Source organism: Bacillus sp. 220_BSPC, assembly GCF_001054655.1.
In the GTDB taxonomy this organism is placed as follows: domain Bacteria; phylum Bacillota; class Bacilli; order Bacillales; family DSM-1321; genus Peribacillus; species Peribacillus frigoritolerans.
Map to the genome: position 1 here is coordinate 1 of NZ_JVPL01000152.1, position 55,342 is coordinate 55,342.

The 55,342-nt window shown below is 42.4% G+C and carries 57 protein-coding genes and 3 pseudogenes; 48 read left to right on the plus strand and 12 right to left on the minus strand.

Features of this window, described 5'->3' with window-relative positions; all coding sequences use genetic code 11:
• The first annotated feature begins 488 nt into the window (after positions 1-488).
• From mltG to ADA55_RS09810, 8 genes are all read left to right on the plus strand, one after another.
• The gene (mltG, locus tag ADA55_RS09775; protein WP_375792915.1) at positions 489-1,625 is read left to right on the plus strand and encodes an endolytic transglycosylase MltG; all 1,137 of its coding nucleotides are present in this window, start codon (positions 489-491) and stop codon (positions 1,623-1,625) included.
• 258 nt (positions 1,626-1,883) lie between these two features.
• Positions 1,884-2,549 carry an O-methyltransferase gene (locus tag ADA55_RS09780; RefSeq protein ID WP_082162835.1) on the plus strand — a complete coding sequence of 222 codons (666 nt, stop codon included), beginning with the start codon at positions 1,884-1,886 and terminating at the stop codon, positions 2,547-2,549.
• Entirely contained in the window at positions 2,536-3,465 is a 930-nt protein-coding gene (locus ADA55_RS09785; protein WP_048682757.1) for a peptidase U32 family protein, read from the plus strand. Before ADA55_RS09780 ends, ADA55_RS09785 begins: the two co-directional genes overlap by 14 nt.
• Positions 3,466-3,497: 32 nt before the next feature.
• Positions 3,498-4,769, plus strand: a complete 1,272-nt coding sequence (locus ADA55_RS09790) for a peptidase U32 family protein (protein WP_048682759.1) — start codon at positions 3,498-3,500, stop codon at positions 4,767-4,769.
• Position 4,770: 1 nt separating this feature from the next.
• Positions 4,771-5,409 carry a uridine kinase gene (gene udk / locus ADA55_RS09795; RefSeq protein ID WP_034308619.1) on the plus strand — a complete coding sequence of 213 codons (639 nt, stop codon included), beginning with the start codon at positions 4,771-4,773 and terminating at the stop codon, positions 5,407-5,409.
• Between the two features lie 302 nt (positions 5,410-5,711).
• A complete protein-coding gene (greA, locus tag ADA55_RS09800) occupies positions 5,712-6,188 on the plus strand; it encodes a transcription elongation factor GreA (RefSeq protein WP_034308617.1) in 477 nt (158 codons plus the stop codon).
• A gap of 124 nt (positions 6,189-6,312) precedes the next feature.
• Entirely contained in the window at positions 6,313-8,064 is a 1,752-nt protein-coding gene (locus ADA55_RS09805) for a peptidoglycan D,D-transpeptidase FtsI family protein (protein WP_048682763.1), read from the plus strand.
• Positions 8,065-8,152: 88 nt separating this feature from the next.
• Positions 8,153-8,860 carry a YrrS family protein gene (locus ADA55_RS09810; RefSeq protein ID WP_048682766.1) on the plus strand — a complete coding sequence of 236 codons (708 nt, stop codon included), beginning with the start codon at positions 8,153-8,155 and terminating at the stop codon, positions 8,858-8,860.
• Positions 8,861-8,931: 71 nt separating this feature from the next.
• Here the strand turns inward: ADA55_RS09810 and ADA55_RS09815 are convergent, their stop codons facing one another.
• Positions 8,932-9,144, minus strand: coding sequence for a DUF2536 family protein (locus ADA55_RS09815; RefSeq protein ID WP_048682770.1), 213 nt, complete (start codon positions 9,142-9,144; stop codon positions 8,932-8,934).
• 154 nt (positions 9,145-9,298) lie between these two features.
• Here ADA55_RS09815 and ADA55_RS09820 point away from each other — a divergent pair, with 154 nt between their 5' ends.
• The 6 genes from ADA55_RS09820 to ADA55_RS28380 all read left to right on the plus strand — a co-directional run bounded on the left by ADA55_RS09820 (position 9,299) and on the right by ADA55_RS28380 (position 14,039).
• Positions 9,299-9,937, plus strand: a complete 639-nt coding sequence (locus tag ADA55_RS09820; protein ID WP_048682774.1) for a class I SAM-dependent DNA methyltransferase — start codon at positions 9,299-9,301, stop codon at positions 9,935-9,937.
• A gap of 16 nt (positions 9,938-9,953) precedes the next feature.
• Positions 9,954-10,649, plus strand: a complete 696-nt coding sequence (gene mtnN, locus ADA55_RS09825) for a 5'-methylthioadenosine/S-adenosylhomocysteine nucleosidase (RefSeq protein WP_048682777.1) — start codon at positions 9,954-9,956, stop codon at positions 10,647-10,649.
• Positions 10,650-10,743: 94 nt separating this feature from the next.
• Entirely contained in the window at positions 10,744-11,667 is a 924-nt protein-coding gene (locus tag ADA55_RS09830) for a PLP-dependent cysteine synthase family protein (RefSeq protein ID WP_048682779.1), read from the plus strand.
• A gap of 1 nt (position 11,668) precedes the next feature.
• Positions 11,669-12,805, plus strand: coding sequence for a bifunctional cystathionine gamma-lyase/homocysteine desulfhydrase (locus ADA55_RS09835; RefSeq protein ID WP_048682783.1), 1,137 nt, complete (start codon positions 11,669-11,671; stop codon positions 12,803-12,805).
• Between the two features lie 113 nt (positions 12,806-12,918).
• Positions 12,919-13,185, plus strand: coding sequence for a YrhC family protein (locus ADA55_RS09840; RefSeq protein ID WP_048682786.1), 267 nt, complete (start codon positions 12,919-12,921; stop codon positions 13,183-13,185).
• Between the two features lie 713 nt (positions 13,186-13,898).
• The gene (locus tag ADA55_RS28380; RefSeq protein WP_072273247.1) at positions 13,899-14,039 is read left to right on the plus strand and encodes a YrzI family small protein; all 141 of its coding nucleotides are present in this window, start codon (positions 13,899-13,901) and stop codon (positions 14,037-14,039) included.
• Between the two features lie 283 nt (positions 14,040-14,322).
• On the opposite strand, the gene ADA55_RS09845 is transcribed toward ADA55_RS28380, so the two are convergent.
• The gene (locus tag ADA55_RS09845; RefSeq protein WP_048682791.1) at positions 14,323-14,511 is read right to left on the minus strand and encodes a hypothetical protein; all 189 of its coding nucleotides are present in this window, start codon (positions 14,509-14,511) and stop codon (positions 14,323-14,325) included.
• A gap of 190 nt (positions 14,512-14,701) precedes the next feature.
• Between ADA55_RS09845 and sigK the strand changes: the two genes are divergently transcribed.
• Both sigK and ADA55_RS09860 read left to right on the plus strand, forming a co-directional pair.
• A complete protein-coding gene (gene sigK / locus ADA55_RS09850; protein ID WP_048682796.1) occupies positions 14,702-15,424 on the plus strand; it encodes an RNA polymerase sporulation sigma factor SigK in 723 nt (240 codons plus the stop codon).
• 652 nt (positions 15,425-16,076) lie between these two features.
• Positions 16,077-17,867, plus strand: a complete 1,791-nt coding sequence (locus ADA55_RS09860) for a M3 family oligoendopeptidase (RefSeq protein WP_048682802.1) — start codon at positions 16,077-16,079, stop codon at positions 17,865-17,867.
• Between the two features lie 64 nt (positions 17,868-17,931).
• Here ADA55_RS09860 and pssA read toward each other — a convergent pair whose 3' ends face one another.
• Complete coding sequence (pssA, locus tag ADA55_RS09865; protein ID WP_048682807.1) at positions 17,932-18,471, minus strand: CDP-diacylglycerol--serine O-phosphatidyltransferase; 540 nt, start codon at positions 18,469-18,471, stop codon at positions 17,932-17,934.
• 145 nt (positions 18,472-18,616) lie between these two features.
• Here pssA and ADA55_RS09870 point away from each other — a divergent pair, with 145 nt between their 5' ends.
• Positions 18,617-19,402 carry a phosphatidylserine decarboxylase gene (locus tag ADA55_RS09870; RefSeq protein WP_048682810.1) on the plus strand — a complete coding sequence of 262 codons (786 nt, stop codon included), beginning with the start codon at positions 18,617-18,619 and terminating at the stop codon, positions 19,400-19,402.
• Between the two features lie 53 nt (positions 19,403-19,455).
• Here the strand turns inward: ADA55_RS09870 and ADA55_RS09875 are convergent, their stop codons facing one another.
• Positions 19,456-19,596: a sporulation histidine kinase inhibitor Sda gene (locus ADA55_RS09875; protein ID WP_034311351.1), complete on the minus strand. Its 141-nt coding sequence runs from the start codon at positions 19,594-19,596 to the stop codon at positions 19,456-19,458.
• Between the two features lie 466 nt (positions 19,597-20,062).
• Between ADA55_RS09875 and ADA55_RS09880 the strand changes: the two genes are divergently transcribed.
• From ADA55_RS09880 to ADA55_RS09915, 8 genes are read left to right on the plus strand one after another with little or no spacing between them, the layout of a single operon-like run.
• Positions 20,063-20,584, plus strand: coding sequence for a YqeG family HAD IIIA-type phosphatase (locus ADA55_RS09880; protein WP_034308582.1), 522 nt, complete (start codon positions 20,063-20,065; stop codon positions 20,582-20,584).
• Positions 20,581-21,690 carry a ribosome biogenesis GTPase YqeH gene (gene yqeH / locus ADA55_RS09885; RefSeq protein ID WP_222619913.1) on the plus strand — a complete coding sequence of 370 codons (1,110 nt, stop codon included), beginning with the start codon at positions 20,581-20,583 and terminating at the stop codon, positions 21,688-21,690. The genes ADA55_RS09880 and yqeH overlap by 4 nt, the downstream gene beginning before the upstream one ends.
• 20 nt (positions 21,691-21,710) lie before the next feature.
• Positions 21,711-22,553: a shikimate dehydrogenase gene (aroE, locus tag ADA55_RS09890; RefSeq protein ID WP_048682814.1), complete on the plus strand. Its 843-nt coding sequence runs from the start codon at positions 21,711-21,713 to the stop codon at positions 22,551-22,553.
• Positions 22,547-22,837 carry a ribosome assembly RNA-binding protein YhbY gene (gene yhbY / locus ADA55_RS09895; protein WP_034308574.1) on the plus strand — a complete coding sequence of 97 codons (291 nt, stop codon included), beginning with the start codon at positions 22,547-22,549 and terminating at the stop codon, positions 22,835-22,837. The genes aroE and yhbY overlap by 7 nt, the downstream gene beginning before the upstream one ends.
• Before the next feature lie 11 nt (positions 22,838-22,848).
• Complete coding sequence (locus ADA55_RS09900; RefSeq protein WP_048682820.1) at positions 22,849-23,418, plus strand: nicotinate-nucleotide adenylyltransferase; 570 nt, start codon at positions 22,849-22,851, stop codon at positions 23,416-23,418.
• On the plus strand, positions 23,408-23,980 hold the full coding sequence (gene yqeK / locus ADA55_RS09905) for a bis(5'-nucleosyl)-tetraphosphatase (symmetrical) YqeK (RefSeq protein WP_048682826.1): 573 nt from the start codon (positions 23,408-23,410) through the stop codon (positions 23,978-23,980). Before ADA55_RS09900 ends, yqeK begins: the two co-directional genes overlap by 11 nt.
• Entirely contained in the window at positions 23,980-24,336 is a 357-nt protein-coding gene (gene rsfS, locus ADA55_RS09910) for a ribosome silencing factor (protein ID WP_034308569.1), read from the plus strand. The genes yqeK and rsfS overlap by 1 nt, the downstream gene beginning before the upstream one ends.
• Entirely contained in the window at positions 24,333-25,076 is a 744-nt protein-coding gene (locus ADA55_RS09915) for a class I SAM-dependent DNA methyltransferase (protein ID WP_048682831.1), read from the plus strand. Before rsfS ends, ADA55_RS09915 begins: the two co-directional genes overlap by 4 nt.
• Before the next feature lie 97 nt (positions 25,077-25,173).
• Here ADA55_RS09915 and comER read toward each other — a convergent pair whose 3' ends face one another.
• Complete coding sequence (gene comER, locus ADA55_RS09920; protein ID WP_226990443.1) at positions 25,174-26,004, minus strand: late competence protein ComER; 831 nt, start codon at positions 26,002-26,004, stop codon at positions 25,174-25,176.
• A 110-nt stretch (positions 26,005-26,114) separates the two neighbouring features.
• Here comER and ADA55_RS09925 point away from each other — a divergent pair, with 110 nt between their 5' ends.
• The 3 genes from ADA55_RS09925 (at position 26,115) to ADA55_RS09935 (ending at position 29,704) form a co-directional block, all read left to right on the plus strand.
• On the plus strand, positions 26,115-26,750 hold the full coding sequence (locus ADA55_RS09925) for a helix-hairpin-helix domain-containing protein (RefSeq protein WP_053087384.1): 636 nt from the start codon (positions 26,115-26,117) through the stop codon (positions 26,748-26,750).
• Positions 26,751-26,818: 68 nt separating this feature from the next.
• On the plus strand, positions 26,819-27,379 hold the full coding sequence (locus tag ADA55_RS09930) for a ComE operon protein 2 (RefSeq protein WP_048682834.1): 561 nt from the start codon (positions 26,819-26,821) through the stop codon (positions 27,377-27,379).
• Positions 27,380-27,397: 18 nt separating this feature from the next.
• A complete protein-coding gene (locus ADA55_RS09935; protein ID WP_048682837.1) occupies positions 27,398-29,704 on the plus strand; it encodes a DNA internalization-related competence protein ComEC/Rec2 in 2,307 nt (768 codons plus the stop codon).
• A gap of 76 nt (positions 29,705-29,780) precedes the next feature.
• On the opposite strand, the gene ADA55_RS27955 is transcribed toward ADA55_RS09935, so the two are convergent.
• A complete protein-coding gene (locus ADA55_RS27955; RefSeq protein ID WP_034308559.1) occupies positions 29,781-29,915 on the minus strand; it encodes a YqzM family protein in 135 nt (44 codons plus the stop codon).
• Positions 29,916-30,254: 339 nt separating this feature from the next.
• Between ADA55_RS27955 and holA the strand changes: the two genes are divergently transcribed.
• On the plus strand, positions 30,255-31,268 hold the full coding sequence (gene holA / locus ADA55_RS09945) for a DNA polymerase III subunit delta (RefSeq protein WP_048682840.1): 1,014 nt from the start codon (positions 30,255-30,257) through the stop codon (positions 31,266-31,268).
• 90 nt (positions 31,269-31,358) lie between these two features.
• Here holA and rpsT read toward each other — a convergent pair whose 3' ends face one another.
• Positions 31,359-31,625, minus strand: coding sequence for a 30S ribosomal protein S20 (gene rpsT, locus ADA55_RS09950; RefSeq protein WP_034308554.1), 267 nt, complete (start codon positions 31,623-31,625; stop codon positions 31,359-31,361).
• A 274-nt stretch (positions 31,626-31,899) separates the two neighbouring features.
• On the opposite strand from rpsT, the gene gpr reads away from it, so the two are divergent.
• The 13 genes from gpr to deoC all read left to right on the plus strand — a co-directional run bounded on the left by gpr (position 31,900) and on the right by deoC (position 47,063).
• Positions 31,900-33,018 (plus strand): GPR endopeptidase, encoded by a 1,119-nt coding sequence (gene gpr, locus ADA55_RS09955; RefSeq protein WP_048682845.1) that lies wholly within the window; start codon positions 31,900-31,902, stop codon positions 33,016-33,018.
• Between the two features lie 86 nt (positions 33,019-33,104).
• Positions 33,105-34,304, plus strand: a complete 1,200-nt coding sequence (gene spoIIP / locus ADA55_RS09960) for a stage II sporulation protein P (protein WP_048682848.1) — start codon at positions 33,105-33,107, stop codon at positions 34,302-34,304.
• Between the two features lie 21 nt (positions 34,305-34,325).
• A complete protein-coding gene (locus ADA55_RS09965; protein WP_048682851.1) occupies positions 34,326-34,649 on the plus strand; it encodes a YqxA family protein in 324 nt (107 codons plus the stop codon).
• 176 nt (positions 34,650-34,825) lie between these two features.
• Positions 34,826-36,661 (plus strand): translation elongation factor 4, encoded by a 1,836-nt coding sequence (gene lepA / locus ADA55_RS09970; RefSeq protein WP_034308543.1) that lies wholly within the window; start codon positions 34,826-34,828, stop codon positions 36,659-36,661.
• A gap of 89 nt (positions 36,662-36,750) precedes the next feature.
• Positions 36,751-37,902, plus strand: a complete 1,152-nt coding sequence (gene hemW / locus ADA55_RS09975; protein ID WP_048682853.1) for a radical SAM family heme chaperone HemW — start codon at positions 36,751-36,753, stop codon at positions 37,900-37,902.
• A 124-nt stretch (positions 37,903-38,026) separates the two neighbouring features.
• The gene (hrcA, locus tag ADA55_RS09980; protein WP_048682856.1) at positions 38,027-39,055 is read left to right on the plus strand and encodes a heat-inducible transcriptional repressor HrcA; all 1,029 of its coding nucleotides are present in this window, start codon (positions 38,027-38,029) and stop codon (positions 39,053-39,055) included.
• 99 nt (positions 39,056-39,154) lie between these two features.
• A complete protein-coding gene (gene grpE / locus ADA55_RS09985; protein WP_048682859.1) occupies positions 39,155-39,745 on the plus strand; it encodes a nucleotide exchange factor GrpE in 591 nt (196 codons plus the stop codon).
• A gap of 37 nt (positions 39,746-39,782) precedes the next feature.
• Complete coding sequence (gene dnaK, locus ADA55_RS09990; protein ID WP_048682863.1) at positions 39,783-41,615, plus strand: molecular chaperone DnaK; 1,833 nt, start codon at positions 39,783-39,785, stop codon at positions 41,613-41,615.
• 287 nt (positions 41,616-41,902) lie between these two features.
• Positions 41,903-43,018, plus strand: a complete 1,116-nt coding sequence (gene dnaJ, locus ADA55_RS09995) for a molecular chaperone DnaJ (RefSeq protein ID WP_048682866.1) — start codon at positions 41,903-41,905, stop codon at positions 43,016-43,018.
• A gap of 37 nt (positions 43,019-43,055) precedes the next feature.
• Entirely contained in the window at positions 43,056-43,997 is a 942-nt protein-coding gene (gene prmA / locus ADA55_RS10000) for a 50S ribosomal protein L11 methyltransferase (RefSeq protein ID WP_034308530.1), read from the plus strand.
• A 138-nt stretch (positions 43,998-44,135) separates the two neighbouring features.
• A complete protein-coding gene (locus ADA55_RS10005; protein ID WP_048682871.1) occupies positions 44,136-44,888 on the plus strand; it encodes a 16S rRNA (uracil(1498)-N(3))-methyltransferase in 753 nt (250 codons plus the stop codon).
• 6 nt (positions 44,889-44,894) lie between these two features.
• Positions 44,895-46,232, plus strand: a complete 1,338-nt coding sequence (mtaB, locus tag ADA55_RS10010) for a tRNA (N(6)-L-threonylcarbamoyladenosine(37)-C(2))-methylthiotransferase MtaB (protein ID WP_034308527.1) — start codon at positions 44,895-44,897, stop codon at positions 46,230-46,232.
• A 159-nt stretch (positions 46,233-46,391) separates the two neighbouring features.
• Positions 46,392-47,063, plus strand: coding sequence for a deoxyribose-phosphate aldolase (deoC, locus tag ADA55_RS10015; RefSeq protein WP_048682875.1), 672 nt, complete (start codon positions 46,392-46,394; stop codon positions 47,061-47,063).
• Positions 47,064-47,595: 532 nt separating this feature from the next.
• On the opposite strand, the gene ADA55_RS10025 is transcribed toward deoC, so the two are convergent.
• On the minus strand, positions 47,596-48,528 hold the full coding sequence (locus tag ADA55_RS10025; RefSeq protein ID WP_048682881.1) for a Na/Pi symporter: 933 nt from the start codon (positions 48,526-48,528) through the stop codon (positions 47,596-47,598).
• A gap of 236 nt (positions 48,529-48,764) precedes the next feature.
• Here ADA55_RS10025 and rpsU point away from each other — a divergent pair, with 236 nt between their 5' ends.
• The 5 genes from rpsU (at position 48,765) to ADA55_RS10050 (ending at position 52,572) form a co-directional block, all read left to right on the plus strand.
• A complete protein-coding gene (rpsU, locus tag ADA55_RS10030) occupies positions 48,765-48,938 on the plus strand; it encodes a 30S ribosomal protein S21 (protein ID WP_028391853.1) in 174 nt (57 codons plus the stop codon).
• Positions 48,939-48,952: 14 nt separating this feature from the next.
• A complete protein-coding gene (locus ADA55_RS10035) occupies positions 48,953-49,396 on the plus strand; it encodes a GatB/YqeY domain-containing protein (RefSeq protein WP_048682886.1) in 444 nt (147 codons plus the stop codon).
• A 344-nt stretch (positions 49,397-49,740) separates the two neighbouring features.
• On the plus strand, positions 49,741-51,015 hold the full coding sequence (locus ADA55_RS10040; protein ID WP_082162836.1) for an NfeD family protein: 1,275 nt from the start codon (positions 49,741-49,743) through the stop codon (positions 51,013-51,015).
• A 50-nt stretch (positions 51,016-51,065) separates the two neighbouring features.
• Positions 51,066-52,055 (plus strand): flotillin-like protein FloA, encoded by a 990-nt coding sequence (gene floA / locus ADA55_RS10045; protein WP_375792916.1) that lies wholly within the window; start codon positions 51,066-51,068, stop codon positions 52,053-52,055.
• A gap of 22 nt (positions 52,056-52,077) precedes the next feature.
• Positions 52,078-52,572, plus strand: a complete 495-nt coding sequence (locus tag ADA55_RS10050) for a hypothetical protein (RefSeq protein WP_048682893.1) — start codon at positions 52,078-52,080, stop codon at positions 52,570-52,572.
• Positions 52,573-52,857: 285 nt separating this feature from the next.
• Here the strand turns inward: ADA55_RS10050 and ADA55_RS30425 are convergent.
• The 3 pseudogenes from ADA55_RS30425 to ADA55_RS30435 all read right to left on the minus strand — a co-directional run.
• Positions 52,858-53,103 (minus strand): annotated as a pseudogene (locus ADA55_RS30425) (recombinase family protein); the annotation flags it as partial.
• 325 nt (positions 53,104-53,428) lie between these two features.
• A pseudogene (locus tag ADA55_RS30430) lies at positions 53,429-53,830 on the minus strand (cupin domain-containing protein); the annotation flags it as partial.
• Positions 53,831-53,893: 63 nt separating this feature from the next.
• Positions 53,894-54,334 (minus strand): annotated as a pseudogene (locus ADA55_RS30435) (ferritin-like domain-containing protein); the annotation flags it as partial.
• A gap of 275 nt (positions 54,335-54,609) precedes the next feature.
• On the opposite strand from ADA55_RS30435, the gene ADA55_RS10060 reads away from it, so the two are divergent.
• Positions 54,610-54,885 (plus strand): recombinase family protein, encoded by a 276-nt coding sequence (locus tag ADA55_RS10060; RefSeq protein ID WP_048682896.1) that lies wholly within the window; start codon positions 54,610-54,612, stop codon positions 54,883-54,885.
• On the opposite strand, the gene ADA55_RS10065 is transcribed toward ADA55_RS10060, so the two are convergent.
• Positions 54,878-55,264 carry a recombinase family protein gene (locus ADA55_RS10065; protein WP_048682898.1) on the minus strand — a complete coding sequence of 129 codons (387 nt, stop codon included), beginning with the start codon at positions 55,262-55,264 and terminating at the stop codon, positions 54,878-54,880. The genes ADA55_RS10060 and ADA55_RS10065 overlap by 8 nt on opposite strands.
• Positions 55,265-55,342 lie beyond the last annotated feature (78 nt).

Here is a 55,342-nt window from a genome sequence, read left to right on the forward strand (position 1 = left end):
GGTACGAGACTCCTGCGGGAAAAGCGCGTCTAGGGGAGACCCCGCAGGCGTAAGCCGAGGAGGCTCCCGGACCGCCCGCGGAAAGCGAGTGCCTGGAACGGAAATCAACGTCTAAATTGTACAAGCTATAAAATTGACTGTAGGCAATCCGAACTCCTGCGGGAAAAGCGTGTCTAGGGGAGACCCCGCAGGTGTAGCCGAGGAGAGGCTCCCGGACCGCCTGCGGAAAGCGAGTGCCTGGAGCGGAAATCAAAATACCCTCAAAAAAACTTTAGACAAAGATATCACTATTTTCCTATTAAATAATACCTGTATATTGACGAAAGTAGTGCATTTTTACCATAAATAGAGTATTGATGAATGTTGTTTTGCAAAAAACATGTAATTATTTGTTGATTTTAGTATAATGTTCGAAGCAAAGATTAATTAGAGAAAGCATCATCTAGAAACCATTCTGTAGTTGGTGTGAGTTTGCAGGGGGAATGAACATGGATGAAAAAGATAAAAATCTATCTAAAAAGGAACATATCCGAATGAAATTGTTAGAACAGCAAGGAGAAGCCAAGCTGGTTCGTAAAATCATCATGATTACGATCGCTTCGCTTATTTTACTAATTGGGATAGTTGGTCTTGTGGGCTTTTTATATATCAACTCAGCCATGAAACCAGTCGATCCGGATGATGACACCATCAAGAAAGTGAAAATCCCAATCGGTTCATCCGTTAACGGAATTTCAACACTGCTTGAAGAGCAGGGAATAATCAAGGACGCACGCGTATTCAAATATTATATTAAATTCCGCAATGAATCCGGTTTTCAGGCAGGGGAGTATAAATTATCACCTTCCATGCCGATTGAAGATATCGTCACAAGCATCAAAACCGGAAAACTCATGAAGGAAGCGGCAATGAAGATAACGATTCCTGAAGGAAAGCAGCTTATACAAATTGCCGATATCATAGCAGGGAAGACGGGTGAAGATCCGAAAAAGGTCTTTAAGAAATTGAATGATAAGAAGTTCGTTAATTCCATGCAAGAGCAATTCCCGCAGCTATTGACCTCGGAAATTGAAAATGAAAAGGTTTTATATCCGCTTGAAGGGTACCTTTTCCCAGCTACTTATGATTTTTATGAGGAAAAGCCGACCCTGGAATCGATCGTCATCGAGATGCTGAAGAAAACGGAAGAGACATTGCAGGCTTACGAGAGCCAAATGGACAAGAACGATTATTCCGTACACGAGATGCTGACCTTCGCTTCGCTTGTCGAAGAAGAGGCGACGGCACAAGTCGATCGCGGAAAGATAGCTTCCGTCTTTTACAATCGTATTGAGGAAGATATGCCGCTTCAAACGGATCCGACCGTCTTGTATGCGAAGGGTTCACATAAGAGCAGGGTGTATTATAAAGACCTTGAGGTGAAATCCCCTTATAATACGTATAAGAACAAGGGGCTGCCACCAGGGCCGATTGCAAATGCCGGAACGACATCGATCGATGCGGTGCTGAAACCTGAGAAAACGGATTACCTGTACTTTTTGGCAACACCTGAAGGGGAAGTCCTTTACTCCAAGACCTTGGATGACCACAATAATAAAAAGGCAGAGCATATTTCCAATAAATAAATAAAAAAATGCAAGGACACAGAGGGGGGAGAGATATTACTTTCCCCTTGTTTTTATGATAGAATAGTACAAGTGAATTTTTGATCCGATTCTTATCGGTGACGTAACTCGGCGAATGCCGGGTTTTATTTTGAAAGATAAGGAAATGTAGATCGTCAAGCATACTTGTTTCAGCTCCTTGTGAAGAAATTGTTCAATCAATTTTTTTCATGTTACTGACCAAGCGCTTTTGTTTTCCTTATAAATGGAGGAAACGTTTTGAACGGAAAAATAGAACAATATCTTCATTCCTTAATTCCGGAGCGTACGGGTTTGCTTAAGGAGTTGGAAGATTTTGCGATGGAAAATAATGTGCCGATCATGGAGCCCGAAGGAATTGAAGTGCTGCTTCAGATTTTAAGGCTTCATCAGCCAAAGGCGATATTGGAAGTAGGTTCGGCAATTGGCTATTCGGCCATAAGGATGGCTGAGACCCTTCCGGAAGCTCGAATCGTCACACTTGAACGGAATGAAGCCCGTATTGAGCAGGCAAGGGCTAACTTCAAGAAGGCGGGACTGTCGGAAAGGATCACCCTCATTGAAGGGGATGCCCTTGAAGCGGGACCGAAAGTGATGGAGCATGGCCCGTTCGATATCATCTTCGTTGATGCAGCTAAAGGGCAGTACAAGCGATTCTTTGAACTGTTTGAACCATTCCTTGCTGATGCTGGCATTATCATTACTGACAATGTTTTATTCAAAGGCTTGGTTGCCGAAAACATTGAAGAAATGGAAATGACGAGAAGAAAGCGAGCTCTTATCAAAAAAATCAGAGACTTTAACATCTGGTTACATGACCATCCCCATTTCGATACCGTAATTTTGCCGATTGGTGATGGTGTGGCCATCAGTAAACATAGAGGTGACAAAAATGAAAAAGCCTGAATTACTCGTGACTCCGACAAGTGTCGATCATATAACAGAACTCATCGATGCTGGCGCTGACGCCTTCGTCATTGGCGAACAACGTTATGCGTTAAGGCTGGCAGGGGAGTTCAATCGTGAAGATGTAGAGAAGGCGATTGAGCTTGCACATGCTGCGGGCAAGAAAGTGTACGTATCCATGAACGCCATTTTTCATAATGAAAAAGTGGACGAGCTTGAAGGGTATGTTACATTCCTTAAAGAGGCTGGTGCCGACCGGATCATTTTCGGTGATCCCGCGGTCTTGATGGCTGTCCGTGCCGTGGCACCTGATATGCCCCTGCACTGGAATACGGAGATGACGGTAACGAACTGGTACACATGTAATTACTGGGGAAAACGCGGTGCTGTCCGCGCCGTTGCTGCCCGTGAGATAAGTCTGGACGAGATCGTGGAAATGAAGGAAAATGCCGAAGTGGAGATTGAAGTGCAAGTGCATGGCATGACATGCATGTTCCAATCGAAGCGTACGCTCCTAGGTAATTACTTTGAATACCAAGGCAAGGCATTGGAAGTGGAAAATCGGAAGGAACAAAGAAATATGTTCTTGCATGATAAGGAACGCGAAAATAAATACCCGATTTATGAAGATGAAAATGGTACTCATATCATGAGTCCGAATGATATGTGCATGATTGATGAACTTCAGGAATTGATTGAAGCGGAAATTGATTCACTGAAAATCGAAGGGTTACTGCAAACACCGGAATATGTCATTGAAATGACAAAGTTATATCGGGAAGCGATTGACGTATGTGCTGAAGACCCTGACCGCTATGAGGATATCAAATCGGAACTTTTTGAAAAAGTCAAAGCGGTTCAGCCGGATAACCGTGAGTTGGATACCGGGTTCTTCTTTAAAGAATCGGTTTATTAAAGAAAAGGGTAAGAGAAAGAGGAGGAATAGCCTTGAATGCTATTGCTGATAAAATTTCCAAGATCGTTGATGGAAAGAGAGTCATTGTAAAAAAACCGGAATTGCTGGCTCCGGCCGGCAACCTGGAAAAATTAAAAATTGCCGTCCATTACGGCGCGGATGCCGTGTTCATTGGCGGTCAGGAATATGGTCTTCGTTCCAATGCCGGTAACTTCACGTTTGAGGAAATGAAGGAAGGCGTCGAATTCGCTAATAAGTATGGTGCCAAAGTATATGTAACTACAAATATCTTCGCACATAATGAAAATATCGATGGTCTGGATGAATACCTGGAAGGTCTTCAGGAAGCAGGGGTTCATGGTATCATCGTCGCCGATCCATTAATCATCGAAACCTGTAAAAGGGTCGCTCCGAAAGTCGAGATCCATTTAAGCACACAGCAATCGCTATCGAACTGGAAGGCTGTTCAGTATTGGAAAGAGGAAGGCTTGGAGCGTGTTGTTTTGGCACGTGAGACGAGTGCTGATGAAATCCGTGAAATGAAGGAGAAGGTCGATATCGAAATCGAGGCTTTCGTTCATGGGGCCATGTGCATTGCCTATTCCGGACGCTGCACCCTTTCGAACCATATGACGGCGCGTGATTCGAACCGGGGCGGCTGCTGTCAGTCTTGCCGTTGGGATTATGATTTATATGAGTTGGATCAAGATGGGGAAAAGGCTTTATTCGATAAAGAAGATGCTCCATTCGCAATGAGTCCAAAAGACTTGAAACTGATTGAATCACTGCCTGGCATGATTGAAATTGGCATAGACAGCTTAAAAGTCGAAGGAAGAATGAAATCGATTCATTATATTGCAACGGTTGTCAGCGTGTACCGTAAAGTGATTGATGCGTATTGTGCCGATCCTGACAATTTCAAAATTAAACAAGAATGGCTGGAAGAGCTTGATAAGTGTGCGAACCGTGAGACGGCATCATCGTTCATGGAAGGGGAAATTCCTGGGTATAAACAGCAAATGTTCGGGAATCATACCGTAAAGACTCGCTTCGACTTCGCAGGATTGGTGCTTGATTACAACGAGGAAACTAAAATCGTCACCATGCAGCAACGTAATTTCTTCAAGCCTGGGGATGAAGTGGAATTTTTTGGACCGGAAATCGAAAACTTCACTCAAAAAATCGGTACGATCTGGGATGAGTCAGGTAAGGAGCTGGAGGCAGCCCGCCATCCGCTTCAAATTGTCCGCATTCAAGTAGATAATAGAGTTTATGTGAACAATATGATGCGGAAGGAGAAATGATATGACAAGAAAGAAACCAGTGGTCATCGGAGTTACCGGAGGGTCGGGATCAGGTAAAACAAGTGTTACCCGTTCCATTTTTGAATTCTTCCAAGGACATTCCATCTTGATGATCGAACAAGATTATTACTATAAAGATCAAAGTCATCTGCCTTTTGAAGAGCGCCTGAAAACGAACTATGATCATCCGCTTGCATTTGATAACGATTTGCTAATCGATCACATTAACGCTTTGCTGCGCTATGAAACGATAGAAAAACCCGTTTATGATTATTCGATCCATACGCGTTCGGAAGAAGTCATCACAGTTGAGCCCCAGGATGTCATCATCCTTGAAGGGATTCTTGTACTGGAGGATGAGCGCCTCCGAGACCTGATGGATATGAAGCTATATGTCGATACGGACGCAGACCTGCGGATCCTTCGCCGGATGACCCGTGATATTAAAGAACGCGGCCGTTCCATAGATTCCGTCATCGAACAATACATCAGTGTCGTCCGTCCGATGCATAATCAGTTCATAGAACCGACGAAGCGTTATGCCGACATCATCATACCAGAAGGCGGTCAGAACCATGTGGCGATTGACCTTATGGTGACAAAAATTCAAACAATCCTTGAACAAAAGTCTTTTTTGTAATAACATAGCATAAATAATGATAGGTGCCATTTTCCTCCGTTTATTTAAAAATCCCATTTATTTAATGGGAAAGACTGGACAAATGTTGGAAAACGCAATACTCTATTCTTGATACAGAACGAACCGGCTGCTCACCGCAGTCGGTTTATATACTAAGGAACGGATTGTTTCTTAGTATCGAAGCGCGACTTTTTAAGTCGCGCAATTATATATTTTGACTCGATTTAGGGTTAAGCACGATATAGTACATAAACTTGTCACAGCGAATGCTTGCTGTAAAGAATTTGAAGGAGTGAAGGGTTTTGGCAATTGAAAAAGAGTATCCAATGACTAAAGAAGGTAAGTTAAAGCTTGAACAGGAACTGGAACAGTTAAAAACGGTTAAACGTAAAGAAGTGGTGGAAAGAATCAAAATCGCCCGCAGTTTTGGGGACCTTTCCGAGAACTCAGAATACGATTCCGCAAAAGAAGAGCAGGCTTTCGTTGAAGGACGTATTACAACAATCGAAAACATGATCCGCAATGCAAAAATCATTGAAGGCAATGATTCGAATACAGATACAGTTTCACTTGGAAAATCGGTAACATTCGTGGAACTTCCAAATGGTGATGAAGAAACATATTCCATCGTAGGAAGCGTTGAAGCGGACCCATTCGAAGGAAAAATCTCCAATGATTCCCCGATTGCGAAAAGCCTGATAGGGAAAAGGGTCGGCGACAAGGTATCGATCATGACACCTGGCGGCGAAATGAGCGTCAAGATTGTATCCATCGACTAAATAAAATGCAAAAGGGGATGTCCATCGGGGCATCCTCTTTTTTATGGAAAAGTGCCGCGTTAAATTTGTTCATAATTGTTTAAAAATTCGCACCTCGTCAACAATGGTTACCGAGGTGTATTTTATGAAAAAGAAACGAATGAGGTTGCTGGCTCTTTTTTTGACCGCTTTCATGCTGATGCTCATAGGCAGGCTTGCCTACATCCAACTTGTATCGACAGAATCTTTTTCAAAGCATGATGTGAACCTGTTGGAAGCAAGCGTGAATCAACGTTCACAGATATTAAAGATTGATGATGGACGCGGAAAGTTCTATGACAGAAATGGAGAACCGCTAGCACATGAAGAAATCCCGACACTCGTCCTTTTTCCATTTTTGAAAAAAATGACATGGCCCATAGATGATGTGGCTTCGATAATAGGAAAATCGGAAGCGGAGTTAAAACGGGCGATAGAAGAGGCGGATGAACCATTCGTATTTGGCGGGGATGAACCGATAGAGTTGACGTCCAGCCAATCGAAGGCAATCAATGAATTGAAGATTCCCGGGGTCTTTGCCGTGAATGAGAAATTATATCATGATCAAACGCCTGCAGCACAATTGATCGGAACGACGAACATATCTGATGCGGAAAAGAAAAAACGTTATCCGGACATGAATTTATCTCCTGAAACGAAAATAGGCAATACGGGACTGCAAAGGACCTTCGATGAGTTCTTGCTTTCCGCTGGGGAATCGAAGCTCGTTTTTCACGTGGACGCCAGCGGTGGACCAATGTTCGGTGTCGATGTTAAATATGTGGAACCTGCAAATCCGCTTTACCCGGTGAAGGTCATGACGACGATCGATAAAGAAATTCAGGAGAAAGCGGAGAAGCTAGTCGATGAACGCGGGATAAAAAAAGGCGGTCTCGTATTGATCGATATCGAAAAAAGTGAAATCGTCGCCATGGTATCACGTCCGGCGCTTAATATAAAAGATCCGAATGGCGAAGGGGCCGTCAATATGATGCTGACTCAAAAAACGCCGGGTTCCGTCTTTAAAACGGTCACGGCAGCAGCGGCCATCGATTATGAAGCGGCCAGCCCAACCCGGACATTTAATTGTAATTTGACGATAGACGGCAAAACGGATAAACAGAGGGAACTGGGCGTACTTAATTTTGAAAATAGCTTTGCCCAAAGCTGTAATAGGACGTTTGCCGAATTGTCACAGGAAATAGCCGAGAAGGATCCGGACTTTTTGGACAAATATGCAAAAATGTTAGGGCTGGTTGGTGAAACGGGCTGGCAAGGGGACGTATATCACACGGAAGTCACTCAGCTGCATCATGAGCAAACAGGAAAGGTCTGGCATGATGACGATTTAAAAAAAGATCCCAAAATGGTTGCCAAAACGGCAATTGGCCAGCAGGATGTCCAAACGACGCCGCTCGCGATCGCGAATATGATGGCAACGATTGCCCGCGGCGGCAAGAAGGAACAGGTCAAAGCCGTTTCCAAGGTCGAATTCAACAATAGTACGACCGTAGTCGATTTTCCCAATCAAAGTATTGGCGGGGAGACACTGTCTCCATATACGACGATGAAGATGCAGCATCTTCTTAGGAAGGTCGTGACGGAAGAGAAAGGGACGGGTGCTTCTTTGAGAGATTTGCCTGTGGAAGTCGCCGGCAAGTCCGGGACAGCTCAGACCAATATCGAAAAAGGGGAGCTTAATAAATGGTTTGCGGGCTACTTTCCATATAAAGATCCCAAATATGCTCTTGTTACCGTAAGTTTTGAAACGAAGGAAAACAGTTCCAGCATGACGCCTCTTTTTTCAGATATTGTAAAAGTCCTGTACTCGAAGGACCAGGACAATATCGAGAATTGACGAAAAGTGTAGGAAACCCTTCCCTTCTATCTCTGGCTAAATCATGTTAAAATGAGGCAGTAAGAAATGGTAAGGGGAGGAATGGACCTTGGGCTCACGTTTCAATCAGAGAGATCAAAAAAGAAAAGTAAATAAAATATATAATATTGCAATCACCATCGTTTCCATTTTAATCGTCATTGTCGCAGTCTCGATTTTCTTAAGTGATGATGGCACCGATTCAAAAAAAGCCACGACTGAACCAAAGCAAGTCGCCGAGACAGAAAAAGGCAAAGTAGTGGACAAACCTTCTGGCAAAGAGGAAGAAACGGATTCAGAGAAGGAAGACGCAGTAGGTGATAGTGAAGCAACAGAAGAAGATGCCGAAAAAGAAGATAGTAAAGCAACAGAGGAAGATGCAGAAGAGAAGGCTGAAGATGATGCAGATCCAGAAAAGGCAGGAGATGCCGAACTTGTGGAAGTGGAAGGCAGCGGCGATGGCAATGTTGCGTCTACATATACAAGTGAGAGCTGGAAACCAGTAGGAACGGAGCAATCCGGGGAGCACACTACCAGCTTCGAAAAGGGCTCGGTCGATTGGAATGAAATGAGTAAAGCGATAGCAAGCGGAGCTGGAATCGATGAAGGCAACATGAAGCTATGGTGGCTGCAAAACGGCGGTTCGCCGACCACGGCAATCGGTACGGTTTCTGAAGGAGACAACCCTAAAACCTTCCGGGTTTATATTGAATGGGTGGACGGATCAGGTTGGAAACCTGTAAAGGTCGAAGAGCTGAAGACAAACGATAAAAGGTAATGTTCAGAAAAAATGTATAAACGAAAAAACCCCCGAAAGGAATTCCGCTTTTCGGGGGTTTTTCATGGTGATCATTTTTTAGCTTTAAAGTGGACGACTGCACTATAAAAACGTCTGCCTTCTTCACTTACATACATTTGGTGTGACACGGATTCCACCTGGAGCATGATCGCTTTATTGATTTCAATTTGTGATTGGATTTTTTCTTCAAGATTCTTGATGCTTTCTGCCTCGAAAAATTCTATTTTATCTTCGAATAAGTTTAAGTCGAGTTGAAAACTCATGACTGTTCCCCTCCAACATTCAGATACTGTTAGTTTACCACCATTTTGTCCGAATCTGAACCTAATGAATTTGCCTAAAAACAAGAACTGTTTCTCTGTTTATTTCATATTATGCTTATAGGTTTTATTATCTTATTATAAAAGGTGATTAAAAATGGGCAGAGAATTTATCGATTTATTTGAAGAATGGTCGAAATCGTATGATGATACGGTTGGTGGACACGATATTGAGTATCAAGAGGTTTTTAAACATTATGATGGCATATTGGACAGCGTCACAGATCGGGCTTTTGGTCATGTGCTGGAGTTCGGAGTGGGTACCGGGAATTTGACGGAAAGACTTTTGAAGAAGGGCCTAAAGGTATCGGGAATAGAACCTTCACCTGCGATGAGGGAAATAGCGGTAAGCAAGCTGAGCGGAAAAACGGAAATTGTAGATGGAGATTTTATTGATTTTCCGAAGCCGGACCAGGTTGATTCGATCGTGAGTACGTACGCGTTTCATCATTTAACCGATGAAGAAAAAGAAAAAGCGATAGCCAACTATGGAAAGTTACTGAATACTGGTGGTAAAATAGTGTTTGCTGATACAATGTATCAATCAAAGGAAGCGCATGAACGAGCGATTCAAGATGCAAGGCAGGCAGGCTTTCATAATTTGGCGAACGATTTGCAAACGGAATATTATACTACGATTCCTTTTTTGGAAAAAGTGCTTGAAGCAAATGGATATAAAGTGAACTTCGAGCGCTGCAATCAATTCGTCTGGATCATGGAGGCGGAAAAATTATAGGAAGAGGTTTTTACTAATGAAGGTAGCCATAATCGGAGCAATGGAAGAAGAAGTTACGATTTTACGTGATAAATTGGAAGGGTTGGAGCAGGTGACCATTGCCGGTTCCGAGTTCAATACAGGCACACTGAATGGTATCGAGGTCATTTTACTTAAATCGGGTATCGGTAAAGTGAATGCGGCAATGTCCACTGCAATCCTGTTAGAAAAATTCAAACCGGATGCAGTCATCAATACTGGCTCTGCCGGCGGTTATCATCCAGAACTGAATGTAGGGGATGTGGTCATATCCACGGAAGTGCGGCACCATGATGTCGATGTGACGATTTTTGGATATGAATACGGTCAAGTCCCTCAGCTGCCTGCAGCTTTCACACCGGATGAAAAGCTTTTTGCAATCGCAGAAGAAGCAGCAAAAGAAATCGAGGATATACAAGTGGCGAAAGGATTGATCGTGACGGGGGATTCTTTCATGAATGATCCTGACAGGGTTGAATTCGTCAGAGGGAAATTCTCTGATTTATACGCGGTGGAAATGGAAGCGGCAGCCATTGCACAGGTAGCCTTCCAATTCAAAACACCGTTTGTCATCATTCGTTCCCTTTCGGATATCGCAGGTAAGGAGTCCAATATTTCCTTTGATAAATTCCTGGAAACTGCGGCTCTTCATTCAGCGGCACTGATTTTGAAAATGGTTGAAAAAATGAAATGAATGGTAAGTGATCAGCGGAAGCTTTTCTGCTGATCATTCTTTATTGCATAATCCTCATTAAATTGGTAGGATAACTATGAAAGGATGTCCGAATATGAAAGTCTTTAAAAACATTCATGAGCTGATAGGGGAAACGCCGATGATGGAAATCACCCATTTCCCGCTTCCGGATGAAGTCCGTATCTTTGCCAAACTGGAATACTTCAATCCGGGAGGCAGTGTGAAGGACCGGCTTGGTCAAGAACTGTTAGCCAAAGCGCTGCAGACAGGGAAGGTGAAAAAGGGCGGTACGATCATCGAACCGACTGCCGGGAATACCGGGATTGGCTTGGCGTTGGCTGCGATAAACAGTGGAGTGGACGTGATATTTTGCGTTCCGGAGAAATTCAGTACCGAGAAACAGGAATTGATGCGTGCCCTTGGAGCGAATGTGATCCAAACCCCGACAGAGGAAGGGATGACAGGAGCAATCGCCAAGGCTAAGGCGCTGCTGGCTGAAATACCGGGATCATATTGTCCCCAGCAGTTCGCCAACCCATCCAATCCTGATGCCTATTATAAAACACTGGGACCTGAAATATGGGAACAGATGGAAGGCGATGTGGATGTGTTTGTTGCCGGTGCCGGGACGGGCGGGACATTCATGGGAACATCGCGATATTTGAAAGAAAAGAACGCTGCTGTCAAAACGGTCATTGTCGAACCAGAAGGATCGATTTTAAACGGCGGAAAAGCCGGACCCCATAAAACAGAGGGGATCGGAATGGAATTCTTACCTGCCTATATGGATGAAACGTATTTTGACCAAATCCATACGATAAGCGATCATGACGCTTTCGATATGGTAAAGGAATTGGCGATTAAAGAAGGCCTTCTTGTCGGCAGTTCTTCAGGTGCGGCATTTGCAGCGGCCATGAAAGAAGCGGCCAAGGCTTCCCCGGGGGCGAATATCGTCGTCATATTTCCGGATTCAAGTGAACGTTACTTAAGTAAAAAAATTTATCAGGGAGGAATGTAAAATGAGAAAAAAAACACAATTGATCCATGGCGGCATTTTTGGTGATGAACAAACAGGGGCGGTTTCGGTGCCGATTTATCAAGTGAGCACCTATAAACAGGATGGTCCGGGAAATCATCGGGGCTATGAATATTCCCGTACAGGCAACCCGACCCGCCATGCCCTCGAAGAATTGATCAAGGATCTCGAGGAAGGAAAAAGAGGTTTCGCCTTCGGATCAGGAATGGCAGCGATGACTGCGGTTATGATGCTGTTCAGTCATGGTGATCATGTATTGATGACAGATGATGTTTATGGAGGTTCTTTCCGGGTCATCACTAAAGTGCTTAACCGCTTCGGGGTGGAAGCTACTTTCATTAATACGAGTGACATACACTCGATCGAAAAAGAGATAAAGGACAATACGAAAGCACTGTTCATTGAAACTCCGACGAATCCATTATTGAAAATCACCGATTTGGAACAAGTATCAAAAATAGCTAAAGAAAACGGCATCCTCACCATTGTGGACAATACCTTCAGTACGCCATACTGGCAAAATCCGCTTTCACTTGGAGCCGATATCGTGCTTCATAGCGCAACGAAGTATCTGGGGGGACACAGCGATGTTGTAGCGGGTCTTGTCGTGGTGAATGATGAAAAGATTGGCAATGACCTTCATTTCATCCAAAACTCCACAGGAGGCGTGCTAGGGCCCCAGGATTCATGGTTGCTGATGCGGGGCATTAAAACGCTGGGAATCAGGATGGAAGAACATGAAAAAAATACATCTCAAATCGTTCGTTTCCTATCCGGGCATGAAGGCGTTTCGAAAATCTATTACCCAGGTCTTGAAAACCACCCAAATCATGATATTGCAAAAAAACAATCGCGTGGATTCGGCGGTATGGTTTCATTTGATGTCGGGAGTGCGGAAAAGGCCGAGTCCGTTTTGAACAAAGTGAGATACTTTACACTTGCGGAAAGTCTGGGGGCAGTGGAGAGCTTGATTTCCATTCCGGCTTTGATGACACACGCTTCCATTCCGGCTGAGCGTCGTGCAGAACTTGGGATAACGGATGGGTTGATTCGTATTTCAGTAGGTCTGGAAGATGTTGAAGACTTATTGGAAGACTTGGAACAAGCGCTGCAAGGATAATCGTTTAGGGACCGCTTCATAGCTGACTGCCATTATTTACACCCTGTCATTTGGAATAAATATGGTAGAATGAGATATCGATATCTTATTAGCTTGAAAGAAGGTGGAATGGCATGAAAAACCGCAAAAAACAAACGGCTGCAATGCTGCGTTCGAAAATGGTGGATTTTAAACAATTTGCGATCACTTTGTTATGTGTGGGTTCGTTCTTCTATATAGGAACCATCCTTCCCACTGGCGACAAAGCGATGATTGGCACATATGTCTATATGGGAGCGACAATCATGTTCCTGGGCATATCCATAGTATTTTTCTCATTATCAAAAAAATATAAGAAGATCTTGGCCGAAATGGATGACCAGGACACTTTACAACAATAGAAGCAAACCTTAGTTTAGACAAAGGGGTTTTATCTAAATTTCAAAACAAAGTCGATTGGAACGGAAGGTGCGAGACTCCTGCGGGAAAAGCGCGCCGAGGGAGACCCCGCAGGCGCAAAAGCGCCGAGGGCGGACCGCCCGCGGAAAGCGAGTGCCTGAAGAGGAAATCGACGTTCGAGATTTTACAAACCCTCATTAAATCTGTAGACAAACTCGAGTTTGTCTACAGTCTGTCCTGATTCTTTTAAAGAATCAGGTTTTTTATTTTTCTAGTGTTGTATCCCATTAAGGGGCAGATTTAACATACCAATTACCTCCTTTAGGTAATAATAGCTCATGAAAATGGGTAGAAAGATTGAAATTTTCAAATAAATAGGCAAAAGCCGTTTACAAATATCGAATTTGTGGATATACTTACCAAGTAATAAAAAATATTCCAAAGGAGGTCGAAGAAAATGACATTGTATCTACATGGAGTCGTCGCAATCAGCCGGTCCGTTTCAAATGACAATCACATAACATTCGACCTGTGCCAAGCGGAATATTTCTAAAGCAATTTGGCTTTATTAATCATTCAGACATAGCGGCCGCAGGGAGAAGTGTTTTATCCTGCGGTCTTTTTATATTCTCTAAAAAAGCCCGCAGGAGGACGTAACTTTCTGCGGCCTTTTTATGCCTTTTTGTTGGGCCGCTCCCTTAAAGGAGGTGATATTATGACACTGAATATGCTTTTTTTCACAATCACGATTAAAATGAAAAAAATGACTGCCGAGGAATGTTTGCAACAGGAGAGAATCCACAAGATTCGAGAAGAACATCTAGATAAAGCGATGAAGCATCGTCCTTTTTTCTAAAAACATATGAGGTAGGTATTCCGTTCATAAAAAATTAAAGAAAGGTGGAGGTTAATATGTTTAACTTGTTTTACGTAAAAGGAGAGAAGCGTTGCTATTGGCAGGAGAAGGATACCGGCTAACGGATTTGCCGGTGCATGGGCAGCATTGTCATGGTTTGTATGTATTGAAGAGATGTTGATCAAGATGTTCATGACGCTGATCAACTCGAAACGGCAACGTTAGATATAAATAGGTAAAATGGGAAAACTCGGCCCTCGGGCCGAGTTTTTCTTTGCCTGAATCAGCAGCACGGACCTGATCCTCCATAACCAAATCCACATCCCGGCAACCACCAAAACCCGAAAATGAGCAATAAAATCAGGAGGACAATAAACAGGCCATAACCAAAGCCGTAACCAGACCCTGCATAACAAGGCGCAGGAGCCGGATAACCATAGCTGCATCCGTATGGTCCGTAGTTATATCCCATCGAAAAAACCCCCTTTCCCTAAAAAATTCCCTATCATTATATGAACATTTGCCTTCGTTCGTTTGTGAATTCATCCAGGCTGGTTTGAACATTTAACACTTTCGTGATTTCTTTTGGTGGGACAGACACGAACAAGCCCACCGTTGCATAGGTATGAATAGGGAAACCAAAGAAACGGGGGATGAAGCCAATGCCCGGAATACTTACAGTTGTCGGTTATATTATCAAAGAATTTTACTTATTTGTTTCCTATGTGAAAAACAATGCTTTTCCCCAGCCCTTGTCATCTCAGGATGAAAAGAGATATCTGAAGCTTATGAGTGAAGGGGACGGTGATGCCCGCAACATCCTGATTGAACATAATCTCAGGCTTGTTGCCCATATCGTCAAGAAATTCGAGAATACGGGCGAGGATACAGAGGATTTGATTTCGATTGGGACTATTGGTTTGATAAAGGCCATTGAGAGTTATTCGGATGGTAAGGGTACGAAGCTTGCCACATATGCGGCGCGATGCATTGAGAATGAGATCTTGATGCATTTACGTGCGACAAAGAAAACGAAGAAAGATATTTCCCTGCATGATCCGATCGGTCAGGATAAAGAAGGTAATGAAATCAGTTTAATCGATGTACTGAAATCGGAATCGGAAGATGTCATCGATACGATTCAGCTCAATATGGAAATTGAAAAAGTGAAAAAGTATATTGATATTTTGGATGAACGCGAAAAGGAAGTCATTGTAGGCAGGTTTGGACTGGATTTGAAAAAGGAGAAAACCCAGAGGGAAATCGCTAAAGAGCTTGGCATTTCCCGCAGTTATGTATCAAGGATCGAAAAACGTGCTTTGATGAAGATGTTCCATGAATTTTACAGGGCAGAAAAAGAGAAGGAAAAGAAAGCTAAAGGATAGGAATGGTAAACAAAGAGAGTGCGGGGAAATCCCCCGCACTCTTTTTTTAATATTTATTTCTGATCAAATCCGTAAATGCATGATAAATCTCGATTCCCTGAAAAAGGAACAGACGTGAAGCGGTTAAAGAAAAGACCCCTATCATAATTAGTCGAAACCACATATGAATCACTCCTCCATTTTATTTTTTATAAAATGTCAGAGCGTGAGGCTACGTAATTCGCCTGATAAAAAACGGGACTGAGATATCGCCGTCGAAGATTCGAGTGAAAATAAAGAAAGCCCAAAATGGAAAATTCGAAAATGAGTATTACGATAAGTGACTGCCATGAACTAAAGGACGGCACGAAAGGCTGTTTCTTGTCGGCCTTATCCCAATGGTGAACATCGGTATGTTCTTCAATGGTTAGCTGCTGTGCATGATGGTGGAACTGTACGGGCAGTGTCCAGAGGAGCAGGATGATGGCAGACATGTGAATAAAGAATTTCATATGAATCAACCACCCCTTTCCCAAGAATATATTCATCATAACATGCTTTTAATCTGGGATATAGAAAAATGTTCTGAAAGATACTGAAAATTCCTTTTAGTTAGAAAAATATTGAATGAACCTCTATAATGGGGTTAGTGATAAAAAGGGGGCAATGCGGGATGGGATATTCTATGACATGGGATTTGGATATCTTTTTTAAAGGAGGAAGCTCTTCAAATGAGTTCCTGACTTTTTTAGATGAAATCAACGAAGAGGTAAAAGAATTAGACCGACTTGTAAGCAATATCAATCCAGAAGGAAATGATGAAAGCAGTTTAATCCAGGCATTTGATCTTTATAAAAATACAAATATGAAATCTTCGCAGGCAAGTGCTTTCATTGGATGCCTGGAAGCTCAAAATGCGCAGGATAAAAAGGCTGGTCAGCTGCGGATCAAACAAATGAAGATAGTCGCTTCACTAAAAATGGTGTTAAGCAAGCTGGATGAAAAGTTGATACAGCATGATGATGCATTTTTTGAAAAAATCCTCGAAAAAGAACCATTGAATGAATTGAAATTCGTATTGAATGAACGTCGGGAAAAGGCAAAGGAAAAGCTTTCCGTGAAGGAAGAAGCATTGATCACCCAATTGGCCATGGACGGTTTCGAAGGTTGGAGCCAAATGTATGATACGATCGTCGGTTCAATGACCATCCCTTATAAGGGTGAAAAGCTTTCTGTAGGCCAAGCGGCGAATAAATTTTCCGATCCTGATGAAAGGGCCCGGAAAGAATTATTTACTGCGTGGGAACAGGCTTGGGAGGAAAAAAGTGACCTGTTTGCCCGGACTTTGAACCACTTGGCTGGCTTCCGTCTCAGTGTGAATGAAAAAAGGGGCTGGGATGATATTTTGAAAGAGCCTCTTGAAATAGGAAGGATGAAAAAAGAAACCCTCGAAAGCATGTGGAATGTAATTGCCGATCATAAAGAGCCGCTTGTGAGGTTTTTAAAAAGGAAAGCGGAGTTACTGGATTTGGATAAATTAAGTTGGGCGGATTTGGATGCACCGCTCGCTGTTACGGCAGAATCCAAAGTAATGGATTATCAAGAAGGTGCAGACTTCATCATCCAACAATTCGCTAAGTTCGGCTCTCAATTAGCGAACTTCACCCAAAAAGCTTTTGAAGACAGCTGGATTGAAGCTGAGGACAGACCAGGTAAGAGACCAGGCGGTTTTTGCACCGGCTTTCCATTAAATAAGCAGTCAAGAATTTTCATGACGTATTCGGGCACACCGTCCAATGTATCGACATTGGCTCATGAATTGGGTCATGCATTCCATTCTTATGCGATGAGGGATATCCATCCATTGAATCGGTCATATGCAATGAATGTGGCGGAAACCGCCTCCACTTTTGCTGAAATGGTCGTAGCGGATGCAGCTGTTAAGGAAGCAGCCAGTGAGGAAGAAAAACTGGTGCTTTTAGAAGATAAAATTCAGCGTTCCGTGGCATTATTGATGAATATCCATGCCCGCTACTTATTCGAAACTAGGTTTTATGACGAGAGGAAGCAAGGATATGTCAGTGCCGAACGGTTGAATGAACTGATGGTCGATGCACAAAAAGAAGCTTATGGCGATGCTTTAAGTGATTATAATCCAACGTTCTGGGCTTCAAAGCTCCATTTTTATATTACAGGTGTACCATTTTATAATTTTCCGTACACATTCGGTTACTTATTCTCATTAGGCATATACGCGAATGCCCTGAAAGAACCTGCAGGTTTCGAAGAAAAATATATCGCTCTATTAAAGGATACCGGTTCCATGAAGGTCGAGGATTTGGCGGAGAAACATTTAGGCGTCGATTTAAAGACCCGGGATTTTTGGGAAGAAGCGGTCAATGCCTGTATGGAGGATGTAGAAGAATTCATGCGTTTGACCGACCCATTAGTCCGAAAAGCATAAGATGGGTTTAGGCTGGAATAGGAACAAAAAAGCGGATGTCCGGTTTAGGACATCCGCTTTCTTATTAAACTTTCTTCAGTTTAAATGGACTGACCATAAGTAATGATAATATAATCATGAGGGATAAGAAAAAGACCGGATGGAAATACGGGATGGCTAGATAACTTAAAGTAGCGATGCAGCCCGCAACCGTAATGGGCACTCCTGTAAAATATCCATTGCTTTCACTTATATTGAAGCGGGCGAGACGAAACGCGCCACAGCCAATATAGAAAACCGTGAAGAGTGTGCCAGGTGCTCCGAATTCTATCAATATTCCTTGGTATAATAATAGAGCCGGTGCGACGCCAAAGGATATGATGTCACACATGGAATCAAGTTGCTTACCCAATTCCGATTCAATGTTGAATTTCCGTGCAACCATACCGTCAAAGCGATCTGCAAGGGCAGCCAGGAAAATTAAAAGCAAGCTTAAATTCAATTGGCCGTTCATCACGGCAATTATCGCAAATCCACCAAGGGATAAATTAATTAAGGTAAGTATATTTGCTGTTTGTGCTTTCACTTTTTTAATGGTTTGATCTAGGGCGTGTAATAAAAACATCTTTTCACTCCTTTCAAATGAAACAAATTAAAACAAAATATAGTAAACATAAGTATTTATTATATAATAATATTTTATTTAATACAATTTATGCAAGGGAATTTTAGAATAATTTTACAATTTTACAATTTGGAGTGGTTATATTTTGTTTCAGTCTTTGTATCGCGTTCTTATTGAACTGACGAATGGTCAGTATTCATCAGGTTTATTAAAGCACTTTAGCCAATCTCGTTGGAGCAGGCCCTTAATTTTACTATATGTAAAAACATTCAACCTTAATCAACAGGAATTTGGTAAGGAGTTAAAAGCATATACCAATTTGCACGAGTTATTTACAAGGCAGTTAAAGGCTGACGCGAGGCCAATTACGGCAGTTCCGTCTGCGGTAGCTTGTCCCGTGGACGGTGTACTTGAGGACTCAGGGGAGATACGCGCTGATAAAAAGATCGTCGTTAAGGGAAAGGTATATTCAATGGAGGAAATGCTCGGGGATGAGCTTTTATTGGAAAAGTACTTAGGCGGCAAATATCTCGTGTTATACTTAAGCCCGAGTCATTACCATAGGATCCATGCGCCCATCAAGGGTTCCGTGGTCAAACGATGGACGCTTGGAAGGAAATCATACCCCGTTAATAAATGGGGGATGAAATATGGAAAAGAGCCTTTATCAAAAAATTACCGGACAATAACTGAACTTCAAAATGAGGCGGGAAATCTGGCAATGGTGAAAGTCGGGGCCATGTTCATAAATTCGATCGTCATTACAGATGATTCGGATGAATTGGAAAAAGGGCAGGAGTTTTCTTATTTCAGCTTTGGGTCCACAGTTGTGCTTCTTTTTGAAAAAGGAAGTTTTGAACTTGAAGGAAACATATCCATTCCCGCAGATGTCCGTGTAGGTGAAACAATTGGATTCATGAGAGCGGTCTAACTTCAAAATGAAAATAAGAGGCTGACATTTGATGTCAGCCTATGTATTTCATATTAAAATATGGATCGGATTTTATGTGTTAGGGACCTTCGATGAATTTCCGTTTCTATGAGGCGGATGAAATCGGTACTCAACTTTAAATTCTGTGCTTTAAAATAGGATTCAAGCAACAGGTCATCAGATAGTTTTTGCATCAGAACGCCACTTAAGGGCTGCTCACCTCCAGTAGGAATTGCGAGGAATAATTTGGTGTTTACTTGCATATATTGATAAGTCTTCCTTGATGTACCCCTACTGTATCAGAAATAAACGTGGAGAACAATCGTTCTGTTATCCACAGATAAAAGTGGATAACCTGTGGTTAAGTTGTTTGCAAAGTGAACGAAATGGTGCCCATCAGTATGGAAAATGTTAGTAAAGTTATCCACAGGTTGAATAAATGAAATTTTTGTCGAAATCTTTTATGAATAATTAGTTCTTTGGTTCTGGTCTGCCTGCAAATTTCCCATTATTTAATGAAAAATGCCTTTCCATATCAGAAAACATACATTATGATGTTTCTTTACCGTCAGCCATTCTTTCCTAATTTTTTTTGAAAGTGGGCTGAAAATTCGATATGATGGAAACGGTAAATTTTAATGAAAATATAGAGGTGCCAATATGCTTAAATTATTTTTGCCGAGTGAACATGTTAAAAGCATTTTTAATATAGATCCTCAAGAATTGAAAAAAAGAGGGATTAAGGGCGTCATTACCGATTTGGATAATACTCTCGTTGAATGGGACAGGCCGACTGCCACCCCCGATTTAATCAAATGGTTCGACAATATGCGGGATCATGGGATTTTAGTGACGATTGTGTCCAATAATAATGAAAATCGGGTTCGGGCTTTTTCCGATCCGCTTCACATTCCGTTTATCTTCCAGGCCAGAAAACCGATGGCAAGGGCTTTCCATAAAGCCCGTAAGACAATGGGGTTGAAATTAGAAGAAACGGTGGTAATCGGCGATCAGTTATTGACGGATGTATTGGGAGGGAACAGAGGCGGGTTTCATACGATCTTAGTGGTCCCTGTCGCACAGACCGACGAATTCAGAACAAGGATCAATCGTTATTTTGAAAGAAAGATCATGGCGTTTTTTAAACGAAAAGGAATGATAGAATGGGAGGATCACAATTGAACAATCATCAAGAATTAGTGTGCATCGGCTGCGGTGTGAAGGTCCAGACTGAAGATCCGAAGGAGTTGGGCTTTGCCCCTAAATCGGCTCTGGAAAAAGAGAGCATCGTTTGTCAGCGCTGCTTTAAATTGAAACATTATAACGAAGTTCAGGATGTATCCTTAACAGACGATGACTTCTTGAAAATCTTGAATAAAGTAGGCGAAACCGACTCTTTAATCGTCAAAATCGTCGATATTTTTGATTTCAATGGAAGCTGGCTGCCTGGCCTTCATCGATTTGTAGGAAGAAATGATGTTCTTCTGATCGGAAATAAGGTCGATTTATTGCCTAAATCGGTAAAACCGAACAAGTTGATCAATTGGATGAAGCAATCGTCCAAGGAATTGGGTCTTAACCCGATCGATGTCCTGCTTGTCAGTGCGGAAAAGGGAAAGCACATACTTGAAGCGGCGGATGCGATCGAGCGGTATCGCAGAGGAAAAGATGTCTATGTGGTGGGCTGTACGAATGTAGGGAAATCGACTTTCATCAACCGTCTTATAAAAGAAGTGAGCGGTGAAAGTGATATCATCACGACTTCCCACTTCCCTGGAACTACCTTGGATATGATTGAAATTCCTTTGGATGATGAACAGGCATTGATCGATACACCTGGAATCATTAATCATCATCAAATGGCTCACTATGTGGACAAACGGGACTTCAAGGTGATTATGCCGAAAAAGGAAATCAAGCCGAGAGTGTACCAACTGAATGAAGGGCAGACGTTATTTTTCGGAGGGTTGGCCAGGTTGGACTATGTCTCAGGCGGAAGACGTTCATTGACTTGCTACCTTTCGAACGAATTGAATATTCACCGTACGAAACTGGAAAATGCCGATGAATTGTATAAAAACCATGCCGGGGAATTACTGACTCCCCCAAGGCCGGAACAAATCGAGGAGTTTCCGAAGCTGATTCCACATGAATTTTCCTTGAAAGATGGTAAAATGGATATTGTGTTTTCTGGTCTTGGCTGGGTGACGGTCAATGAGCCAGGGGCTAAAATCGTTGCACATGTTCCAAAGGGCGTCAATGTGATCGTTCGCAAATCATTAATCTAAATATAGGGGTCGTCTAGTCTATGAAAAAGATATATGGGGTAATGGGAGATCCAATTGCACATTCGATGTCACCGGACATTCATAATGATGCATTTGAAAAAGAAAATATAGAAGCGGTTTATCACCATTTTCATGTGACGAAAGAAGGTTTGAACGATGCCGTGAAAGGCATGAAAGCCCTTGGTATAGTAGGGTTTAACATCACGATCCCTCATAAGACTTCAATCATCCCTTTCCTTGATGAAGTGGATGAACTGGCCCTGGCAATCGGGGCTGTAAATACGGTTGTTAACAAAAATGGTCGGTTTATAGGGTATAATACAGACGGAAAAGGATTTTTTAAATCTTTATGCGATGAAATATCAGGTGACATCAAGGCTAAAAAAACGTTAGTGATCGGAGCGGGCGGTGCTGCGCGTGCGATTTATTTTACCCTCGTGAAAGAAGGGGTAAAGCAAGTTGATATTGCAAACCGGACAAAGGAAAGAGCGGCCCAGCTTGTTTCTGATTGCCCTTATGATAAAGTATCGAAGGCACTCTCGATTATCGAAGCGGAAGAAAGCTTATCACAATATGATTTAATCATCCAAACGACTTCTTCTGGAATGAGTCCTGAACTGGATCATTCGCCGTTAAAGGTCGACCAGCTTAAAACCGGTGCAATTGTCAGTGATATCATCTATAACCCTCTGCAAACCAAGCTGCTGCGTGAAGCTGGGGAAAAAGGGGCGGAAACGCAAAATGGTCTGGGAATGTTCATCAACCAGGCTGCGCTTGCATTTGAGATATGGACAGGCATTATGCCGGATACAGCAAGAATGACAGATATTGTCTTGAACAAACTAGGAGGTAACACATGTTAACAGGAAAACAAAAAAGATTTTTACGATCAAAGGCCCATCACCTCAATCCAATTTTTCAAGTTGGTAAAGGCGGAGTCAATGATAATCTCATCAAGCAAATTGGTGAGGCGCTTGAAGTACGTGAATTAATCAAGGTAAGCATCCTGCAAAACTGTGAAGAGGACCGCAATGATGTAGGGCTTACTTTATCAAAAGGTGCACGGGCGGAATTGGTTCAGATTATCGGCAACACAATTGTGCTGTATAAAGAATCAAAAGAAAACAAACAACTTAAATTACCTTAAGGAACCTATCTATGAAAAAAATTGGAATTCTTGGCGGTACATTCAATCCTCCGCATATCGGGCATTTAATTATAGCCAACGAAGTGCTGGATGCCCTTGAGCTAGATGAAATCAGGTTCATGCCAAATCACGTTCCTCCACATAAGGAAAAATCGGAGGAAGTAACCGATATGGACAGGCTGGCCATGTTGGAAAACGCGATAGCCGGAAACCCATCTTTTTATATTGAGGGTATTGAAATAGAAAGAAAAGGCACATCTTATACGTATGACACGATAAAATTGCTTAAAGAACTTGAGCCAGCCAATGAGTTCTATTTCATAATTGGCGCAGATATGATTGAGTACTTACCGAATTGGCATCGTATCGACGAGCTGGTGCATATGGTCAATTTCGTCGGGGTGAAGCGCCCTGGATATAATGAGAATACCGTATACCCGATCACGATGGTGAAAGTCCCGCAGATGTTCATTTCGTCTTCCATGATACGTAGGAAGTTAAGAACAGGGAAAACCGTGAAATATTTAATAGCAGATCCAGTGGTGAAGTATATTAAAGGGAATGGTTTATATGAATCGTGAGAAAGCATTGGCGCTGGTCAAAGAACAAATCACCGAGCGCAGGTACATTCATACCTTGGGTGTGGTCGAGTCAGCGATTGAACTTGCTGAACGGTATGGTGCCGACGTCAAAAAAGCGGAACTTGCAGCCATTTTCCATGATTATGCAAAATTTCGTCCTAAAGAAGAAATGGAGCAAATAATCATCGCTGAAAAAATGGACCCGGCGTTACTTGAATACAATATGGAGCTGTGGCACGCTCCTGTCGGGGCTTATCTGGTGAATAAGGAAGCAGGCATTCAGGACGCTGAAATCTTGGATGCGATTGCCCATCACACGTCTGGCAGGGTTGGCATGAGTCTTTTGGATAAAGTCGTATACCTTGCTGATTATATCGAGCCGGGACGTTCTTTCCCCGGTGTCGACGAAGTCAGGCAGACAGCAAAGCAAAATTTGGATCATGCTGTCATCCAGGCTTTAAGGAATACAGTTGTTTTTTTAATGAAAAGAAATCAGGCAATTTACCCTGACACATTTAAGACATATAATGATTTGATCATGAATTTGAAGGAGAAGATGTAATGACTGAACGTGAACTTCTTGTAATTGCAGCAAAAGCGGCGGATGATAAAAGAGCGGAGGATATCGTGGCATTGAACATGCAAGGTATTTCCCTTGTAGCGGATTACTTTTTGATCTGCCACGGTAATTCTGAAAAACAAGTACAAGCAATAGCTCGTGAAATGAAGAGCAAAGCTGATGAATCAGGAATCAATGTAAAGCGTCTTGAAGGTTTTGACGAGGCAAAATGGGTGCTTGTGGATCTTGGCGATGTAGTGGCCCACATTTTCCATAAAGATGAAAGAAACTACTATAACCTTGAACGTCTATGGGGCGATGCACCTTTTGAAGATCTAGAGAGTGAACTGACTTCATGACTTACGAACGCTTTGCCTATGTATACGATGAATTGATGAAGGACGCACCTTATGAAAAATGGCTGATGATCCTTACGGCGAAGCTGGAACAGTATGGAATTGGTGGAAAGAAAGTTCTGGATTTAGCGTGTGGAACCGGGGAAATGACAGTAGAATTGGCGCAGCACGGATTCGAAGTCACCGGCGTGGATTTATCTGATGAAATGCTTCTTGTTGCTAATGAAAAAGCGGTTAAGCTTGGATTATCGATTCCGCTTTTCCAGCAGAATATGGCAGAACTCGAAGGACTTGGCCAATTTGATTGTGTCACGATTTTTTGTGATTCGCTGAACTACCTTCGCGACGAAGAGGATATAGTCAAGACGTTCAGCCGGGTTCATGAGCATTTGAAGGATGGCGGATTATTCATGTTTGATATCCATTCCCTTTATAAAATGGAAGAAATCTTTCGTGATCATACGTTTGCTGTCAATGGTGAAGAAGTATCCTATATATGGGATTGCTTCCCGGGTGAAGAACCCTACAGCGTGGAACATGATTTAAGTTTTTTCGTAAGGGATGATGAAAGCGGTCTTTACGACCGTTTTGATGAGTTGCATTATCAACGGACCTATCCGGTTGAACAATATAAAAAGTGGTTGGAGCAAGCAGGTTTCACGGTTTCTGAAATTCTGGCGGATCTAGAAGAAGCACCGCTCGTAACGGAAACCGAAAGAATCTTGTTTGTAGCCAGTAAATGATAAAGAGGTCAAGATCCCCGTTCGTACAAGTACGAGTGGAGGTCTGACCTCTTCTTTTTTTTACTTTTAGAAGGAATTGAGATCTTGATTACGAATATTAATAAGGATGGCCGAACTGTTTTTCAACTTCGTGAAGATCCTCTGCAAACTTTTCATGTGTCGCTTGAAAAAGATGGTGGAACATTTCCCCGGTTTCAGCTTCTAAAACCTTGATCCCCTCACCTGTTATTCCACCTTTTACACAAACCTTTTCCTGTAAGGTCGGCAATGTATAAACCCCTTTACCGAGCAATTCCCCTAAGCCAACCAGCATATTCTCAGTCAAAGTCGTAGCCGTTTCTTTATCTATCTTCGTCGTTTGGCAAGCCGCGTCAATGAAAGCTTGAGCTAAATAGCTGAAGAAGGCAGGGCCGCAGCTGACAATATCGGAAGCTACCCGGGTGATATCATTCTCAATGATGACCGGTGCCGATATGGCGGAGGCCAAATCGAATAAAGCTGACACTTTCTCCTTACTGCAGCTCTCGCTGAAACTCAGTAACGATACGCCTGAACCCACACGGTTCGTTATGCTCGGGATAAAACGGGCACAGGGTGCATTCACTGCCGATTCGAGCTGGGAGACGGAAACCGGGCTTGTGATGGAAATAACCAGCTGATCCCTTTTTATATGCTGTTTGATGCCTTGTAATAGGCTGTTAATTTGCAATGGTTTTACACAGAGAAAGATAAAGTCCGCTTGTTCGACGATTTCGGCTGCGCTTTCCGCAACCTTGATACCCGGGTGTTTCTCTTTCAGCACCAATGCTTTGGAAAGTGTGCGATTTGTAATGATTAGATCTGCCGGATTCAATATTTTTGCCTCCAGCCATGCCTCGATTAAAATGGTACCCATATTTCCGGTTCCGATAACACCGATTTTCTTCAATTCCGATCAACTCCTCTCACTTAAAGCGATTGATTCTCCTAAAAACACTATGTATTTTTAATCTGTCCTATGACAATGTATCGTGCGAAATCCAATAAGGAGGTAAAGAAATGGAAGGGATTTCAAAAAGGAAAATGACGATGATTACCGTTGCCGTTGCATTTGTGGCAGGGGGCATTTACTTTTTTTCTCAACAAGGGGAGGATCCGGCAGATACGGAAGATATATTTTCCGTTACTGCAAAAGAAGCTGAAATGGAACAAAGTGTAAATGAATCGGCTGCCGAACCTGAGATCATTAAAGTGGACGTTAAAGGAGCGGTCAAGTCCCCGGGCATATTTACTGCACAGGCAGGTGACCGGGTGATTGATTTGATTTCGTCTGCGGGCAGTTTTACGGAAAAGGCTGACACGGATAAAGTGAATTTTGCCCAAATCATCGAAGATCAAATGGTCATTTATGTTCCGGAAATAGGTGAAGAAGACAAAGGGGACTTGGAGAATATACAAGTCGGGACGTCTGGTGGTGCCGTCACTAAGGGTACGTCAGGAGGGCTGGTGAACTTGAATACTGCTACACAGGAAGATTTGCAAACCTTGACGGGAATTGGACCATCCAAAGCGAATGCGATCCTGGAATACAGGGAGACGGCAGGGAAATTCAAGGAGGTCGATGAATTGAAGCAGGTTACGGGAATCGGCGATAAAACGTTTGAAAGGTTACGGGATTCCATTTCGGTGAAATGAATGCTACACAAATGGACAGGAAGAGGGTAAAATTGAAGAAAATCATTCTAGTGGTAAGGGGATACAACATGAACAGAATTAGTTGGGATCAATATTTCATGGCACAAAGCCATTTATTAGCTTTAAGAAGCACATGTACACGCCTCACTGTAGGGGCGACCATCGTCAGGGACAACCGAATCATTGCCGGGGGATATAATGGGTCCATTGCGGGAGGGACGCATTGTATTGATGACGGCTGTTATGTAATTGATAATCATTGTGTCAGAACGATACATGCAGAAATGAATGCACTTTTACAATGTGCGAAATTTGGGGTGCCGACTGATGAGGCGGAAATATATGTGACGCATTTTCCGTGTCTTCAGTGCTGTAAATCACTCATCCAAGCTGGCATAAAGGCCGTTTATTATGCCGAGGATTACAAAAATCATCCATATGCCCTCGAATTATTCAAACAGGCGGGTGTCAAGACCGAGAAGGTTGAAGCAAAAGGCGCCATCGATGTTAATGGAAAACAAAAAAAGGACTTTGTATTCTCATTGCTAGCTCAACTTGAACAAAACGGTCTGGGAAAAGAAGATTTATTGGAACTGGAAAAGCAGGCCAATCAGATATTCGAAAATTAAATAGGACGGGGGGCAGGCATGGCCAGACATCTTATCTTACTGGCCGTTTCAGCCACATTTGGTGTTACGGCCCATTCTCTTTTAAATGTAAGGCTGCTGATCATTATCCTAATTTTTCTCTGTTTCCTTTATTTTTCGGTGGGCTTAAGTGTGAAGGCCCTTAGTTTTCATTTGGTGATCATGGGGATATTTTTAGGGGCCGCCTCCTTCTCCGATCACCGAAACAAAACTGCCTATCATGGAACGGAAAGCCAATTTATCATCACATTTACCGATCAACCGAATATAGATGGAAATTCATTAAAAGGGTTCATTGGCAGTGAGAAAGGCGAACGGCTAGTGCTTCGTTATAAAATCACGACCGAATTGGAACAGGAAAAGCTGAGTCAGTTTCTTCGAATCGGTTTATCTTGTCCGGCTGAAGGGACATTGCAAATTCCCGAGAAAAACAGGAATGAAAACAGCTTCGATTACCAGCGTTATCTTTTCCGCCAAGACACCCATTGGATATTCAAAGCGGATTCCATTTCATTTCAAGAATGCAAAGAAGGTGGAAACTCGATTCTGGTTTCGATCCGTAATTTGCGCCTGAAGGGGATTGCATATATTAGAGAACACTTTCCTGAAGAGTCGAGCGGATTTGTCACAGCGCTCATATTCGGTGACCAGAGATATATAGATGAAGGGGACCTTACTAATTATCAGCGGTTGGGGTTGGTTCATTTACTGGCGATTTCCGGCCTTCATGTCAGTTTTTTAACGGGGGTGTTATTTTACATCGGCATCAGGGTTGGGATTACACGGGAAAGAATGATGATGGCCATCTTACTCTTCCTTCCGGTTTACATGTTACTTTCAGGTGCCAGTCCATCCGTAGTGAGATCCTGTTCAATGGCTATGCTTTTCTTTCTACTCCTGTTATTCAAGAAGCGGATTTCGGCGGGTGCCGCAATTGGATCGACTTATTTGGCACTTTTGTTTTTTCGGCCTAATATGCTCTATGATATAGGTTTTCAGCTTTCATTCGCGGTCACATTCTCCATTATCATGTCTTCAAGCATCTTCTTGCAATACCCGAAGAAATCGATGCAGCTGTTCATCCTCAGTTCCATCTGCCAACTGGCAGCCCTTCCGATTTTGCTTTTTCATTTTTTTGAAGTATCTTTACTTGGCGTGTTTCTGAACGTATTGTGTGTTCCGCTTTATTCCATCATATTGCTGCCATTTTCACTGATTTCCCTCCTCATTCATTTATTACTGCCTTCCTTTGGTCAACTTCTCATATCATTATTGAATTTCACTTTTGTACTCTGCAATAAAGCCGCAGATGCAGCATCGGAATTACCGCTCGCCTCCATACCGTTTGGAAAGCCGCCTTTCCTCATGATGTTCCTACTTGTTATTTCCCTTATAGGGTTATGCCTGACTTGGGAAGTATCCTTTGAAAAAAGTAAAATCTGGTGCGGAATGATAATCGTCCTTTTACTTTTGCAATTTAACTTACAAAGGTTCTCGCCTTTTGGTGAAGTGCAAATCATCGACGTTGGACAAGGTGACTCCATTTTAATTATCCTGCCTTTCAATCGCGGTAATTATTTGATTGATACGGGCGGGCATATTACATTTCCAATCGATACGTGGGCGATAAAGCGAAAAAAGTTCAACACGGCGGATGATATCATTATTCCATTATTGAAAAGTAAAGGAATCCACCAATTGGACAAACTGATTTTAACCCATCCGGATGCAGATCATATGGGAAGTGCAAAAGAGTTAATAGATAATTTTAAAGTTGCGGAGATCATCATTGGAGGCTGGAGTGAAGAGCAATACAGGGATATGGATTTTGTAACCGTGGCGAGAGAGAAAAAAGTGAAAATGACCGTCCTGAAAAGGGGGGACCAATGGGTGGCGGGCGGAGCGCGGTTTGCTGTGCTAAGTCCATTTGAGCAAGAAGAAAATAAGAATGATTCATCCATCGTTCTATTCACGGAGCTTGGGGGAGTGTCATGGTTATTGACCGGCGATATGGGAGAAGAAGGGGAAAGGGAACTTTTGAGAACATTTCCGCAGTTGCAGGCGGATATCTTGAAGGTCGGTCACCATGGCAGTAAAACTTCTTCTTCCGCGCCCTTCCTTGAACAGCTGCAGCCGAAAGCGGCGCTTATTTCAGTTGGAAAAGATAACCGCTACGGTCACCCTCATGGAGACGTAATTGGGAATCTGGAGGGGAATGGCATAAAGGTGTTCAGGACGGACGAGGATGGTTCTATTATTTACAAGTATTACAAAAGCAGTGGAACCTTTCGGAAGACTCTCCCATAGTATATAGAAAATCAAAAAGAAAGAGACTGCAGCAGCAGCCCCCATCAGGAAAAATAAGTGCATGTAATGACTGAAATCAGGATCCGACAGCTTTAATGACGACAGCTATGGTGAACATGGCAGCGAAAAATACAAAAGAACCGATGAATCCTATAGCGGAATCAGCGACGTCATCTGTCTTTGATTGAACATTCTTTTCGAATTCGTTCATTATTTACCCCTCCTATTTCTGCTAATAGTATAAAACATTACCAAAAAAAAATCTACAGGCTTCCTTCCTTCATTTCCTTTACTGACAAGAGTTGTCACAAATAGTTTCGGATTTTGAGGTCAAAATAAAAGTACAAACAAAGCAAGCGAAAACGAAAAGCTCATTTGTTCTACATGAATACTCTACCCGCTTTCAAGGGAGATTACCCGGGCCTTTCTTGAAAGTGTTCATATAGATCCGGAATTAGCCCTTTTAAGGGCTAGTTCCCTTTATAGCTTGTCAAATGGTCCATCCACCTATACCATTAGAGAAGAATACATAGTAAAGAGGCGGATTCTATTGGTATTAGACGTTTGGAAAAGTATAAAAAAAGGGCAATTCGCGCCAGTATACTTGTTATACGGGACGGAAGCCTATCTAATTAATGAAACGAAGCAGCTATTGATCGAGAATGTCCTTCACGAAGATGAGATGGATTTTAACTTTTCTCAATTTGATTTAGAAGAGACGCCTGTTGAAACTGCGCTTGAAGATGTCGAAACCCTCCCGTTTATCGGGGAAAGGCGCCTAGTCTTCATGCAAAACCCATTTTTTTTGACAGCTGAAAAAACGAAGTCAAGAGTTGAGCATAATGTGAAAAGACTGGAAGCGTACTTGGCTGACCCAGTTCCATATTCTATTGTCGTATTGACCGCACCTTATGAGAAACTGGATGAACGGAAGAAAATCACCAAGGAACTGAAGCGTAAGGCGGTTCTCGTTGAAGCGAAGAAGCTTGGTGATCATGAGTTAAAGGGGTGGGTGAAGGAGAGGGTCGAAGCTTCTTCAGTCCGAATAGATGAGCAGGCTACAGAGCTTTTACTTGAACTTGCAGGAACGAATCTGATGATGCTGACGAATGAACTGGATAAAATGGTGCTTTATACGGAAACTGAGAAGCACATTACAGTCGAGGTAGTGGAAAAGCTGGTCGCTAAATCCCTTGAACAGAATATCTTCACACTCGTTGATCATGTGTTACAGAGAAAAATGGAGAGTGCCATGACGATACTGCACGATCTTCTCAGGCAGAATGAAGAGCCGATCAAGATCTTGAGTGTCATGGCAGGTCAGGTCAGGCTCATGTATCAAGTGAAGGAGCTTTCCCGTCAGGGCTATAGCCAGCAAAAAATTGCGGGTCAACTAAAGGTGCACCCTTACAGGGTAAAGCTGGCACTTGAAAAGACGGGGAAATTCCAGGAACGCGAGTTGTTGAGCATCATGAACGACTTAGCGGAAGCGGATTATAAAATGAAGACCGGCCAAGCAGATAAGGCAATCACGCTTGAGCTGCTGCTTTTAAAAATTAGATGATAAAAAAGGTGGCAGATATCCTGTCACCTTTTTTTATGCAAAAAACGGCACAAAAAAAACGATCCGATTGGATCGTTTAATTTTTTGTCATTATGCGTTAAGAGCGTTAAGTCTTTTCGCTAAACGAGATTTTTTACGGGCTGCCGCATTTTTATGGATTAATCCTTTAGATGCAGCTTTGTCTAATTTCACAGCAGCTGTTAAAAGAGCTTCTTTAGCAGCTTCAACGTTTTCACCAGCTAATGCAACTTCAGCGTTTTTCACTGTAGTACGCATAGTTGATCTAACAGTAATGTTATGAACGCGTTTTTTGTCGTTGATTTTTACACGTTTAATAGCAGATTTAATGTTTGGCATTCCGTTCACCTCCTACAAAGAAATCGAGATTATATGAACTCGACTTTTCAAATCCATATCAAATAGCACAAGTGATATTCTATCAGACTGCTCATAAATATGCAATACTTCAGATTGAGAATCGAAAAGGAATTATAATTTCGGGAAAAAATTCATCTCGTCATCATTCATTGTACCAAAAAAATGAATAATAAAAAAGCAAAAACGACAGAATGTTTAAGAGAGACTAATGAAAATACTAGATTAGATACAATTCAAACATCAGGAGGCCGTTATGGAAAATAATTTGGACCTTAGTGAATACGGAATTCGAACAGATTTGGCGATTGAAGCAAAGGAGATTGCCCTTGAACATAAAGGTGTAGTAGAGGAAGTGGATGTTTCCCGCATCGAAGGGGTCATTATTAAGGAAAAAGAAGTGGATGATCTGAAGGTATCCTTAGTTGAGGTCACGGCTGAGGGAGAAAAAGAAATCGGTAAGAAACAGGGCAGTTATTTGACCATCGAAGTGCAGGGAATCCGCCAGCAGGACACGGATACGCAGCAACGGGTGGAAAAGGTGTTCGCCAACGAACTGGCTTACTTCTTGAAACGGAATAAAATCACAAAAGAAAGCAGTTGTTTGGTTGTCGGTCTAGGTAATTGGAATGTTACCCCCGATGCCTTGGGGCCTGCAGTCGTTGAGAACCTTGTGGTCACAAGACATTTGTTCGAATTGCAGCCAGAGTCCGTCAAGGAAGGCTATCGGCCGGTCAGTGCCATTTCCCCTGGGGTGATGGGGATTACCGGAATCGAGACAAGTGACATCATAAAAGGCGTCATCGAAAAAAGTAATCCTGATTTCCTTATCGTCGTTGACGCATTGGCTGCCCGTTCGATCGAACGGGTGAATTCTACGATTCAAATTACGGATACAGGCATCCATCCAGGGTCTGGTGTGGGAAATAAACGAAAAGAATTGAGCCAGGCTACGCTGGGAGTTCCTGTTATAGCAATTGGAATACCTACTGTCGTGGATGCCGTATCCATTGCCAGCGATACGATAGATTATATTTTGAAGCACTTTGGCAAGGAACTGAATGAAGGGGACAGGCCATCACGCTCGTTGGCACCAGCTGGTTTCAGTTTTGGGAAGCGCACAAAGCTGACCGAAGAGGATATGCCAGGTGAAAAGGAGCGCCAAACCTTCTTGGGAATGATAGGTGTCCTCCCTGATGAAGAGAAACGGAAATTGATTTATGAAGTACTGTCACCGCTTGGTCAAAATTTGATGGTTACACCGAAAGAAGTCGATGTTTTCATTGAGGATATGGCCAATTTGATAGCTAATGGTTTAAATGCAGCCTTGCATCATTCAATAAACCAAGATAATGCCGGCTATTACACCCGTTAAATCACTTTCAGTGCCCAAAAATGGTGTTCTACCCTTTCTAGCAAAGTCATAGGTATTAATAGACAAGCTATAGAGAGGGTGGAAGGATGAAAAGAAGAAATTCCCCAGGAATCATAACAGCCATTCACGGATCAACAATAATAAAAACTTTTCTAGGTATTCTCGCCTTGCTTCTTTTTGTTTTTTCAGTCAGTGGGGTCATGACTTCCCTAAGACCGGAGTATCGGATATCTTCTAACTCCGTACATACTGTAGCCAATCAATTCTCGGGAAAAATGCTGTTTTCGATGCTGGCCAACGAAAATCATTATCTTTTTAATGCCCTGCCGGAAGGTAACCAGGAATCGATCATCACGAATCAATTGATAAAAGTCTCGACCAACATTTCACTCGAGGACCCGCGAAGTTTACTGGGAAGGGAACTTCCTGGCTTTTCGATTTTTGATAATGAGATCCTCGTTGCTGGGGAAGGGACGAATTATACGAATATGCCGTATGAATCCTCACCGCCAGTAGATGTCCTGAATGAAGAAAGGGATGCATCCCTGCAAAACCTGGATGAGATTGAAGAACCGGATAAAGGAGTGACCAATCAGCCGAATCAAACGACCAATGGCCGGAAAGTGGTCGAGATATACCATAGCCATAACCGGGAGTCCTATCTTCCATATTTAAAAGGGGTGACCAATCCCGACCTAGCCTACCATTCTAAAATCAATATTACGAAACTTGGGGAACGGATGGTTGAAGATTTGGCTGATAAGGGGATCGGCTCCTCGCTCGATAAAACGGATATCATGGGAAATCTGAATAATAAAGGTTTGAATTATGCCAAATCTTATCAAGAATCACGAAAATCCGTCCAGACGGCATTGGCCACTAACAAAGATTTAGAATATCTGATTGATATCCACCGCGATTCAAAGCGGAAGAAACATACGACAATTACAATCAAAGGTAAAGAGTATGCCAAGATCGCCTTCGTGATCGGGGGGAATAACCCGAACTATGAAAAAAATGCGGCGCTTGCCAATAAAATTCATAAAGCTCTGGAAAAAAAATATCCCGGAATTTCACGAGGGGTTATGAAACAGGGCGGAGCGGGTCAAAATGGAGTATATAATCAGGATTTATCAGGCAATTCCATGCTACTTGAAATTGGCGGTGTTGATAATACTTTCGAGGAAATGTACATGACCGTTGATGCTTTTACCGAGGTTTTCAGTGAATTTTACTGGGATGCCAAAGCAGTGGATAACCCGACCGGGGATTCGGAAGCGCAGTAATTTGAAAGGAGTTCTTTTATCATGGTTCGATTTTGGTTGAAATGTACAGGGATTGTGCTCATATTGTTTTTAGGTGTTTTAATCGGGATGCAGCAAGCCAACGACGGGATGAAAAAAATGAAGGGGTATGAAGATCCCTCTTTGAATAGTGCATTCATCATTAACCAATCGGACCAAGGGGAGATGGAAGCGGATATCCTTGGCGAAAAAGTGACGAGTCATGATTTGGAGACGAAAAAAGAAAAGCTTGAAGAAATGAAAGCTTTCAACTTTTTCTCATCGATCGGCAAATCGCTTGGAGAGACCATATCAGGTGCCTTTCAGGCCCTTATTGATATGATTTAGGTAGGAAATAAGTTGATTGTGCCCTGCAAAAGGCTGCATCCGAATCCGGGGATGCAGCCTTTTTTTATGCTTTGTCCTGCAATGATGCTTCTTTTGTAACTATTCTGTTGAATCTTGCATTTTCTATTGATATAATAAAAAATAGTGTATTGTGTCGACTAGTGGGAGTGAACGTCATGAATAGAGAAGAAAAATTAAAAAGACAATCAAAAATTCGTAACTTTTCCATCATCGCTCATATCGATCATGGTAAATCTACATTGGCGGATCGTATCATTGAAAAAACGAACGCCATGACTCAGCGTGAAATGAAGAGTCAGCTGTTGGATTCCATGGATTTAGAGCGTGAGCGTGGAATTACGATTAAATTGAATGCGATTCAATTGAAATATAACGCGAAAGATGGAGAAGAATACATCTTCCATCTTATTGATACACCGGGACATGTCGATTTTACGTATGAAGTGTCACGAAGCCTTGCAGCTTGTGAAGGCGCTGTCCTTGTTGTCGATGCGGCACAGGGAATAGAGGCCCAAACGCTTGCAAATGTGTATTTAGCTTTGGACAACAACCTTGAAATCATTCCGGTCATCAATAAAATTGATTTGCCGAGTGCAGATCCGGAACGGGTGCGCGGAGAAATCGAGGAAGTGATCGGATTGGATGCTTCCGATGCAGTTTTGGCTTCGGCTAAAGCGGGAATCGGAATCGAGGAGATTTTGGAACAGGTAGTTGAATTGGTTCCAGCTCCGCAAGGTGATCCGGATGCTCCTTTCAAGGCGCTTATTTTCGATTCACTGTTTGATGCGTACCGCGGTGTAGTTGCCTATATCCGTGTTGTTGAGGGGTCCATTAAAGTGGGCGACAAAATCAAAATGATGTCCACTGGCAAGGAATTCGATGTTACCGAATTGGGTGTTTTCAACCCTAAAACACAGCTTTTGGATGAACTGAACGTCGGTGATGTAGGTTTCCTTACGGCATCCATTAAAAACGTTGGTGATACGACTGTCGGTGATACGATCACGAGTGCCGTGAATAGTGCAACAGAACCATTGCCGGGTTACAGGAAGATGAATCCGATGGTATATTGCGGTCTATACCCAATTGACGCATCGAAATTCAATGATTTACGGGATGCATTGGAGAAATTGGAATTGAACGATTCAGCGCTGCAGTTCGAAGCGGAATCATCGCAAGCATTGGGCTTCGGTTTCCGTTGCGGATTCCTTGGGCTCCTTCATATGGAAATCATCCAGGAACGGATTGAACGTGAATTCAAAATCGATCTGATCACCACTGCACCGAGTGTTATTTATGATGTGGTGCAAACGGACGGAACGGTCCTGAAAGTGGATAACCCGTCCAATATGCCTGATGCTCAAAAGATCGAACGTGTCGAGGAGCCATATGTCAAAGCGACGATGATGGCACCGACGGAGTTTGTCGGGGCGATCATGGAAATCTGTCAAAATAAACGCGGGAACTTCATTGATATGGAATATATCGATGAGACTCGTGTGAGCATTCATTATGAAATTCCATTATCGGAAATCGTGTATGATTTCTTCGATCAATTGAAATCCAATACAAGAGGCTATGCTTCATTCGATTATGAGCTGATTGGCTACCAACCGTCCAAGCTTGTGAAGATGGATATCTTACTGAATGCTGAAACTGTCGATGCTTTAAGTTTCATCGTTCATAAGGACTTTGCTTATGAACGCGGTAAAGTCATTGTTGAAAAATTGAAGAAATTGATTCCAAGGCAACAATTCGAAGTGCCGATCCAAGCGGCGATCGGGCAAAAAATCATCGCCCGTTCTTCGATTAGTGCAATGCGCAAAAACGTATTGGCTAAATGTTACGGCGGCGATATTTCCCGTAAACGTAAGTTGCTCGAAAAACAGAAAGAAGGTAAAAAGCGGATGAAACAAGTAGGTTCAGTTGAAGTTCCGCAAGAAGCTTTCATGGCTGTTTTGAAAATGGATGATACGACACCAAAAAAATAAATAAAATAAACGATAGGTAGAAAAAAGAGGGTAGAGGAGATCTAGCCTCTTTTTCTATCGACTCATTCGATTAAAAGGTTGTGAACACAATGATCAAAAGCGCCTACCTCCATATACCATTTTGTGAACATATTTGTCACTATTGTGATTTCAATAAAGTATTTTTGCAGGGACAGCCGGTCGACGAATATTTACAGATGATGAAAAGGGAAATGGTGATGCAGCTTTCCAAATACCCGACTGCAGGTTTGGATACGGTTTTCGTCGGTGGAGGGACACCGACCTCGCTGGATGAAAAGCAGCTTGCATTCTTATGTGAAGCAATCAATGAAACCCTGCCCTTTGATCCCAAGAAGGCTGAATATACATTTGAAGCCAATCCCGGGGATCTTTCAAGGGAAAAACTCAAGATACTTTATGATTCAGGGGTCAATAGACTTAGCTTTGGAGTGCAAAGCTTCAATGATGAATTATTAAAACGAATTGGCCGGACCCACCGGGCTTCAGAAGTATATGAAACGATCCATTTGGCTCAAGAAGTTGGCTTTACGAATATAAGCATCGACTTGATTTATGGATTGCCGGGCCAAACGATGGAAGATTTCAAGGATACGCTGGATAAAGCGATCGCCCTTCAATTGCCGCACTACTCAAGCTACTCATTGATCGTTGAGCCGAAGACGGTTTTTTATAATCAGATGCGAAGAGGTAAATTAAACCTGCCGCCGCAGGAGCTCGAGGCTTCGATGTATGAGAGGCTGATGGAAGAGATGGAGAAGCATGGTCTGCATCAATATGAAATCAGTAATTTTGCCCGGGCTGGGTTTGAAAGCAGGCACAACCTGACATATTGGGATAATGTGGAGTATTATGGGATTGGTGCCGGTGCACATGGCTATACTGGAGGTAAAAGGGTGGCCAATCATGGGCCTGTGAAGAAATATATCACCCCATTGCTTTCGAACGAGCTGCCTGTGTTGGAAGAACACCCAGTACCGCTTCATGAACGGATGGAAGAGGAGATGTTTTTGGGTCTCCGGAAAACGCAAGGAGTTTCATTGGAAATCTTCAAGAATAAATTTTTTGTAGAAATGACGGATATTTTCAGGAAACCGCTCGAAGAAGGATCGGCAAAGGGTTTGCTTAAGGTGGAAGGCGGGTTCGTGCGCTTGACTGAGCGGGGCAAACTGCTAGGAAATGAAGTGTTCCAAACATTTTTAGGCGTTATTGATTCCGACTGAAGGAAATCCATGTTATTTTAACGATGAATTAGCGGTTTTCATTGTTGACATCATAAGCTGCATTTGATAATTTATTAGTATATTAGCACTCGATGAGACAGAGTGCTAACAGAGGTGATCATACATGCTAACTGATCGTCAATTATTGATTCTACAAGTGATAATCGAGGATTTCATCCATTCTGCCCAGCCAGTCGGGTCACGAAGCTTGTCGAAGAAAGATGAAATCACGTTCAGCTCTGCCACAATTCGCAACGAAATGTCTGACCTTGAAGAAATGGGGTTTTTAGAAAAAACCCATACTTCTTCCGGTAGGATCCCCTCTGAAAAAGGGTATAGATATTATGTGGATCATTTACTTTCTCCTCAAGCTCCGAAAAAGAATGAAGTGAAGATATTAAAATCCGTTTTTGTAGAACGAATTTATGAATTGGAAAAGATCGTTCAGAAGTCAGCGAAAATCCTTTCGGAACTGACGAATTATACGGCGATTGTACTCGGACCAAAAGTGAATGAGCATAAGCTGAAAAAAATCCAGATCATTCCCTTAAGTCCTGAAACGGCAATAGCCATCATTATTACGGATACAGGTCATGTGGAAAATCGAATGATTTCCTTACCGCCTTCTTTTGATATAAACGAAATCGAAAAGATGGTGAACATATTGAATTCCCGTTTGGTCGATGTTCCGCTAGTTGATCTAAAGGATAAGATCTATAAGGAAGTTGCCGTTCTATTGAGCCGCCACATTCATAACTATGGATCGATGGTCTCGGTCCTTGCGGAGACCCTGACGGACACAAAGCCCGAAAAAATATTTTTCGGCGGGAAAACGAATATGCTGAGGCAGCCGGAGTTCCATGATATTGCGAAAGTAAGCACGCTTTTATCGATGATTGAGCAGGAACAGGGATTTTATGAACTAATTACTCAAAATCCATCGGGCATCCACGTCAAGATCGGCCGTGAAAATCAAAACACAGTGCTCGATGACTGCAGTTTGATTACGGCAACCTACTCAATCGGGCAGGAGCAAGTTGGCACATTGGCCATATTGGGTCCAACGAGAATGGAATATTCGCGAGTGATCAGTTTGCTTTCGTTTTTCTCGAAAGATTTAACGGCCCTGATGACCAAACTGTATCAAAAATAGTAGCAAAGGTAATATTGTTAAGGTGGCGGAGGAGTGTATTCCGCGGCCTGGCATATTACTTTAGCATAAATTGTATAACCCTTTTAGGGAGGTGAGATTGTGACAGAAAATAAAAACGAAGAACAAATATTGGAAAATGAAACAATCGAGGAAAGCGCTGCAGAAGCAGTTTTCGCTGAAGAAGAAATTCCAGCGGAAGAAAACGATGGTCCGGTTGAAAAAGATGAACTTCAATTGGCTCATGAAAAAATTGCCGAACTTGAGGCGAAAATCGAAGAAATGGATAACCGTTATCTTCGTCTGCAGGCCGATTTTGATAATTCAAGACGCCGTGCCAAGCTTGATATGGAGGCGGCTCAAAAATATAGAGTTCAAAGTATTGCTAGTGATTTAGTGGAGGCTCTTGATAATTTTGAAAGAGCAACAAAAATCGAAGCGGAAAATGAACAGACGAAATCCTTGCTATCCGGCCTGGAAATGGTCTATAAAGCGATTACTGGTGCATTGGCTAAAGAAGGCATCGAACCGATCAGTTCGGTTGGCGAAGAGTTCGATCCGCGTTTGCATCAAGCGGTCATGCAAGTTCAAGATGAAAACTTCGGTTCGAACATCGTCGTCGAGGAATTCCAAAAAGGATACCTTCTTAAAGACCGTGTGATTCGACCTGCAATGGTAAAAGTGAACGAATAGGATTTTTACATATAAATAATTGGGAGGTAGTGAAACTATGAGCAAGATTATTGGTATTGACTTAGGTACAACAAACTCTTGTGTATCTGTACTTGAAGGCGGAGAACCAAAAGTAATCCCGAATCCGGAAGGAAACCGTACAACACCATCCGTAGTGGCATTCAAAAATGGAGAAAGGCAAGTAGGGGAAGTGGCAAAACGCCAAGCGATTACAAACCCTAACACGATCATTTCCATTAAACGCCATATGGGTACCAACCATAAAGAAGTAATTGAAGGAAAAGAATACTCACCTCAAGAAGTTTCTGCAATCATCCTTCAATACTTGAAATCATACGCTGAAGAGTATCTTGGCGAAAAAGTCACAAAAGCGGTTATCACTGTACCTGCTTACTTCAATGATGCAGAACGTCAAGCAACTAAGGATGCTGGTCAAATTGCCGGCCTTGAAGTGGAACGTATCATCAACGAACCGACAGCTGCAGCACTTGCATACGGTTTGGATAAAACGGAAGAAGATCAAACGATCCTTGTATTCGACCTTGGCGGCGGTACATTTGACGTGTCGATCATGGAACTTGGAGACGGCGTTTTCGAAGTTAAGTCCACAGCTGGCGACAATCGTCTAGGTGGGGATGATTTCGACCAAGTCATCATCGATTACCTGGTTGAAGCATTCAAGAAAGAAAACGGCATCGACCTTTCAAAAGATAAAATGGCGGTTCAACGTTTGAAAGATGCAGCTGAAAAAGCGAAAAAAGATCTTTCCGGCGTAACGTCAACTCAAATTTCTTTACCATTCATCACTGCTGGGGAAGCTGGACCGCTTCACTTGGATGTTACGATGACTAGAGCTAAATTCGATGAGCTTTCCACAGGTCTTGTGGAACGTACTATGGGACCGACTCGTCAAGCATTGAAAGATGCTGGTCTTTCAGCATCTGAAATCGACAAAGTAATCCTTGTTGGTGGGTCTACACGTATTCCTGCTGTCGTTGAAGCGATCAAAAAGGAAATCGGTCAAGAACCAAGCAAAGGTGTAAACCCTGATGAAGTGGTGGCTATGGGTGCTGCAATTCAAGGTGGCGTATTGACAGGTGATGTTAAAGACGTTGTCCTTCTTGATGTAACTCCACTTTCACTTGGAATTGAAACGATGGGCGGAGTATTCACGAAACTGATTGACCGTAATACTACGATTCCGACAAGTAAATCACAAGTATTCTCGACAGCGGCTGATAATCAAACGGCAGTTGATATCCATGTCCTTCAAGGTGAGCGTCCAATGTCAGCGGATAACAAAACTCTTGGTCGTTTCCAATTGAGTGACATTCCACCGGCACCGCGTGGAGTTCCGCAAGTTGAAGTGACATTCGATATCGATAAAAACGGTATCGTGAACGTTCGTGCGAAAGATCTTGGTACGAACAAAGAACAAGCAATCACCATCAAATCATCTTCTGGCCTTTCTGATGAAGAGATCGAACGCATGGTACGTGAAGCGGAAGAAAATGCCGATAGCGATAAACAACGTAAAGAAGAAGTTGAACTTCGTAACGAAGCAGATCAATTAGTTTTCCAAACGGAAAAAACGCTTAAAGATCTAGAAGGTAAAGTGGACGAAGCGGAAGTGACAAAAGCGAATGAAGCGAAGGGTGAACTGAAAGCTGCAATCGAGAAAAATGAGCTTGAAGAAATCCGCGTGAAAAAAGATGCACTTAACGAAATCGTTCAAGCTTTGACAATGAAGCTTTATGAAGAAGCGGCAAAAGCTCAGCAAGCTGGCGAAGCGGGTGCTGGCGAGTCTGCTCAAGACGATAATGTCGTTGATGCTGAATACACTGAAGTAAACGAAGAAGAGAAAAAATAAAAAGTGCCCCAATCGGGACACTGATATATCGGGCAGTATTCTGCTCCATTGTAAAAAAGTCAAAGTCAGGTTATCTTGACTTTGACTTTTTTTACAGTGAATGGAAACATTGTTGCAATCACTGATGGGGAATCGTGGGATTTTAGAGAAAAATGTGTGCAAATTGGGGCTGGCAATGCCATTTGCAAAAATGTGTTAAAGCCGTTTGTACTTTTCTAGTTGATTATTATCTTCGTTCAGTGATAATATTACCTTTATGTGAATCGAATCGGGAGTGGATTTTAGATATGAGTAAACGCGATTATTATGAGGTGTTAGGCCTTTCGAAAAGTGCTTCGAAGGATGAAATCAAAAAAGCGTATCGAAAGCTCTCCAAACAATATCACCCTGATATTAATAAAGCGGACGATGCTGCGGATAAATTCAAGGAAATCAAGGAAGCTTACGAAGTATTGAGTGACGAACAGAAAAAAGCCCATTATGACCAATTCGGACATACAGATCCCAATCAAGGCTTTGGCGGTCAGGACTTTGGCGGTTTCGGCGGTTTTGAAGATATTTTCAGTAGCTTCTTTGGTGGCGGCGGACGCAGGAGAGATCCTAATGCACCGCGTCAAGGAGCGGATTTACAGTATACGATGACGCTTTCGTTTGAAGAGGCTGCATTCGGAAAAGATACTGAGATCGAAATTCCGCGTGAAGAGGATTGCGGTACATGTAAAGGATCCGGTGCCAAACCAGGTACAAAGGTGGAAAACTGTTCACATTGTCAGGGAACCGGTCAATTGAATGTTGAACAAAACACAGCGTTCGGAAGGATTGTGAACCGGAGAGCATGTCACCATTGTCAAGGAACAGGAAAAATCATTCCTAATAAATGTTCAACATGCGGCGGCGACGGAAAAGTCCAAAAACGCAAAAAAATCCAAGTCAAGGTACCAGCAGGAATTGATGATGGCCAGCAGTTGCGTGTAACAGGCCAAGGCGAGCCTGGAATCAATGGCGGTCCCGCAGGAGACCTGTATGTAGTCTTCCATGTGCGCAGCCATGAATTCTTTGAACGGGATGGCGATGATATTTATTGTGAAATGCCGGTTACTTTTGCCCAGGCAGCATTAGGCGATGAAATAGAAGTTCCGACGCTGCATGGAAAAGTGAAGCTGAAGATTCCAGCAGGTACACAAACTAGCACTCGTTTCCGTTTAAAGGGCAAAGGAGTTCCGAATGTCAGAGGATATGGCCAAGGAGATCAGCATGTGGTCGTATTAGTGGTCACCCCTAAGAAATTAACGGAAAAACAAAAGGACCTGCTTCGTGAGTTCAGTGATATCAGCGGACAAGGTGTTGATGAACAAGAAGATGGCTTTTTCTCAAAAGTAAAGCGTGCTTTTAAAGATAGGTGAATAAAAGTAAAAAGAACAAATTGGGAGTTGGTAGATTATGAAGTGGTCTGAATTTGCAATCCAAACAACGAATGAAGCGGTTGAACCTGTTTCGAATATTCTTCATGAGGCAGGTGCGAGCGGTGTTGTCATTGAGGATCCTCTAGAATTAGTCAAGGAACGTGAAAATGTTTTTGGCGAAATCTACCACTTAAACCCCGATGATTATCCGGATGAAGGTGTAGTCATTAAGGCTTATCTGCCCGTTAACAGCTTCCTTGGCGATACCATTGATGCTATTAAGGAATCAATCAATAATCTCCTTCTTTTTGATATTGACCTTGGGAAAAATGTTGTTTCAATTAGTGAAGTGAATGAAGAAGAGTGGGCGACGGCTTGGAAAAAATATTATAACCCCGTCAAGATATCCGAACGTTTTACCATCGTGCCAACGTGGGAAGACTATACTCCGGTAAGCAGTGACGAATTGATCATTGAACTTGATCCAGGCATGGCCTTCGGAACGGGAACACACCCGACGACGGTCATGTGCATCCAAGCGCTGGAACGAACAGTAACGCCTGGGGATTTAGTCGTTGATGTAGGAACTGGTTCTGGTGTTCTAAGCATTGCAGCTGCATTATTGGATGCAAAACGAATCCAGTCACTTGATTTGGATGAAGTGGCAGTACAGTCAGCCAAGCAAAACGTTGAAATAAATAACGTGCAGGATAAAGTGTCCGTGTCACAAGGCAACTTACTGGATGGTGTAAATGAACAAGCGGATATCGTCGTGGCTAATATTCTTGCCGAAGTGATCATGCGTTTTACGGATGATGTAGCGAAAGTCGTTAAACCTGGCGGATATTTCATCGCTTCCGGAATCATTCAAACTAAGAAACAAGATGTGAAGGAAGCGATTATAGCATCTGGTTTCACCGTTGAGGAAACGATCTTGATGGAAGATTGGGTGGCAATAATCGCAAAAAGAAATGCTTAATTGGAAAAGTTACTCTGATTATCGGTTTTTTTGATAGTCAGAGTACCTTTTTTTAGCTTGAATCTTTGCACGGCTTGCATTCTGGATTCCTGACTGTTAGCCTGTGAGTTATTTAGACTAGACGAAGTAGGTGGCAGTGTGCAACGGTATTTTCTTAACGAAGCAGATATCAATGGAAACATGGTGACGATATCAGGTGATGATTTTCACCATATCGCCAGGGTGATGAGAATGGGACCAGGTGAGCGGATCATCACGGTGAAAGGTAATGGCATGACGGCTATCGCGGAAATTTCGGAAATTACTGATGATGCCGTACTAGGTACGGTAACCGAATGGAAGAATGAAGAAAAGGAACTTCCTGTAAGGGTAGTGATTGCGAGCGGTCTGCCTAAAGGGGATAAATTGGAATATATCGTTCAAAAGGGCACTGAACTGGGTGCCGTTGAATTTATCCCTTTTATTGCTGCTCGTTCGGTGGTAAAATGGGACCACAAAAAGGTAGGCAAGAAATTGGAGAGGCTCCAGAAGATTTCAAAAGAGGCGGCTGAGCAATCTCACCGCACGGTTATCCCTGCCATCAAGGAACCGATGACGGCAGATCAGCTAGCTGGGTATGCTTCCGGTTTCGATCATAAATTAATCGCTTTTGAAGAAGAGGCAAAACGGGGGGAAACTTCTGTACTCGCTTCTGTCTTGAAAGATATTACTGCTGGGCAATCCATCCTATTCGTTTTTGGGCCTGAAGGTGGTTTAGCAGATAAGGAAATTGAAAAACTGACTGATGCCGGTTTTATGGCTTGCGGTCTTGGACCAAGAATATTAAGAACTGAAACAGCACCTTTATATGCACTTTCCGCTGTTTCTTATCATGTAGAACTTTTGAGGTGATGAAAAATGGCAACGGTCGCTTTCCATACATTAGGCTGTAAAGTGAATCATTATGAAACAGAGGCTATATGGCAATTATTCAAAACTGGGGGATATGATCGTGTTGAGTTTGAAAATACATCAGATGTATATGTCATCAACACATGCACGGTGACAAACACTGGCGATAAGAAAAGCCGTCAGGTCATCCGTCGTGCCATTCGTAAGAATCCGAATGCCGTCATAGCGGTAACGGGATGTTACGCACAGACATCGCCGGCAGAAATCATGGCCATACCAGGTGTGGATATTGTTGTAGGAACACAAGACAGGGTTAAACTGCTTGATTACATTGAGCAATTCAAGGTTGAGCGTGAACCAATCAATGCCGTAGGAAATATCATGAAAAACCGTGTCTACGAAGAGTTGGATGTACCTGCTTTCACAGACCGTACACGCGCTTCACTGAAGATTCAGGAAGGCTGCAATAATTTCTGCACTTTCTGCATCATTCCTTGGGCACGTGGCTTGATGCGTTCCCGCGATCCAAAGGAAGTCGTTCACCAGGCTGAACAGCTTGTCGAGGCAGGCTATAAAGAGCTAGTCCTTACCGGAATTCATACGGGCGGCTACGGAGATGATTTGAAAGACTATAATTTGGCGATGCTGCTGCGGGACTTGGAAAAAGTCGATGGGCTGAAGCGTATCCGTATTTCATCCATTGAAGCCAGCCAAATTACAGATGAGATCATTGAAGTGCTGACGAATTCGAAAAAAGTGGTACGTCATTTGCATATACCAATCCAATCGGGTTCCGATACCGTTCTAAAACGGATGAGACGTAAATATACGATGGATTTCTTCGGTGATCGAATCGAAAAGCTGAAAATTGCACTTCCGGGTCTTGCTGTTACCTCTGATGTCATCGTAGGTTTCCCGGGTGAAACTGAAGAAGAATTCATGGAGACATATAACTTTATAGAAAAATATAAATTCTCCGAACTTCATGTTTTCCCTTATTCAAAACGGACAGGGACTCCAGCTGCCCGTATGGGAGATCAAGTGGATGAAGATATCAAAAATGAACGAGTCCACCGCCTTATTACGTTGTCGGATCAGTTGGCAAAAGAGTATGCCTCCCGATTCGAGGGGGAAGTTCTGGAAGTCATTCCTGAAACGAAGTTGGAAAATGGACTTTATGAGGGCTACTCAGATAATTACATGAAAGTCGTCTTCCCGGCATCGGAAGAAATGGTCGGTGAAATCGTCAAAGTTAAAATCACAAAATCTGGCTATCCATTTAGTGAAGGGCAGTTCGTGACGGTCGTGAAGGATTTTCCGTTACAACAAGCATCCAATATCTAAGACAGCGGTTAATCGCTGTCTTTTTTTATTATCCTTTTTTAGATGTGTTTTCTTGGCACTTTCGGGTAAAGACTATATATATCGTCAAACTGGTTAAACTATGGTATCATGAGAGGTACGTACAACTAGGTATAGATTGTTTTTGAGGAGGATTTATTAATGTCACAAAATGTAGCAGGTTTAATTGACCACACGTTATTAAAAGCAGATGCAACCAAAGAGCAAATAAAGGTATTATGCGAAGAAGCGAGAGAGTATAACTTTGCTTCCGTATGCGTAAACCCAACTTGGGTGAAATATGCAAGTGAACTTTTGGAAGGTTCAGAAGTGAAGGTTTGTACGGTTATCGGCTTCCCTCTAGGTGCAACCACACCGGAAACCAAAGCTTTTGAAACGAAAGATGCCATCGCCAATGGTGCTCACGAAGTCGATATGGTGATCAATATCGGCGCATTGAAGGACAAGGATGATGAGTTGGTAGAGCGGGATATTCGTGCTGTGGTAGCGGCATCCACTGGTAAGGCTCTTTCAAAAGTGATCATTGAAACTTCTTTATTGACCGATGAAGAAAAAGTCCGTGCATGTGAATTGGCCGTAAAAGCCGGAACGGATTATGTGAAAACATCAACTGGTTTTTCGACCGGCGGAGCGACAGTTGAAGATATCGCGCTTATGAGAAAAACGGTTGGCCCTAATATCGGTGTCAAAGCTTCAGGCGGGGTCCGCAACACGAGCGATGCCCAGAATGTGATTGAAGCTGGTGCAACAAGAATTGGAGCGAGTGCAGGTGTCTCCATCGTGAAGGGCTTAACAGCTGATTCCGATTATTGATATTGTAAGGACCGTATAATTCCCTAAAACAAAGCAGGCGGAGAACAATGAATTATTTTTTCTCCGCCTGTTTTTTATTGATTCCAAAAATAATTCAACTGGCAATTTTATTGGCTTATTTCTTCCATAAAAAAGAGGACCTGTATCATTTTTGGAACCCATACATTCAAAAATAAGTTTATTGTGGATTTAATAGATATTAGGAGGTATCAAACAGGGTGTAAACATGCTTATATTAAATTGGGTTTTCATTTTGAATGGTTTAATGCATGGTGAAATTTTACACTTCAATAACCGTTTTATTTATAATGGCAGTAACTGCTTTTTGTCTAACATCATTCTCTAATGAAAGTTTGCTGATTTTGATAGTAGCTGTTGTATTATTGAGTGGTTTGAGCTTATTGAACCATAAAACTAATGATAAAAAGATTAGCTGAAATCGTTTACCGCCCTTAATATCCATGCGTTTAGGTTATGTCTATCTTATTTATGGCTGTCCCATAGTCAGTTGCCAATGACTTTTGGACAGCTCTTATTTTTTTAAGTGTGGCCGATGCACCAAAAGAATGAGGTTGGAGAATCGCCGTGCGAATGGCAAGACGGCCAAAGAAGTCAAGATATTGAAAATGACACTGGCATGCGCGAGCTGTGTCCCTTTGTTTTCGGTGAAATAGGCAGCCGTACTTTCCAGGATGTCCACAAAAGGCAGGAATGCGGCAACCCCGATGATGTTCAGCCAAATATGTGCATAAGCTGTGAAGGCAGCTTGTCTGCCAGAACCGATGCTGGCCATGTATCCGGTGATGCAAGTGCCGATATTCGATCCGAGCATGATGATGATTGCCGAGGACACGGATAACTCCCCATTCATCAAAAAACTCATGGCTATCCCGATGGTTGCAGAACTGGAGTGAATGAGTGCCGTCAATAATAACCCGGCAATCAGGGCATAACTCATATGGCCCTCTATGTACTGGATAAGCGTTTGTATGGATGGATAGGCTGCAATAGGTGTCGAAAGCGTTTTAAAACCGCTCATCGCCGCGAAGATGGCCGAGATTCCGATCAGGGACATTCCTAGGCTTCTCGGCAATGCTTTTGGCATGAAGCAAAGGAAAGCGCCGCTTACGACACCGGGAATGATCCAGCGATCCAAAGAGAAAGTCATGAACTCTGCTGTAAAGGTGGATCCGATATTCGTTCCAAGAATAATCCCGATTGTTTGCGGGAATGTTAAGCTTCCTGCGGAAACAAGGCCGACCGTCATGACCATGACCGCCGAGCTGCTCTGCAGGATCCCGGTAAAGATGGTTCCGGCCAAGAAGCCTTTCCATGGCTTATCCGTAACCTTTGAGAGAAATGTTTTTAATGCTGCACCGGACATATTGAACAGTCCGATTCGTAAAACTGACATACCTGCCAGAAATATCGCAATGAATAAAATGAATAAAAATAGCTCATGCATGACTGTCACCTCATAGTAAGCTTATGGCCCATTAACGGGAGACATGCTATAAATTGGATTTTCATGCAAGTTGAATCATCGTTTGGTGAAAAATTATGATAATAACTTGATTATATTCAAAATAAGTTTGATTTTATTGGTTGACCTGCTAAAGATGATATATTATAATTGTTTAGTACATGTATAACATGTTGACAACTTGAGTTAGTGTGTTGTTTTCGGAGGGAGGGAAAGAGATGTCTAAAACCGTTGTTCGTAAAAACGAATCGCTTGAAGATGCTCTTCGTCGTTTCAAACGTACTGTATCTAAAGCAGGATCGCTTCAGGAAGCTAGGAAGCGTGAATTTTATGAAAAACCAAGCGTAAAACGTAAGAAAAAGTCTGAAGCTGCAAGAAAACGTAAATTCTAAGAGAGGGTGGAAAGATGAGTCTTCTCGAGCGTTTAAATAATGATATGAAACAAGCGATGAAGAACAAGGAAAAGGACAAACTATCTGTTATTCGGATGCTGAAAGCTTCTATTCAAAACGAAGCCTTGAAGCTGAGACAGGATTTAACAGATGATGAAGAATTGACAGTGCTCTCTCGCGAATTAAAACAACGCAAAGACTCCCTCCAGGAGTTTGAAAACGCAGGTCGTTCAGATCTCGTGGATAAAGTCCGCACCGAACTAGTATACGTAGAGGCATATATGCCTCAGCAACTTTCAGAAGAAGACATTTCTAAAATCGTTAACGAAACGATTTTAGAAGTCAATGCAACATCCAAAGCAGATATGGGCCGAGTTATGGGAGCTTTAATGCCTAAAGTTAAAGGTAAAGCGGATGGTTCTCTAGTTAACAAATTAGTACAACAACATCTATCTTAAACTCTAAACTTAAAACTCGAAACCTAACCGCAGGCAAATTGCCTGTGGTTTTTGTGTATTTCATGAATTTTATGCGTATATTATTGAAACGAAGCCCAAGATAATTGTGGCACTTTTAATTTTATTTGCTTTTTTTGAAACCTTTTTCATATACATACGTAATAACTAAAGAACAGGGTAAAGGGTTGCTTCAATTGCTCCTTATTCGAATTTTAGTTGCGGGCTGAATTTACTGGTAAGTTCCTGGATAATGGGACACTTACCGCGTTTAATACGGGAAAGGGGGCGTTCCGTTGAAAATTTGGCGTTATTTATCTGTACTCCTATTTGGATTGCTGTTCACCATGTCTTCCTTTGGTGGAGCGACGGTATCTGCAAACGAGAAGATCGTTTACCATGTACCCATTGAAGAAACGGTGGAAAAGGGACTCTCGGCCTTTTTGGAACGAGCACTGACCACTGCTGAAGCAGCAGATGCAGATCTTGTCGTTTTCGAGGTGAATACCCCTGGAGGTGCTGTGGATGCAGCAGGGGAAATTGCAAAGTTACTGGCGGATTCACCAATAAAGACAGTTGCCTATGTCAATAATAGGGCTTTATCTGCAGGGGCATACATTTCTTTAAGTGCGGATGAGATCTATATGGTTCCGAGTGCCACCATGGGATCTGCAGCTGTGATTGATTCAACAGGGAACGCTGCAAGTAAGAAAGCGCAATCTTATTGGTTGGCTGCCATGAAGACTGCTGCTGAACAAAATGGACGTGATCCCATATACGCCCAGGCGATGGCGGATGTTGACATCGATCTACCCGAATATGGAGCGGAAAAAGGGAAGTTGCTGACATTTACAGCCGAACAGGCAAAAAAGGCTGGGTATAGCGAAGGCACTGTCTCTGGAAAAGCGGAGCTGTATAGTATACTTGGGGTTGAAGATGCTGATATTCGGTCAATCGAAGAAAGCTTTCCTGAGAAGCTAGCCCGCTTTTTGACCAACCCGATCGTCGTTCCCATTTTATTAACGATAGCGGGAATCGGGATTGTGATGGAATTGTTTTCACCCGGCTTTGGAATTCCGGGCGTAATTGGAATCACCAGTCTTGTCTTATTCTTCTATGGTCATCTTGTAGCCGGTATCACCGGATACGAATCGTTAGCGCTGTTCATCATTGGGGTCATTCTCGTACTGATTGAATTTTTTATCCCAGGGGGGATTATCGGGCTGCTCGGGTTTACAGCGATAGTGGGGAGTCTGTTCCTTGCGACAGGTGATCCGGTCCATATGACGATATCCTTGCTAATTGCGGTCACCGTATCCATTTTGGTATTCATCCTACTTGTAAAGGTGTTTGGAAAACAGATGAAATTTTTCAGGAAAATGATATTAACCGATGCAACAAAAACGGAACAAGGATATGTCAGCAATCCGAATCGTTTGGATTTATTAGGTGTAGAAGGGAAGGCCCTTACAGATTTGAGGCCTTCAGGAACAGCTTTGGTCAAAGAAGAAAGAGTGGATGTCGTGACCGAAGGAAGCTTTATTTCCAAAGGTTCGTCAATCATTATCGTTAAAGTTGAAGGATCAAGGGTAGTCGTCCGGGAAATTCCGGATTCAAATTAAAATTATAAGATACAGGAAGGATGAATCATTAAGTGATAACTTCAGGAACGATATTTATTGTACTGGCAGTGATTGCTGCTATCATCGTATTGGCAGTGTTTTTCACATTCGTACCAGTCATGTTATGGATTTCCGCTTTAGCGGCAGGAGTCAAAATCAGTATATTTACATTAGTTGGGATGAGGCTTCGCCGTGTTATACCAAGCAGGGTCGTCAATCCCCTTATCAAGGCCCATAAGGCTGGAATCAATGTTTCGACGAATCAATTGGAGAGCCATTACCTTGCAGGCGGTAATGTCGATCGAGTGGTGAATGCATTAATTGCTGCAGAACGCGCCAATATCACGTTACCATTCGAACGGGGTGCAGCCATTGACCTTGCCGGTCGTGATGTACTGCAAGCCGTTCAAATGAGCGTTAACCCGAAAGTGATCGAAACTCCATTCATCTCAGGTGTAGCGATGAATGGTATTGAAGTGAAAGCGAAGGCAAGGATCACGGTCCGGGCCAATATTGAACGCCTGGTCGGTGGTGCCGGTGAAGAGACGATCATTGCCCGTGTAGGGGAAGGGATCGTATCGACGATCGGTGCTTCGCAAATGCATACGGATGTACTGGAACATCCCGATTTGATTTCAAGAACGGTTTTATCGAAAGGGTTGGATTCAGGGACGGCATTCGAAATTCTTTCCATTGATATTGCTGAAGTGGATATCGGTAAAAATATCGGGGCCATCTTACAGACGGACCAAGCCGAAGCCGATAAGAAAATAGCCCAGGCAAAGGCCGAAGAACGACGTGCGATGGCTGTTGCACTTGAACAGGAAATGGTTGCCCGTGTTCAGGAAATGAGAGCGAAGGTTGTTCAATCCGAAGCGGAAGTTCCGCTGGCCATGGCCGATGCACTGAAAAGCGGAAACCTTGGAGTGATGGATTATATGAATATCCAAAATATCACGGCCGATACGGATATGCGCGGTTCCATCAGTAAAATATCCGAAAATCCAAAAGATAACAACAATAACCATAATAATTATTAGGTCAGGGAAGGAAGGTCTTTAAATGGGAGATTTTATTGATTTCTTTCTCAAGAACCCATTCCTTATCATTGTCTTGATCGGTATTTTAACGTCCATGTTAGGAAAGAAAAAACAGGCTCAAAATCCTAACACCCCTCCGAAAAAGAAATGGCAGGAGGTCATGCAGGAGCTTCAAGGTGAAATGCAGCAAGGGAATCAGCAGCAAACGCCTGCTCCTGCTCCCGTAAGGAAAGTCGAACAGCAGCCAGCACAGGCTGCAGAAGTGATCGATGAGACGAAGAACGAAGCGAATGAAAGGATTGCGGAGCTTAGACGGATTCAACAGAAGTATGATCAAGAGCGTTTGTATCAAAAAGCGAAGGCAGATCAACTTACATCAACGATTTCTGATAAAAACAGTCCGGTCTATCGGAAAGGACCGTCTTTCGGCAAAAAGCAGCTGATTGATGGCATCATCATGTCAGAAGTGCTGGGACCGCCAAGGGCGAAGAGAAGTCTTCAGAGGTCCAGAAGGTGATTCGGAGCCCCGGCCTTATTTTAGACCGTCATCTAATGAGCAAGAAAAAATAGACTTTCATTCACTTATAATTTTGTGCTAGAACCCTCTTTCATTTCATACATATGAAATGTTTTAAAGAGGGTTCTTTTTTTTCTCTACTCTAGCTAAAGAAAGTCTGAATTTTTTATGGCGTGTGATGAACCGACTATGGGTATAACCTGCCAAAGACACCAGTGAAAATGTTGAAATATACCCCCCCATGTGGACTTGTTAAACAAAAAGAGACACCTTGATGGAGTCTCCTTAGTTTGCTTCATATTCCTTAACCTTACGATAGAATGTAGCCTTAGTCATATTTGATTTCTTCATTGCTTCAACTGCAGTGGTATCTCCTGCTTTCCATTACTTATAAGCCTCTTCAAATTCGGATGTAATAGATGTTTTAGGTCTTCCTAGGTGTTTACCCTGTGCCTTTGCCGATGCTATGCCTTCAGCTTGGCGAGCCTTTATCTTAGTTCTCTCTTCCTCAGCAACCCGATCGTGGATTTGACATTTTGTTTTATGTCTTTAATGTAGTAATAAAAGGGATTCGCCAATCCAAAATTCTCTAATTCTACATGTTTTTGCTTTGCTGAAGAAGTTTTGATTCTCCTGTACGTTCCCATTCTTCTACTGTTTCATATGCTTTTTCGGGAGAATATCCTTTCCCTACAAGAACTCCCATTAGAATAAATTCTTGAAGAATGTGTGTTGCATTTATTCCTCTTTTAACATCCTCTAACCCTTCTTTTACCAAAAATTCAGTGTACCGTATCCATTCATCTGGAGTCTTACCAGAAATAACTGTTGTATCTCCATTGCCATGACCGTAGCCTTCTTCCGCAGCTATTGCATCTTCTTTAGTTACATGAACCGTACCCAATGGATGTTGTGGAGGAGCATATATCGAGTAAAGTTTTAAAGGGGTATTACCTGTATTGGTTACATTGTGCCATGTTCCTGCAGGTATCATAATGGCAGAATCATCATAAACGTTTCTTACAAAGTCTAAATTATCCTTTCTCTTGCCCATTTGAACAATCCCTTGACCTTCTTCAATACGTAAAAATTGGTCAAGGTTAGGGTGAATTTCTAAACCAATATCTTCACCAACGTTAAGACTCATCAATGTAACTTGCAAATGTTTTCCTGTCCATAAAGCGGTACGATAGGTACTGTTTTGCTTCGTAGCCTCATTGATATTCACTACAAATGGTTTCGGTCCATAATCTTTTACCTCAATTTTATTTCTGACTTGCCGTTCGGTGTGCGTTACCTTTGGATTTATTGAAAAATATAACAAAAACCATACAGCGTGATTTTGTTCGTCTGCTGCTGCACGTCGAAATCTTTCTTTAATGAAAGTATCCTGTGCCTTATCTGCTATATCTAAATAAAAATCAACGGCTTCTTGTTCATCTTTAAAGGCAAATTCGATTCCTGCTCTATACTTTTCAGGACATTCTTCAGTGATTTTATAAGTGGGCTGCCTACCTGTTAAATTTGTATAAATTCCGCTGAACTCTTCAAGATGACGTCTTTCATCTTTTTGAATCTCAAGTATTTTGTTCCTTTCATCTTGTGTAGGTGCGTTATTGGCTAACTTTTCATAACAAGCAATAGCACTAAACTCCGCATTAATTGCTTTCTGAATATCGCTTGCTAATTGGGTGTCATTCGTTTGACGAAAATATCCATTATAATATGGATGATAATTATAGAAATCTTCATTTGAATACATTATTGATTGTCCTCCAGATGTTAAATAGTCAACTTATCATATGCTTTGTAAATAGGTGGGTGTGCAAGGACAAGGACAAGGAGGGATTAGTTAGTTAAATAGGAGGTCATAAAAGGTATTATATTTAGTTTGCACCCAGGTTGACTTCAGCTACATTGTTTTATACTGTTTTAGTCTAATAACACTTGTGAAGAGTTAGCTCTACAAACTCGAAGCATTACGCACGTTATGAATCGATGATATCAAGTAAAGAGTTAAAAACTATCATTCGCAGAATGAGGAACGGTAAAATAGAAGGTGTAAGACGAGGTCAATGGGTGCAAGGTGTCCCTCCCGTTGGATACATACGAGGGGATGACAAGAAGCTTGTAATAGTTGAATCAGAAGCTAACCTTGTTCGACAGATATTCAACTATGCTGAGAACGGTAATGGAATCCCCACTATCGTTAGAAAGCTAACAGGACAAAAAACGAGAACTGGTAAAGCATTCACTTTAACTTCTATTAATACCATACTTAAAAATGAAACCTACACAGGAAGAATTATATAAATGTTAAAGATACATCAAACATAAAACGGTCTGATTCATCGTTCAGATTGAATATTCTGCTTGGAGTGATGATAGGTACATCATTCTCTTCTAATACCTTTGCAATCATTTGTGAATAGAGATTATCACGAGCAATCCTACTGAGTTCAACTACAACTAGTCCATCATACAAGCCTTGTGCAATATCTTTAAGTAATTGTAATAGGACTTTTCTCTCTTCAAACTTGCCTCCCGATTCAATCTCTTCATATAACTTGTACTTATATGATTTTGATTCGCATAATCTTTTAGTAATTGTCCTGTGATTAAGTAGAACATCTTCAGATTCGTTATTATCCCTTGAGATTCGATTATAGATGGCTACTGTTTTAATTAGCATGTTATGAACTCCTAAAGAATAGTATGGTATTAAGATTAACTTATATCATAGCTACAGTCTGTAAGTAATCTCATACAT

Excerpts from the sequence above, each read along its gene's own strand:
- mltG (WP_375792915.1), top strand. The coding sequence starts at position 489 with ATGGATGAAAAAGATAAAAATCTATCTAAAAAGGAACATATCCGAATG.
- ADA55_RS09785 (WP_048682757.1), top strand. The coding sequence starts at position 2,536 with ATGAAAAAGCCTGAATTACTCGTGACTCCGACAAGTGTCGATCATATA.
- udk (WP_034308619.1), top strand. The coding sequence starts at position 4,771 with ATGACAAGAAAGAAACCAGTGGTCATCGGAGTTACCGGAGGGTCGGGA.
- ADA55_RS09805 (WP_048682763.1), top strand. The coding sequence starts at position 6,313 with ATGAAAAAGAAACGAATGAGGTTGCTGGCTCTTTTTTTGACCGCTTTC.
- ADA55_RS09815 (WP_048682770.1), bottom strand. The coding sequence starts at position 9,144 with ATGAGTTTTCAACTCGACTTAAACTTATTCGAAGATAAAATAGAATTT.
- ADA55_RS09820 (WP_048682774.1), top strand. The coding sequence starts at position 9,299 with ATGGGCAGAGAATTTATCGATTTATTTGAAGAATGGTCGAAATCGTAT.
- mtnN (WP_048682777.1), top strand. The coding sequence starts at position 9,954 with ATGAAGGTAGCCATAATCGGAGCAATGGAAGAAGAAGTTACGATTTTA.
- ADA55_RS09830 (WP_048682779.1), top strand. The coding sequence starts at position 10,744 with ATGAAAGTCTTTAAAAACATTCATGAGCTGATAGGGGAAACGCCGATG.
- ADA55_RS09835 (WP_048682783.1), top strand. The coding sequence starts at position 11,669 with ATGAGAAAAAAAACACAATTGATCCATGGCGGCATTTTTGGTGATGAA.
- ADA55_RS09840 (WP_048682786.1), top strand. The coding sequence starts at position 12,919 with ATGAAAAACCGCAAAAAACAAACGGCTGCAATGCTGCGTTCGAAAATG.
- ADA55_RS28380 (WP_072273247.1), top strand. The coding sequence starts at position 13,899 with ATGACACTGAATATGCTTTTTTTCACAATCACGATTAAAATGAAAAAA.
- ADA55_RS09845 (WP_048682791.1), bottom strand. The coding sequence starts at position 14,511 with ATGGGATATAACTACGGACCATACGGATGCAGCTATGGTTATCCGGCT.
- sigK (WP_048682796.1), top strand. The coding sequence starts at position 14,702 with ATGCCCGGAATACTTACAGTTGTCGGTTATATTATCAAAGAATTTTAC.
- ADA55_RS09860 (WP_048682802.1), top strand. The coding sequence starts at position 16,077 with ATGGGATATTCTATGACATGGGATTTGGATATCTTTTTTAAAGGAGGA.
- pssA (WP_048682807.1), bottom strand. The coding sequence starts at position 18,471 with ATGTTTTTATTACACGCCCTAGATCAAACCATTAAAAAAGTGAAAGCA.
- ADA55_RS09875 (WP_034311351.1), bottom strand. The coding sequence starts at position 19,596 with ATGCAAAAACTATCTGATGACCTGTTGCTTGAATCCTATTTTAAAGCA.
- ADA55_RS09880 (WP_034308582.1), top strand. The coding sequence starts at position 20,063 with ATGCTTAAATTATTTTTGCCGAGTGAACATGTTAAAAGCATTTTTAAT.
- aroE (WP_048682814.1), top strand. The coding sequence starts at position 21,711 with ATGAAAAAGATATATGGGGTAATGGGAGATCCAATTGCACATTCGATG.
- yhbY (WP_034308574.1), top strand. The coding sequence starts at position 22,547 with ATGTTAACAGGAAAACAAAAAAGATTTTTACGATCAAAGGCCCATCAC.
- ADA55_RS09900 (WP_048682820.1), top strand. The coding sequence starts at position 22,849 with ATGAAAAAAATTGGAATTCTTGGCGGTACATTCAATCCTCCGCATATC.
- yqeK (WP_048682826.1), top strand. The coding sequence starts at position 23,408 with ATGAATCGTGAGAAAGCATTGGCGCTGGTCAAAGAACAAATCACCGAG.
- rsfS (WP_034308569.1), top strand. The coding sequence starts at position 23,980 with ATGACTGAACGTGAACTTCTTGTAATTGCAGCAAAAGCGGCGGATGAT.
- ADA55_RS09915 (WP_048682831.1), top strand. The coding sequence starts at position 24,333 with ATGACTTACGAACGCTTTGCCTATGTATACGATGAATTGATGAAGGAC.
- ADA55_RS09925 (WP_053087384.1), top strand. The coding sequence starts at position 26,115 with ATGGAAGGGATTTCAAAAAGGAAAATGACGATGATTACCGTTGCCGTT.
- ADA55_RS09930 (WP_048682834.1), top strand. The coding sequence starts at position 26,819 with ATGAACAGAATTAGTTGGGATCAATATTTCATGGCACAAAGCCATTTA.
- ADA55_RS09935 (WP_048682837.1), top strand. The coding sequence starts at position 27,398 with ATGGCCAGACATCTTATCTTACTGGCCGTTTCAGCCACATTTGGTGTT.
- ADA55_RS27955 (WP_034308559.1), bottom strand. The coding sequence starts at position 29,915 with ATGAACGAATTCGAAAAGAATGTTCAATCAAAGACAGATGACGTCGCT.
- rpsT (WP_034308554.1), bottom strand. The coding sequence starts at position 31,625 with ATGCCAAACATTAAATCTGCTATTAAACGTGTAAAAATCAACGACAAA.
- gpr (WP_048682845.1), top strand. The coding sequence starts at position 31,900 with ATGGAAAATAATTTGGACCTTAGTGAATACGGAATTCGAACAGATTTG.
- spoIIP (WP_048682848.1), top strand. The coding sequence starts at position 33,105 with ATGAAAAGAAGAAATTCCCCAGGAATCATAACAGCCATTCACGGATCA.
- ADA55_RS09965 (WP_048682851.1), top strand. The coding sequence starts at position 34,326 with ATGGTTCGATTTTGGTTGAAATGTACAGGGATTGTGCTCATATTGTTT.
- lepA (WP_034308543.1), top strand. The coding sequence starts at position 34,826 with ATGAATAGAGAAGAAAAATTAAAAAGACAATCAAAAATTCGTAACTTT.
- hemW (WP_048682853.1), top strand. The coding sequence starts at position 36,751 with ATGATCAAAAGCGCCTACCTCCATATACCATTTTGTGAACATATTTGT.
- hrcA (WP_048682856.1), top strand. The coding sequence starts at position 38,027 with ATGCTAACTGATCGTCAATTATTGATTCTACAAGTGATAATCGAGGAT.
- dnaK (WP_048682863.1), top strand. The coding sequence starts at position 39,783 with ATGAGCAAGATTATTGGTATTGACTTAGGTACAACAAACTCTTGTGTA.
- dnaJ (WP_048682866.1), top strand. The coding sequence starts at position 41,903 with ATGAGTAAACGCGATTATTATGAGGTGTTAGGCCTTTCGAAAAGTGCT.
- prmA (WP_034308530.1), top strand. The coding sequence starts at position 43,056 with ATGAAGTGGTCTGAATTTGCAATCCAAACAACGAATGAAGCGGTTGAA.
- mtaB (WP_034308527.1), top strand. The coding sequence starts at position 44,895 with ATGGCAACGGTCGCTTTCCATACATTAGGCTGTAAAGTGAATCATTAT.
- deoC (WP_048682875.1), top strand. The coding sequence starts at position 46,392 with ATGTCACAAAATGTAGCAGGTTTAATTGACCACACGTTATTAAAAGCA.
- ADA55_RS10025 (WP_048682881.1), bottom strand. The coding sequence starts at position 48,528 with ATGCATGAGCTATTTTTATTCATTTTATTCATTGCGATATTTCTGGCA.
- rpsU (WP_028391853.1), top strand. The coding sequence starts at position 48,765 with ATGTCTAAAACCGTTGTTCGTAAAAACGAATCGCTTGAAGATGCTCTT.
- ADA55_RS10035 (WP_048682886.1), top strand. The coding sequence starts at position 48,953 with ATGAGTCTTCTCGAGCGTTTAAATAATGATATGAAACAAGCGATGAAG.
- ADA55_RS10040 (WP_082162836.1), top strand. The coding sequence starts at position 49,741 with ATGTCTTCCTTTGGTGGAGCGACGGTATCTGCAAACGAGAAGATCGTT.
- ADA55_RS10050 (WP_048682893.1), top strand. The coding sequence starts at position 52,078 with ATGGGAGATTTTATTGATTTCTTTCTCAAGAACCCATTCCTTATCATT.
- ADA55_RS10060 (WP_048682896.1), top strand. The coding sequence starts at position 54,610 with ATGAGGAACGGTAAAATAGAAGGTGTAAGACGAGGTCAATGGGTGCAA.
- ADA55_RS10065 (WP_048682898.1), bottom strand. The coding sequence starts at position 55,264 with ATGCTAATTAAAACAGTAGCCATCTATAATCGAATCTCAAGGGATAAT.